This window comes from Streptococcus sp. AM43-2AT, from assembly GCF_003603405.1.
Lineage (GTDB): Bacteria > Bacillota > Bacilli > Lactobacillales > Streptococcaceae > Streptococcus > Streptococcus ilei.
Map to the genome: position 1 here is coordinate 404,055 of NZ_QTND01000001.1, position 57,671 is coordinate 461,725.

A 57,671-nucleotide genomic window follows, 5' to 3' on the forward strand; every position below is an offset into this window, starting at 1 on the left:
ATGGGACAAGGTGGCATGCCTGACTTGTCAGCTCTTGGTGGAGGCGCTGGAATGCCTGATATGAGCCAAATGTTCGGTGGTGGTCTCAAAGGAAAAGCCGGTGAATTTATGATGAAACGGGCGATGAATAAGATGGCCAAACAAATGCGCAAAAATAAGAAAAAACGGAAATAATCGTTTCTAAGAGGGCCTGGAACACACTGTTCTGGGTTCTTTTAGAAACTACTACTAGAGGAAAGATGTTAAAAAAACTATTTCAACAAGTCATTCGTTTCTTTACAAGATTGTTTTCTTCGCACAGAAAGCCCTTTGAATTTCCTAAAGGCTCAAAGAAACCACCAATCAGACCGATTATCTTTGTACCTGGGAGTTCAGCCAGTATCCAGCGATTCAACGGAACCATCCGCATGCTCCATCGCTTTTCTAGAAAAAAACAGAGTCTTTTAAAAATAAAAGTCAATAAAGATGATTCTATAGAAATGGAGGGAAGACTGAATACGAAAGAGCCGAATCCGATGATTGTAATTGGCTTCGAGAACAATCGAGATGGCTACAGCAATATCAAGCAGCAAATCGAATCCCTTAAGATTGCTTTAACCTATCTTCTTGATCACTATTATTTTACAGAGTTCAAGGCAGTTGGGCACTCCAATGGTGGACTAGTTTTGACTGGTTTATTGGAAAGTGGCTTTTTAGAAAAGAAAAAGCTGACCGTAAGCAAGCTCGCTATTATTGGTAGTCCTTACCAATTCAATCAAGAAATGTTTGACGATTTTCAAAAATGGAAGCATCGCTTAGAAAAAGAAGTAGAGGTCCTTAACTTTGTCGGTAGCTTTGCTGGGAAATCAGATGGGATCGTTCCCCTCTCTAGTGCCCAAGCAGCACAATCTATTTTTGAGAAACAAGCCTATACAGAAGTAAATTTAAAAGGACGCAAGGCTCATCATTCAGCTTTACCCACTAATCCAGATCTAGTGAAACAATTAAGTCTATTTTTGAATCTATAAGTAAATTACATAATTTCGGTTATGTAATTTTTATTCGTCTCTTGCAATCCTTAAGTAAATATGGTACATTTTTGGTAGCGATTACACATACTTAAGGAGGATTTTATGAAAGATCCCAAATTATTAGAAACAATGAAAGATTACATGGGACGGGATGAGCTTCCCGCAGATTTTGATGCCTTTTGGGATCAAGCCCTAGCAAAGATGACTGAACTGCCTGAATATAAGCTCGAAGAACGAGATTTCAGCATTCCAAATGTGATTTGTTATGAATTAACCTTTAAAGGAACACGAGATGGACTAGTTTATGCGCGGGTTGTTTTTCCAAAAACGGATAAAAAGGTTCCCGTCATTTTCCATTTTCATGGCTATATGGGTCGTTGTTGGGATTGGGCTGATATGCTGGCTTATACAGTAGCCGGCTATGGTGTTGTGTCTATGGATGTAAGAGGTCAGTCGGGCTTTTCAACCGACGGAGATCGTTCACCACTTGGAAATACGGTAAAAGGACAGATTATCCGTGGCGCCGTGGAAGGTCCAGATGAGCTCTTTTATAAGGATATCTACTTAGATCTTTACCAGTTAATTGAAATTGTAGCCAGCCTTCCTCAAGTTGACGACAGCAAACTTGCCAGCTATGGAGCCTCACAAGGTGGTGCCTTGGCCCTGGTTGCTGCTGGATTGAATCCTCGTATACAACGAACGGTAGCCATTTATCCATTCTTATCAGATTTCAGACGAGTATTGGAGATTGGGAACACCAGCGAGGCCTATGACGAGCTTTTCCGTTATTTCAAGTTCCATGATCCATTCCATGAAACAGAAGATCGTTTGATGCAGACTTTGGCCTATATTGATGTGAAAAACTTTGCCCATCGTATCAAAGGACAGGTTCACATGATTACCGGGCTAGATGATGATGTCTGTTATCCTGTGACACAGTTTGCCATTTATAATCGATTAGAAGGTCCAAAAGAGCATTTAATCATGCCAGAATATGCCCATGAAGCTATGAATGTTCAAGTCAATGATCGTGTGTACAATTGGCTCTGTGGTAGCAAGATTTCCTTTCAATATGTAGAAAAATAAGATACAGAAGAAAAACAATCAGTAGATCCGTGAGATTTGCTGATTTTTTTGTTAAAAAAAAACTAAAAATTTATGTACAATTGACTTAACAAGGCTTAAACCATTGATACAACTGAATTAGAAGCATAAAGTACATTCTTTAAAAAGTGTACTTTATTTTTGTTTTGTACATTATTTTAGAGTGTTATTTTGTATGTTTTCTAGTACATAATATACTCTAATCTGAGAAATTGATTTGTACATTTTATACTCAAGTAATAGCAGAAGAAGTGGTGGTTCAATAGTACATTTTATTTAAAATATTTATGGCTATAATAATAGTATTTGAAGCATAGATAAAGTAGATACAGTGGTATAATAGTGTCAAAAGACTTTCAGGAGAAATGAGATGAGATCGCATACAGTTATTCTAGGCGCTGGTGCTACTATTGCAGCAATTCCAGATGGTGATAAAAACGGAAAAAGTTCTTCAGTTATGAATGGATTGCTAAAAAAACTAAATTTAGAAGAAATTCTTGCTGGTGTTGAATTACAGACAAAGAGCGAAAATTTAGAGGATATCTATTCAGAATTATTTGAGAGAGAAGAGTGCTCCGAAATAGTTAGAAAACTAGAAGAAAGACTCTATGATTATTTTGCTTCGTTGGAGTTACCTGATGAACCAACAATTTATGATTTTTTAATATTAAGTTTAACTAATAAAGATTGTATAGCTACGTTTAATTGGGACCCTTTACTTATACAAGCTTATATTCGCTGCTCAAAAATTACCCGGAACTTGCCAAAAATTCTTTGTTTACATGGTAATGTAGCTGTTGGGTTTTGTGAAGAACATATTGAGTTTGGAGGAGTAGATTGCTACTGTCCAACATGTCATAATAAATTTTATCCAACAAAATTATTGTATCCAGTGAAAAATAAAGACTATTCTTCCGACGGCTACATAAATTGGTGTTGGAAAGGATTAGATTACTTTATCGATCATTCATATATGTTAACTATTTTTGGATACAGTGCTCCTAAAAGTGATGTAGATGCTGTTAATTTAATGAAAAAAGCATGGGGAAATATTGAAGACCGACCACTTGAAGAAGTTTCTGTAATAGATATTGTAGACGAAGCGACTATGCTAAATACATGGAAAGACTTTATTCATAGCCATCATTATAGGTATTCAAATTCATTTTTTGATTCTTACTTAGCAAAATTTCCAAGAAGAACTTGTGAAACCGTATTTGCAACATTTTCATTAAATGTTCCTTCTGATGGTAGTAGAGGATTTAAAGAGAATTTTAATTGGGACATGATAAAAGAGTTTTTATCTGATATGTTAGTTGAAGAACAGGAAAATAAAGGAAAATCAAATTTAAAATCGAAATATTTAGTTTGGGGTGAAGATGTTAACAAATAATCCAATTAATCATAGTGTACTTAAATTGTCAATGGATTTCGATAATGCTTTTAAAGATAAAAATATAGAGGAAATCCATAGACTAATAGAATTTGGAAAAAATATGGAAAATACTATTGATGATATTTCCAAAATTCATTTATTTTATTCTATTGGGACAGCATATGGTGATATATTTGAACTAAGTGATAACCTAGTATTCAACATAGATACCGAATGTACAGTTCGACAAACTTATTACTTTAGAAAAGCTATCGAACTTTCAAATAATATTGAAAGAAATTCTGAGGACAGTAGGTTTGTTTTACCATTATTATGTTCACTATACACCAATTACGCAAATATATTAGATGCTTGTGGTAGAAAACAGTTAGCTATTAAGATGTATTGTAAATGTATACAAATCAATCCAAAATTCACAATGGCTAGTGGTAACTTGGCTATTTGTTTACATCATTATCGTAATTTTTTGAGTGATAACGAACACCTTCACTTTATTAAAAAAATTAAAAATTTAATAGAAACAAGCATAACTGTTTCAGATCCAAACAGAGTTGATAATGCAGAAAAGCAATTTATTAAACTTTACGAACAATATCTTGATTATAAAGATTTAGATGAATGTTCTTGTAAAACAATCGATTATAATCCTAATTCACAAAAGTATCGTGAATGGTGTTGGAACAACGGGCTGTATCTTAATCCACTTAATGACTTACAAGCTGACGATATAAATAGATATGATGATAATCTTTTACTACCAAGTTTATTATTTCAATCGGATAAAGATTTGAACAAATATATTTCCATGTTTAATCAAATTAAGCAAGAATATGTTTATGCGCGTTATCTCTGTTTTAATAGCATTGAGAGTGATTCGGTTCATTATGCTGACGAGAATGTTGATCTTATTGATTGTCTGGACTACGTACAATACTCTATCCGAGTTGAAGGATTAAAAGCATCTTTTAAAACACTATATTCATTATTAGATAAAGTAGCTATGTTTATAAATGAATATTATTCTTTAAAAATTGAAACTCGAAAAGTAAATTTCCATTCAATTTGGAGATCAAATAGTGATTTAAATAAAATGTTGGATAAGAATATTGGTCTGTCATCTATATTTTGGATAGAGAAAGATTTTGATAATGGTGATAATTCTTTAACAGCTAATCCAAACTCAAAGCGATTGAAAATTATTAGAAATTATTTAGAGCATAGATTTACTAATATAACATTGAATATTTTTAATGGAAGTGAAGATAATGAAGATAATAATGAAACCAGACTGTATCTAACTGAATCTGAACTTCAAGAGTTTGCATTAGATTTATTAAATCTTGTAAGAGAAGTTATTTTTTCACTCAAAAATGCCATTCAAATAAGTGAAAATGAAAAACAATCTACTCTAAGCAGTGAAGTTGCTTTAATTCCGATAAATTATGAAGAAGTAGATTTGGAAGATAAATTATAGCATTGAGCATACAATTTATAGTCGTTATAAAAAGCAATAGTCTAAATTCATTTAACTAATCGACTTAACTAGAGCTAAACCATTGATAAAACTGAATTAGAAGGATAAAGTACACTCATTAAGCAGTGTACTTTATTTTTGTTTTGTACATTATTTGTTGATTGCTTAATCAATACTACATCTCTATCAGGCAATTCAGACTTCATTTAGTCCTCTAAAACCCATGTTGAGGCGGTAAGTTTGCTAGTCAAGGAGTAAAACGACGAAGATTAGCATTTACTTCCGCCCATGCGATAGCTGTCCGTGATTGACAAGTGCTAGCACGCAGACAGAACGGAGATAGCGAACCGCTGAGTGTGTCGCTCTGCTCGTAAAAGCTTAGAAACCTTTGAACGAAAGGGATAATGAAAGCCTTGATTGCAAGGCTTTTTGCTTTATGGTGGGTAAGTATCAGAGTGAGAAAATTTTTGGAATGAGTAGAAGTGATAGCTAGAAATTATCAGTTTCTATTTCCATTTACCCTGTGGGTACGTGTTTGTTTCCATTGACAAGGAGTTTGTGGGAATAGAAATGTACCCACCTTGTTTGAATCAAGTGAAGTGTAGTTGAAGGAAATCTGTTGAAAGCAATACTTCATTTTACCGAATAAGTAATAATTTAGGCAACTTCAAATCGATTAAAAAAAACTATTTTAAAGGTTAAGAGTAGACAAAAATTGTCCACTCTTTTTTGCAAACTCAATTTATCAATAAATGAAATGAGGGAATGTAAAATGAAATATTTTGAGGTTGAGTTAGAAAATCCTGATGAATTTTTAAAACTACAAACAGAAGATTTTGTGAAAGCTAATCGCTTGCTACTAAGGAAGATAATCCAGAGCGTTACAGTCTATGAAGAAAACTTCGTCATATCCTTTAAATCTGGCATCGAATTGGAAGTATGAGTCTCATTCCATAACTTTTATATTGAACATATCATCTTGTTGTGTTATACTATAAATTGATATAAACAAAGATGTAGGAGGAACCGAAACTATGACAGCCTCAATGCGTTTAAGATAAGCTGGCAATAAAAAAAGCAGAATCTATACCCGATGATAGGCTTTTTTGTTGTGCTTATTTATACGATATTGAGCATTCATTAGTTACGGTGAGGATATTGGTTATTTAACTATACCTTTATTTAACTATGTCTTTAATATGAATGTTTCCAAATTGTATGTATGCAGACCAAAAGCCACATTGTGGGGTTTGGCCTGCATTTTTTATTGCCTAGAATGCTATTCAAAATAGAAATTCAAGCAAAATAATATGCAGGAGATAATATAAATGGAAAAATACAACAATTGGAAACGAAAATTTTATGCAATATGGGCAGGGCAAGCAGTATCATTAATCACTAGTGCCATCCTGCAAATGGCGATTATTTTTTACCTTACAGAAAAAACAGGATCTGCGATGGTCTTGTCTATGGCTTCATTAGTAGGTTTTTTACCCTATGCGATTTTGGGACCTGCCATTGGTGTGCTAGTGGATCGTCATGATAGGAAGAAGATAATGATTGGTGCCGATTTAATTATCGCAGCAGCTGGTGCAGTGCTTGCTATTGTTGCATTCTGTATGGAGCTACCTGTCTGGATGATTATGATAGTATTGTTTATCCGTAGCATTGGAACAGCTTTTCATACCCCAGCACTCAATGCGGTTACACCACTTTTAGTACCAGAAGAACAGCTAACGAAATGCGCAGGCTATAGTCAGTCTTTGCAGTCTATAAGCTATATTGTTAGTCCGGCAGTTGCAGCACTCTTATACTCCGTTTGGGATTTAAATGCTATTATTGCCATCGACGTATTGGGTGCTGTGATTGCATCTATTACGGTAGCAATTGTACGTATACCTAAGCTGGGTAATCAAGTGCAAAGTTTAGAACCAAATTTCATAAGGGAGATGAAAGAAGGAGTTGTGGTTCTGAGACAAAACAAAGGATTGTTTGCCTTATTACTCTTAGGAACACTATATACTTTTGTTTATATGCCAATCAATGCACTATTTCCTTTAATAAGCATGGAACACTTTAATGGAACGCCTGTGCATATTTCTATTACGGAAATTTCCTTTGCATTTGGGATGCTAGCAGGAGGCTTATTATTAGGAAGATTAGGGGGCTTCGAAAAGCATGTATTACTAATAACAAGTTCATTTTTTATAATGGGGACCAGTTTAGCCGTTTCGGGAATACTTCCTCCAAATGGATTTGTAATATTCGTAGTTTGCTGTGCAATAATGGGGCTTTCGGTGCCATTTTATAGCGGTGTGCAAACAGCTCTTTTTCAGGAGAAAATTAAGCCTGAATATTTAGGACGTGTATTTTCTTTGATCGGAAGTATCATGTCACTTGCTATGCCAATTGGGTTAATTCTTTCTGGATTCTTTGCTGATAAAATCGGTGTAAATCATTGGTTTTTACTATCAGGTATTTTAATTATTGGCATTGCTATAGTTTGCCAAATGATAACTGAGGTTAGAAAATTAGATTTAAAATAAACAATATTGGAGGAATATTTATGTATCTTATTTTCATGTAACTCTTCCTGCTAAAATCGCAGGGTTTTCCCTGCATACAAGCAAATGAAAGCATGCGATTATAGACAGGAGGAAATGTTATGGAATTAATATTAAAAGCAAAAGACATTCGTGTGGAATTCAAAGGACGCGATGTTTTAGATATAAATGAATTAGAAGTATATGATTATGACCGTATTGGTTTAGTAGGAGCAAATGGTGCTGGAAAAAGCACTTTACTCAGGGTACTTTTAGGAGAATTAACTCCCCCAGGATGTAAAATGAATCGTCTGGGTGAACTTGCCTATATTCCCCAGTTGGACGAAGTAACTCTGCAGGAGGAAAAAGATTTTGCACTTGTAGGCAAGCTAGGTGTTGAGCAATTAAATATACAGACTATGAGCGGTGGTGAAGAAACAAGGCTTAAAATAGCACAGGCCTTATCGGCACAGGTTCATGGTATTTTAGCGGATGAACCTACGAGCCATTTAGACCGTGAAGGAATTGATTTTCTAATAGGACAGCTAAAATATTTTACAGGTGCACTGTTAGTTATTAGCCATGACCGCTATTTTCTTGATGAAATAGTAGATAAAATATGGGAACTGAAAGATGGCAAAATCACTGAGTATTGGGGAAACTATTCTGATTATCTTCGTCAGAAAGAGGAAGAACGTAAGAGCCAAGCTGCAGAATACGAACAATTTATTGCGGAACGTGCCCGATTGGAAAGGGCTGCGGAGGAAAAGCGAAAACAGGCTCGTAAAATAGAACAGAAGGCAAAAGGTTCTTCAAAGAAAAAAAGTACTGAAGACGGAGGGCGTTTAGCTCATCAAAAATCAATAGGAAGTAAGGAAAAAAAGATGTATAATGCTGCTAAAACCCTAGAGCACAGGATTGCGGCCTTAGGAAAAGTAGAAGCTCCGGAAGGCATTCGCAGAATTCGTTTCAGGCAAAGTAAAGCATTGGAGCTCCATAATCCATACCCTATAGTCGGTGCAGAAATTAATAAAGTATTTGGGGATAAGGCTCTGTTTGAAAATGCATCTTTTCAAATTCCGTTAGGAGCAAAAGTGGCGTTAACTGGTGGTAATGGAATCGGAAAAACAACTTTAATCCAAATGATCTTAAACCATGAAGAAGGAATTTCTATTTCGCCTAAGGCAAAAATAGGTTACTTTGCACAGAATGGTTACAAGTACAACAGTAATCAGAATGTTATGGAGTTTATGCAGAAGGATTGTGACTACAATATATCAGAAATTCGTTCAGTGCTAGCATCTATGGGGTTCAAACAGAACGATATTGGAAAAAGTTTATCTGTTTTAAGCGGTGGAGAAATTATAAAATTGTTGCTTGCTAAAATGCTCATGGGTAGATATAACATCCTAATAATGGATGAACCCAGTAACTTCCTTGACATACCAAGTTTAGAGGCTTTGGAAATACTAATGAAGGAGTACACCGGAACTATCGTGTTTATCACCCACGATAAACGATTACTCGAAAATGTAGCAGATGTAGTTTATGAAATTAGAGATAAGAAAATAAATCTGAAACATTAAATTTAAGGTAGTCGCTGGTCAGTATAGTCTGTTCTGGTTGGCGACTCCATTGTTAAAGAGTATAAAGACTTTAGATTTTATGAATATTAAAAATAGGAACAGTCAATTGAACTGCTCCTATTTTTCTGCTAAATATATTGTAGTTTTCTTATATGTATAATGATAGATTAGCGGATTCTCATCTACGGTACTTACTTCAAATATGAAGAAGTGATCGCGGTTATCTCTGGACTTTTCCTTATTGAGGACAAAGTAATTCTTACGTGAAGTCGCCATTGTTTTTAGGATATCATCAGTTAGGAAGGTCAATGGAATATTCATGTTAGAGTAGCGGTAGAAGTCACGTTCAAAATCTTGGTAGCTCTCGCTATAATAGTCCATTTGTAGGTGATTACGCTGAAACTCAAGCTGATTCATAGAGCACCTCCTCGACAAGTTCAATACTAATAATGTCTTTTAATTTCAAATTGATGTGACCTGTTGTAGTTTTTATCAAAATGAAATCTTTGGTCAGACTTGGTATTGTTCCAGTGTAGGAAACACGCTTGTTTTTTTCAATCACTTGAATGCGTGTGCGTAGCTGCCCGGCGTATACTTGACTGAGGAGTAATAATTTCTTCTCTAGTGATAAGTCAGACATGTACGTTACTTTGTTTGTATCATCAGAGAGTGCTGATGCATGTTCAGATAGGAAAAAGCCCATCCATTTTTGCATCTTTGTATCCTGGTACTCTCTTGCTGATTGAAATGGTAAATATGAACGGTCAATCATATCAAATCCTTTCTATGCAGAGGCAAGGGTATTTTTATCAAATTGAATCGTAAAACCTTGAATTCCCCCACCTGTGTAACATTCTTTAAAGCGATTGATTACCTCAGTATAGATTATCACAGATGAGCTTGTTGGCTTAATGCTAAATGTAAATTCCAATGGTAATCGGTTTTCAGATTTAGCATGTACTAGTCGTATCGATATTTCAGTTGTTTTGAGTTTTCTCTGACGAAGTTTTGAAGTTGCTGTTTCAACGATTCCATGTAAAAATCTTTCAAGCATTTCAATATCATTACATCCTTTGCTACGGATTTCTGAAAATTGTACTGTATTTTTTTCTTGTTTCATTTTAATCCCTCCAATCCACCCGCGGAATGACCACCGATAAGTTTACTGCGTTCAATATTTCTGGAACCTTCAGTTAGGACGGTTCCTTTTTGTATGGCTAAAAAACCAAACTGTTCTCTGACAACATCAATAGCTGTCTGAAGTCTATTATCTTTTTCAATTTGTTCTACATCATCAAAGAGTGATAGTAGAGTATAGCTTTCATCTACGAAGCCACTATAAGATACACCAATTTGTCTCACTGCACCAGAGGTGTATTTTTTCGGAATAATACAAGTACATGACTCACCATTGTTTTGGGGAGATTTGCGGGTTCAATTTTATTCTGAGCATTTATAGATTTTTTCATCTCAGTCCTAGAATAGCCAATATGAATAGAAACGACAGTAGTCAATACTAGGGCTACTGTTCCGTTCCACAGTATCATTTAAAAATCATTTTCACACCCTTTCGTCTATTAGTATAGAAGAAAGCTCTCAGCACACGTTGAGGCGGTATCACTGCTTGTAAAAGATTAGAAACCTTTGAACGAAAGGGAGAATGAAAAGCGTGAAGGTAGCTTCTTTACTTGGATAGAGGGAAATTATCAGAGTTATAGTTCAAGTTGGTTTTCTAGATACTATAGTCTGACATGCTATCAATTTATTTTAGAAGCTGGACAAATTGTAGTAACTTTCCTTGAAGGAACTGAAGTGGATTTATAAGAGACTGTGACCAGGAAGTTGCAGTCTTTTTAAGGGTTTAATGGTATAATGAAATTATAAATGTGTATATTGTTTAAATTCTCTGGAGGACGCATAATGTTGAATTTAGTAAAAGGTCACCAAGTTAGCTTAGTAGAAAACCTATTTGAATCATTTACAAAGTTAACTGAACATCATTTGATGGCGAATGTACACGCAGAAAAAATATTAGAGGTTTTTCAACACTTTATTGCGATTCATGACGAGCCCTTGTTCTTTATTTTGGAATTGCCTGTCAGTAGTGATAGAGAAAAAGTGATAGCAAAGAATATTATCAAGGAATCCCATAAGGATGTTTATTATATTGATGGTTGTTCAAGAGAAGAATGTCTAGCACTGTTGATTAGATACGGTGATTTACTTGTAAATGATGGATTAAGTAAGTTTGGATTTGGTGGACATAAAAGTCACGATGAAATCATGCTTGATAGCTATAATGTTGTGACAATTTATAGTAAAGAACTATCGAAATTTAATGACTTTTTTGAGCCTCATAATATTCAATTTGTTGAAGAACTAGTGACAGCTTGGAAAACTTTTTCTAAGACCTCCCCAGGAATCTCTGAAATCTATGAAAGTAATGGAAAAACTGTTTATGATTTGCCTGAAGAATTAGCTGAATGGGGAATATATTTAGCTGAAACTCGAACAGAATAGGTATAACTATAGATTAGAAAGAGAATATTTCAATTCCTTAAAATTTTATTTAGAGCAAAGGTGGAGATTGAAGTTGTAAGATAAATAATGGTTATTTATGGCAGAACTCTGATTCTGCCTTTTTTATTTATGAAGTATATGAAATATGGCATAAAAGACTAAAGAAAAAAATGCAAAACGTTTAATATATTAGAATTTTCTTGCTACTTTTTGAAAAATATTTTTTCCTTACAGAATCCTTAAAAATATTTTTTATACTATTTACAAGATTAAAGGAGGAACAAAATATGAGCAAATATATTTTGGAAACAAATGAGCTAACAAAAGTTTTTGGAAAACAAAAAGCTGTAAATAATGTGTCATTAAAAATTGAGGAAAATTCAGTATATGGATTACTAGGACCTAATGGTGCAGGTAAATCTACGACATTAAAGATGATTACAGGTATGTTACACAAGACGTCAGGTGAAATTATGTTTGAAGGACATGAATGGAGTAGAAATGATTTATCAGATATTGGTGCTTTAATCGAGATGCCACCCTTATACGAAAATTTAAGTGCAAGAGAAAATCTAAAAGTTAGAACATTATTACTTGGATTGCCTGATGCAAGAATTGATGAAGTTTTAGAAATTGTAGATTTAAAAAATACCGGAAAAAAGAAAAGCGGTCAATTTTCTTTGGGGATGAAACAAAGATTAGGTATTGCAATTGCTTTATTAAATAATCCTAAACTATTGATACTAGATGAACCGACAAACGGATTAGATCCATTAGGAATTCAAGAATTACGAGATTTAATACGAAACTTTCCAAAAAAAGGAATAACAGTAATTCTGTCTAGTCATATTTTAGCAGAAGTGGAACAAACTGCTGATCATATAGGAATTATACATGAAGGAGAATTAAAATATCAAAACACAATTAATCATAATGAAAATTTAGAAGAACTTTTTATGAATGTTGTAAAGAATGGAAAGAGGGTGTAGCTTAATGAAAAATTATATTTTTGCAGAAAATTTGAAACACAAACATAGCTTTTTGTTGAAGATATTACTCATTGCCCCGATTATAGCTTTACTAAATGCATTTGTATTAATGTCATCATATTTTAGCATAAACGCATACAATTGGTGGTATGTGATTTTAATGCCGGCAACTTTCGCTTTAATACCTGCAATGATGCATAGAAAAGAAGAGAGAAAATTAAACTACCGAGCAATTTTTCCACTCAATATTGATTTAAAAAAGATATGGATTTCAAAAATATTAACAGCTTCAATTTATCTAAGTATAACTGCTATTTTGCATATGCTAGGAGTATTTGTTTTTCAATTTTTCATTGGAGAACAATTAACAGGAAACTATGCATTCACGACATTATTATTCGCAAGTGTATTATTGGTTATAACTAACATATGGCAAGTTCCATTTTGTTTTTTCCTGGCTAAAAAGTTTGGGTTTATAGTAAGCATTGTAGTAAATGCTGTATTAGGAATTGTGTTAGGAATTTTGTTAGCTGACGGTTCTATGTGGATTTATTGCCCTTATTCTTGGGGGATTAGATTGATGGTACCCGTTATGCGTATTTTACCGAACGGTATCCCAACAGAAGTATCAAATCCAATGATTTTAAACACATCCTTACTTGTTCCTTGTATTTTATCAATATGTTTGTTTACATTATTGACTTTCATTACTGCAAAATGGTTTTCTAAGCAAGAGGTAAAGTAATGATGAATATATTAAAATCAGAGTTTTATAAATTGAAGCATACTTGGATTCCATGGGCTCACTTTATCTTACCTGTTTTATATGCTCTAATATTTTATTGGGCAGCAACATTTACAAGTCTAAAAAATTTTTCTGATATGGATATCATACTGAATTATTTTGTGCTTTTAGGTGCTATCTTACCAATAATATTTGGTGCTATCACATCTAAGGTTGTTGACATGGAAGCAAGTGCTGGACGATTTCAAGTGATTCTATCAACTACAAAATCCAGAAGTAAGGCTTATGGTGGAAAACTTATAATGCTCTTATTGAGTTTCCTATTTTCTATAAGTTTAGCAGTTTTTATATTTGCAATGCTATTTGGTAATCAAGGGACTATGGCTTGGTTAATTGAATTATTATTAGTTTTTATAGGATGTTTATCTACATATATGATTCATTTATGGGTATCACTTATGTTAGGTGGTGGTGCATCTATAGGATTGGGATTTGTGGAAACGTTGATTGCTTTACTTTCAATAACAAGTTTAGGTGAAAATATTTGGTATTTTTTACCTTGTACTTGGGCATCGAGATTATCTGCAACATATATTGTTGGAAGTGAATTGGCTGATAGCTCATATTTAATTAAAGAGTTTACCATGTGGGGCTATGTAGCAATACCTATTACAGTAGTCATTTTTACTGGCTCTTTATTATGGTTCAATAGGTGGGGTGGAAAGTCAATCAGTGAATAATAGCTCTAAATGTATTTGTAAATGGAATATGGTATAATAATAAAATATTTATAAATATGGAGGTGGTTTGGTATGGCAAGAATTCTTGCTATAGATGATGAATTAGATATGCTGACTCTAATCAAGAATATTTTAATAAAAGGAGATCATATTGTTGATATTTACCAAACCACGGTAGATATTGATGAAAATAGTTTGGGGAAATATGACTTAATATTACTTGATGTAATGATGCCAGAGGTTGATGGAATCAGCTATTGTAAAAATATACGTAGTAAAGTGGATTGTCCGATTATCTTTTTAACTGCAAAAGCAATGGAAACGGATATAGTAGATGGCTTATTAAGTGGAGGAGATGACTATATTACCAAACCATTTGGTGTTGGTGAATTGTTAGCAAGGGTAGAAGCTCATCTGAGAAGAGAACAAAGAGAAAAACATTCGAGTTTAAACCTAGGGAATATAAGATTTGATTTATCCTCCAATCAAGTATTTGTGAAGGAGGAAGAAATTCATCTGACAAAGTCTGAATATCAAATTTCGAAGCTTTTAGCAAAGAGAAAGGGACAAGTTTTTTCAAGAGAACAAATATATGAAATGATTTTTGGATTTGATGGGATTGGTGATTCTTCTGCCATATCAGAACATGTAAAAAATATTAGAGCAAAGTTCTTAAAATTTGGTGAAAATCCAATTTCTACAGTTTGGGGGATTGGTTATAAATGGAATTAATTAGAAAAGGACAGTCGCTCAAAATAGTATTTCTTAAATACTTAATGACTGTTGGAGTTGGTTTAGGATGTGCCATCGTACTAGCTTTATTAACTTTTACAGCGTTTTATAGTGTTGGTTTGATTCTTCCGGCTAACCATACAGAAAATTTATTACAAGAAAATAAATATAAAATTTTAAATAAAATAGACTTTGATGAAGCATTGATACCTAAAGGAGCTAGCTATATGTTTTTATCGCCAGATGGTGAAGTGATAAAAACTAATATGGATGAAGCTATTCAACTGAAAGCTAAGAATTTTCACAATCATGAGGGATTTTCAACTCCATATTCTTCATTTATAGAATTTAAAAGGAATGATGGATATGTATTAATCCATTATTCACTGGAGCCACACTACAATAATGATTGGATGGAAAAATATTTCCCTAGTGTAGATTTACTATTAATATTTTTATTAATCATTTTCTTTTTAATGAGTGCATTTGTGGCTACTCTAATCTGGGCAAAACGAATAACAAGGCAATTATCGCCAATGCTAGAGGCATCAGATAAAATCGCCAACCAAGAATTAGACTTTGAAATAGGAAGTTCAAATATCAAAGAATTTAATGATGTCTTAAATAGCCTTGATATAATGAAAAAAGCCTTAAGTGATTCATTAAGAGAAAATTGGATTAAAGAAGAGAATAAGAGAAGTCAGATATCGGCATTAATGCATGACTTAAAAACTCCGGTTTCTATTGTCCAAGGTAATGCTGAATTGTTAAAGGTAACTGATCTAACTGATGAACAAAAAGATTATGTAGAGTACATTATAAAAAATTCAACACGTATATCAGATTATACAAAAGCTCTGATGGGGATGAATCAGTCAATTAAATTAAACTCGTTGAATTTACAAAAAGTAAAAGTGTCAGAAATAATCGAAAGAGTTAGTGAAATAGCGAGAGAGATTACACTAATACATGACCGCACTATATCTAAATCTATTAATTGTGAAGATTCAGATGTAATGATAGATATACAATTATTTGAAAGAGTCATTCAAAATATATTTAGTAATGCTATTCAATATTCACCAGACAAATCCAACATTGAATTACTAATAATGACTACAGATAAGATACTTTCAATATCTGTGATAGACGAAGGCCCAGGATTTTCTAATGAGGATTTAAAACGAGGAACGGAGCAATTTTACCGTGGAGATAAGAGTAGACATTCAGCTACAAACTATGGTTTAGGTTTATATAATTCTTGGAAAATAATGTTATTACATAATGGACGCATCATATTAGAAAACAACTCGGATAAACATGGTGCAAGTGTAAAGTTAGAATTACCATTACTATAATAGAACAGGAATTGTTTTCAAATGGAATTTATTAAAAATATATCCTTTTTGCTTTTGGTGTAGAATAGAAAATTTACTCCGCTATCAAGCAAGAATCTTACATAGTAGAAAGCTAAATGAACTTTGATAACTGAACAAATTCTAAAAGTTAACTTATAAATTTCTAGAAGGAACAGAAGTAAATCTGTGTTTAACTGCAACTAGTAAGTTGCAGTTTTTTATTTTGAATAATGATATAATAGGATAAGAAAATAATGAAAACGCTATATATTTGAAAGTTGAATAGGAAAGTAGAAAGTATGAAAACAATTGATATGATTATTAAATCATCAACTGATTTAGTTATGTATCTTACATAAAGAGAAAGGAATTAATTATCATGAAATTATCTTTGTATAGTGAAGTTGAACATTACCATTCTTTAAGTTCTTATTCTTTAAATGATATTACACATACTGATACCCCAAAAAATATTATTGAAAAGTCTAAAAAAGATAAGGATAGATACCCAATAGTAATACTTAATAAAGACCATAAAGTAATTGGTTTTTTTTGCCTACACCTAAACACTGGTCCTAAAGAGTACGGCTATTATCAAAATGATTATGCGCTTATTAGAGGATTTTCTATTGATGATAATTTCAGAAATCAAGGATATGGTTCTAATGCTCTGAATGGAATATTTGAATTCATAGATTCAACTTTAAAATTAGAAATTAACCATATCATATTAGCTGTAAATGAAAAAATATATTGGCTCAAAAAGCATATAGAAATTCAGGTTTTTTTGTTGTGAAAAAAGATTTAGAAGGAAAAAGGGGGAAGTTAATTATTATGGAGAAAAGCAGAAGGTGATGGTATTGGTATCAATCAATGAGTAACAAAGTAACAGCATGATTCGTAACATTTGCTTATAATTTGCGGAGGAACATCAATATGAATGGAATAACAAAAGATTCTATAAAAACGGCTAAACTAATAAAACAATTATGGCCCCAATTGACAGATAAGGAAGCTATTGATGAAGTAAAAAGATATACGAATGGCAAAAATACTGCAATCTTTACTGAAGTTGAAGGTGACACAATTGTAGGTCTAGCACTATGTTCACTAAGATTTGATTATGTTGAAGGTTGTAAATATAGTCCTGTTGGATTCTTAGAAGGGATTATTGTCGACGAGGAATATCGTTTAAAGGATATTGCTAAAAATCTCTGTACAAAATGTGAGGAATGGGCGAAAAATAAAGGATGTAAGGAATTTGCAAGTGACTGTACTTTAACGAATACCGATTCTATAAGATTTCATCTCAATATTGGATTTCAGGAGGCAAATAGAATTATTCATTTTAAGAAGAAATTATAATTTCAGAACGTGGTCAAAATTTATGTATCTTTAGGAAGTGTGAAAGATTGGACGAACAAATTTTTTTGATGGGTGGAAATACGGAAAAGTATTTAGCTACTTACGTCAATCAGCAGTTCAAAAATTATATCGATCGTATGCTGAATAAAGGGGCGAAAGTTATGGGATTTTCTGCAGGAGCCCTATTATTAGGAGAAAAAGTCTATGTTTCACCTAATGATAATTCAGATCATCAGATAAAGATAAAAAATGGATTAGGACTCTTTAGTCAGTTTTTAATTAGTGTCCATTATGATTCCTGGAATGATAAAGCTAATAAGGATAGAGCTGAAGAACTCGTTAATATTCCCATAATTCCACTAAATGATCATTCCTGTCTTGTCTTGGATAAATCTGGGAACATTATAGAGAAAATTGACTAGTTTTCATTATCTAAATCTTGATCTAGGTAACTAAAGTGTAGACGAACTGGATAGGTTACTAGTGAAAACTGCAAAAAGTGTTGTGAAATGAATCGGAGTGTGCTTGATGAATTTTATTAGTAAGATAGGCATAAATAAAGGCTGGTCAGATGATAAAAAATATTGTGTGACAGATCAAGATCAGCAAAAATATTTCTTGCGTGTTTCTGATAAGGATAAGTTAGATTCTAAAAAATTTGAATTTGATATGATGGATAAGGTGGCTTCTCTTGGAGTTCCGATGTGTAAACCAATTAGCATAGAACTCTGTGATGACGAAGTGCATTCTTTACACGAATGGATAGACGGGAAAGATGCAAGAGAAACCATTTTAACTGTTTCAAAAGAACAACAATACTTTTACGGAGTAGAAGCAGGAAGAATCCTTCAAAAAATTCATTCACTCCCTATTACAGAAGTTCGTGAAGATTGGGAGGTCTTTTATAATCGAAAAATTGATGACAAAATCTCCAAATACAAAGAATGTCCCGTTCAATATGAAAATGGTCAGACCTTTATTGAGTTTTTAAATGCAAATCGAGAATTGTTAAAAGATAGACCTCAGGTTTTCCAACATGGAGATTATCATATCGGGAATTTCATGATTGGTGAAGATGGAGAAATTTATGTCATTGACTTTGATCGATTTGATCTTGGAGATCCTTGAGAGGAATTCAATCGTATTGTATGGTCTGCTCAAGTCTCTCCCTCTTTTGCGTCTGGTATGATAGATGGATATTTTGATCATAAGGTTCCGGATTTATTTTGGAAGCTTCTCGCTATCTATATTCTAAGTAACTTAGTGGGAGCACTTCCCTGGGCTGTACCTTACGGAGTTGAAGAAATAGCAGTAATGCAAAATCAAGCTAAGGAAATTTTAGAATGGTATGATGATATGAAGCAAATCATTCCTAGTTGGTATTTGATTGAGAAAAAAGCTGAATAATAAAAGAGTTGATTAAAGAAGAATTTGGTAGTTGGGACGTTAAAAGTAAAGAGACTCAACAAGTTTACAAGTTAGCAAGTAAATTTTTTAAGTGACAATTATCAGCTATAAAGTTGAAAAATGGTAACTATAAAATAGTTTCATTCTACATTTTAATTTTAAACAACAACTCAGTTACTTTCGTTCTTTAATATAGGAGTATACTAGCACCACATATTGAGTGTGTAAGTTTGTTAGTGAAACGTAGCTAAATCTCTCGCTTTTTTATTTCAAAGCTCCAGTGGAGCTTTGAACTCCCAAACCTTTTGAGTCCCACAGATGCATTATAACGGGGCTGTAGCATTGATGTCAAAACTTTCACCTCCTATATAAACAAATTCTATCCAACGTTTAAAAAGGATCAGTAGCTGATAATATATAGCGGTTTGCATCGTGACGACAAGTAGGTGGATTACGATTATTTGTAATTTATAAAATCTATGATGAGAGGTACGTGATTAGAGGTATCAAGTAATTTTTATTTTGCTAGAGCAAGCAACAAATCTTCTTCATAAGGACTATGCTAAGCAGATGTATCAGATACTAGATTTAGATAAATTTGAATGAATTATGATGAATCAACTTCTAGACCACATCAGCATTTAAGAGGATAGGAAAATTAGAGTACCCTTCACAGAGGGAACTGAGGTACAGTTATAGAAAAAGAAAGGCTGTAATAACAGCTGGAAAACATTTTCGTTACAGCCTAATTTGCGTTTTTGTGGTATACTGAAATTGTTGAATGACTTTGAAAGTAAACAAGAAAAATAACTATTAAGGCTTTTATATTTGATAGTTATATTTTCGAAAATATAATATAATCAAAGATATTGCAGATGGATAATAAAATATGACTAGAGAAAAAGCGTTTAAAACTATTGAAGAGCAGATTTTGATTCAACGGGGCAGGAATTTGAAGATTACCGATGAGCCAGGGATGGTAAGTTTTATTCAGCAGAAAAATTATTTTAATTCTATAAATGGTTTTGAAACTATTTTTTTGGAGACCTCTAACCCTAAAAAATATATGAAAAGAGTCTCTTTTAAAGATTTTGAGAGAATATACACATTGGATAGAAATATAGCTAAGTACCTATTTCAAGAAATCGAAAAGATTGAGGTTGAACTGAAGTCGAGAATTGCATACGAATTTTCAAAAGTTCATTGCAATAATGGTATTGCTTCTAACTTAAAGTATTTAGATATCAATTGTTATGTGCTACCGATAGCACACAATCGAAATTCTTTTACAGAGTATTTTTATACTCATGGAGATAATAAAAAAACGCATTCTTTTTTTAGAGTGCATACTATTTCTGCCAAGATTAAAGATGTAATGTTTACAGGTAAAATTAGTACCTCTCATACTCGTAACGGAGATGTATATTACAACCTAGAAGGTGATTTTGATGGAATAGTTGATGACCTTAAAATAAATCAATATCGAGGGAGATTTTCAATAAAAGCTTCTAATACTCCTAGTAATATTTCTTCATTAAACGGTTCTATGAATGTGACGATTCAAATTAATAACATAGAGGGAAGATTTTTTGAATTATCTTATTCAGACTTCTGTAAAATTAAATATCCATATATTTCTAGCTATAAAAATCCTCCGCTTTGGGTTATTATTGATACACTAATGTTGAATGACTTGCTGGTTTTATTCCAAGGATTAGACATTGCTATACAAAATAAAATTATGAGTGAGATGGGATTTGATTCCTCTATTAGTGGGAGTCGAGAAAAATTTATTAACGCTTGTGAAATACTGCGTGAGTTGAGAAACCAATTGGCACACTTTGGTCTCATAACCAGATATAGGACGGGAAATAGTATTCTAATCAATAGACTTTTTATCTCTGATTTGTTACTTACTCCTAAAAGGAATAATAGAGTTTTAAAGTTTTATCAAGGTTTAAAAATTTTAAATTCTTTTAATAGATTCTCTCTTAAAAGGATTGATCGAGCTATTCAATCATATTATTTAAAAAATATGTTACTATTGAAGTTTGATATTAATAAAAATTTTTTTAATAGAATTGGCAAGTAAGTGTTGCAAAAAGTTGCTGGTTATGATAGAATAATATAGTTATATTTTAGTGCCACGACGGCGTGAAATCCTTGAAAGAGGTTTTCAAAAAGTCATAAGGGGGAAGGTTAATAAACTTTCCTCCTTATTTTATTTAGATAAGTTGAAAATAGTGTTGAAGATGTTTGATTTCTGAAGTACCTTGAATTGTATAGAGTTTACATGCAGTTTAGAATTTCTGATTTATTATCCAGAGGATAGAACCGCTTATTGAAGATATTTTAGAAAGTTAGTCATTACCAAAGTTAATATTTATTTCTACAGTATAATTCTAAAATCACTTTTTTTCTCTTTCGTCTATTAGTATAGAAAAAAGCTAACACTACATGTGGAGTGTGTGAGTTTGTTAGTGAAACGAAACTAATCCTCAAAAGTTTTCCCAAAACTTTTGAGTCCCACAGACGCATCATGAGGAGAAATCATGAGGGATATTATCAGTTGAATAAGTAAGAGTATAATCTACATCTCCAAAGTAGGAGTGGCTAGTTCCAGCAGAAAGACCTTCATAGGTTTTATAACTGAATAGATCGACTTACTTTGTTGTCGAATTTTTCCTGTTCTTCAAGTAATTCTGAGGAATAGACGACAACTTTAAAATCAAATAAGCTAAAAACGCTCTAAAATCATTAAATTGATATTAAAGTGTTTTTTATTGTCAAAATATACAATTGAAAAAAATTCCAGCTTTTTTAAAATCACTATCTCAGATGACAATTTAATCAAAATATGATATAATACAGAAAAAGTAAAAATAACAAAAGTAACTTACAAAAGTAAAAGAAAAAAAGTAAATAGATAGCCACGGCGGATATTCCTTTCATCGTTTAGAAGGAGTTGCTGTGGTTATCGTTGTTGCTGAGCTAATTAATTGCTCTTATTACTTTGATGAAGTTACTTTTATTATTGAATTAATTTAAATAATAATAACGATCAATGAAAGTACTCATCGATATTCCCTTTATGCAGTTTAGAGCACAAAGGAAAATGGTACTGATTTGATCGTTTTTTGTGTATTGACATCCTAAACCCCAGTCAGAACCTTCAGTCATATTAAACAAGGAGATAACATGAGATTTGTTGTATATAAACATTCACTGGTTTTAGGTGATAACAACATCGTGACAAAGCAATTTATCGTTCTGAAACACGATGACGGCAACTTACAATTTACTGATTTTCATCGTTATGTTAAATCTACTTCAAGAATCAAGTCGATTTCAGATGATGGGAATAAACGCTTTTCTTACGTTGTTAAGTTTCTTAATTTCATATTTGGTACTCTTGGACTTAAAAGTGTAGATCAACTTACACTTGAGATGGTCAGAGAGTTTTTTACGCTTTATGGATTATCTCAGTTACCTGAAGATAGCGGGAAAAGAAAGAAAAGCACTGTTGAAAAATGCGTAAATGCAATTCTCGACTTCTTAACTCTTTATTTAAGTGAGCGAGAGGGAAAGGCTAAGTTAAAAGCAGAAGAATTGTATACTACGACAACTTTTACGAATAGTAGAGGACGGGTTATAAAGCGTAAAGAACCAAATTTTGAAATCTACGTGGATGATAGCAACACTGAGAAAGCTATTTTTCGCGATATGCCAAATAGTGCTTTTGAGATGTTGTTTTCTCACATTGCACACTATCATAAGGATTTTCTCATGGTTGTGGCCTTGGGGGCCTTTGTTGGCTTAAGACCATCAGAAGCATGTAACGTAAGACGTGAAGATAGTCCTCTAGGACCAGGTATTTTATTTCACCAAAGTGATGGTCAAGTATTTAAGATTGAGATCGATCTACGAAAAGAAATACCTCTTAGAAGCGATTTAAAGCCGACTGGACGGATTAAAAAGGAAAGACTTCAAGCTGTACCTTATATCTTCTTAGAGGTCTTTTTAGACACCTACAATGACTATATGAGCTACCTAGAAGGTAAAAGGTATGAGAGAGATTATGGTCCATTAAACCTTAACAAGCAAGGGAAAGCATTGTCATACGATGTGTACTATCAACGATTTCGTAAGATTATTCGCGAAGAAATGATTCCAATATTTCTTAAATCTGATGACCCAGAGGTTGTCTTTTTTGGTCAACTCTTGCAAGAAAATAATATTTCACCCCATATCTTTAGGCACTGGTACACCACACAATTGGTTTTGTCAGGTGTTAATGAAGTTAGTGAACTGATGTCTGCTAGAGGGGACAATTCACCAGAAAGTGCTTGGGTTTATTTACAAAATAAAGGAGAAATTGCAAAACAATATGGTCAGGTTAATAATGGTGTTTTTGAATATATGAACTGGCAAGCAGAAAAATTGTTTGGAGAAGATTAAAAGGAGTAGCTATTGGTAGTAGATTTAAAAAATTATCTTGAAAGAATATTAGTCGAGTTAGGTGCTGCTACAATAAAACACCGTGAGAAAGTCAGTGGATTCTTACTAGACAATGAATGGTTTGGTGTGTCTATAAATCTTGATGATTATACTATTTCTGAAAAAGATGCTGAAGTTCTTAAAAGTCGCATCAAAGACTATCTAACAACACCTCCAGGAATTAAAAGTATGGAAGAAATCTTTTCAAAAAAATTTCCTTCTACAAGTGAATTATTCGTACAATTTGCTGAAGAAGAAAAGCTGAGTGAAACAAATCGTTTCTATCTACTTGATTTTTTAGCATATTACTTAACAAAAGATTTGTTTCTATATAGTGATGCTGAAGTAGAGACCTTAGTAGAAGTAGCAACAGAAGTTCTTACGAAGTCACAAGGCAATATCCTCATTCAATTTATTAAATGGCTACTCAATAAAGGCGTTACTCGTTATCGAGTAAGTTTTGAAATGACAAAGCGTTACACGATTGAGAGTGCAAATGGAGCGTATGAATTAGATGAATACCTTGAATTAATGTATTACCTGTTTAACGAAGACTACATCATAAAAAATGACATGTTGTGTAAAGCAGCAAATTCAAAGGATTATGCAGATACATGGCTATATCTAGGATTGCATTTTATTTGTGCACTAAGATCAACAGACTTAGAAAGATTAGGACATCCTAAATTAACAAGAGAACCATTAGAAGTTTTAGAAGCAGTAGTAGATGGAACTTGGAGTAGTAGTGAAGCTAGAAGGACTTTACTAAGTATTACAACAAGATTGACTTATTTAAACTTAACACCTAATAAAACCAAAAACGCTTCTAATGTTGCTCAGCTAAAGTTTCATGTCCCAGAAAGTTGTCAGGTTCTTATTGGAACGTTATTGGCTATCTGTGAGGCACATTTCCAACTTCAAATACCATACAATGCAGAAAATCCATTGATCAGACAAATTAAAACTTATGAAAAGATTACTAGTTATATGGGGGAGGAAATCGGAAATTTATTTTTAGAGCGTAACTTTAGTAGTCGTTCTGCAAACAAGTCCTACTTACAATCTGTCGCAATGTTAGCAGATGATGTTCTTGAAGAAAAGTCAGAACTGAATATTAAAGGTTATTTTCTGGCCGCATTAGCTCGTAGCCATAAAGGGGATTTTAATGAATTTGCACAAACTACAACAACGTATCTAAAAGATGCCCAACTCGGACAACTAAAACCTGAAATGGTTGCAAAAGAGCTATTTGAACGAGGCGTATTATCCATGATTCCGTCTATGCTCTTGACCATTGTAACTAGAGGAAAGTATAAAAAATTAAGTCCAAGCCAACAAACTCAAATGATTAAAAGTTTAGATTTAACGCCAGTAGAAATTGAAAAAACGTTAGAACTGAGTATTAGGGCGGATTTACGTTCGCAACAAGCTTTAAAAACTCTAGTTGAAAACAATGTTGAACCTGAACAATTACTGACAATCTGTCATCGAATTGGCAACGGAGAGGCTTTCTCTAAGCAGGGAGAAAGTATGTGTCTCTTGTCTGCATTAGGGAAACTATGCCCCTATGATGACCGTCAACATTGTGTCGGTTGCCAGTATGAATTACAAACAAAATCTACCTTACTTTTGTTAATTGGTGAGTTTAATCGTCTCAATAAACAATATCAAAAATTAAAGAATGAACTTGAACGAGGAAAGGTTCGAGCCATTCTTGAGCAGCAGATTAAACCATGCCTTACAGAAATGTTAGAAGCATTATCAGAACAGTATGGGGAAGCTGTATTATCTGATTATGAGGATATTATCAAGGAGTTAGTCAGTTGAATAATCAATTAAAATTATTTCGTAAAGTAAATGAAATTGTCCTGTTTGATGACAATATGATTGAGAGCGCAAAAGAATGTTTTCAAGACTATGTTGAAAAAGGGATTATCCTAACCACCAATTTTGAAGAAAATAGATGGGCAACAACTAATGAATATTCTAACGTTAGCTTCATTTTTAACTTGAATAAATTCCAATATAAAAGGTTTTATGAACAAGTATTTCAATTATCTTTTGATGATTTTGTCACCTACTTAAAGAGTTTTATAGTGCTATCTATGGAACATCATGTTTTAATCACACTCCAAGCCTTTTTAAGAGATATAAAAAAATTAATCAAAGAAATAAAAGTGAACGAAGTCTTCTCGTTAGCAAATATGAAGATTTCCAACCCCTCAGTATGTATAGATTTTCTTTCTACACTACCATGTTTAGAGAGTAACGAATTAACCCAACTGATTGAGCAACTAGATGAACTTTTAAATGTTAGTTATCAACTGAACACTAAAAAACAGCGAAAGTTAGCCCAATTTCAATCCTATTTTTTATTTAATGATATTTTAAACGACTATTGGGTTAAACCATTATCAGATGAGGAAAGATTGTTTTACTACCCTCTTTACTTATGGTGGCAAATAACAGCAGTAGTACCACTTAGACCAAGGGAGTTTTTGCTCACTCAGAGAAATTGTCTCACAGAAAAAGACGGAAAATATTACTTAACTCTCAGACGAAATAACTTAAAAGGAAAAGACAAGGGAGTATCCCATAAAATTTCAGAGGATTATTATTTAACAACTTACGAAGTACCATTTAAGCTTGCGAGTGAGATTTTAAATTATTTAGAGCTAACCAAAGACTTATCATCTACACAGTTAGATACCCTATTTGTGACAGACTCTCATTATCGGAAATGGAAACGTATTGCTGGTACTAAAAACCGTTTCTTGACGTACAGTAACTTAAATACAATTTTAAAATATTTCTTTAATGAGATTGTATCTCAACAGTATGGGTATTTTGTCCATCATATCAATTCCCCAAATCAATTAGACGATCATGAGATTAATTTCATTCATATTGGAGATACTAGACACATTGCAATGATCAATCTGATAGCAGAAGGAGCTAGTCCAGTAACAGCAATGCTCTTAGCTGGACATGATAGTGTCACAACATCCTCACATTATTTTTCAAATCTGAGTCAGTTTATTGAATGTAGGAGCTATCAGCTTTATCGTAAATTAACAAACTCTCAAACGTCTTACGCTATCAGTAAGACTCAGCACAAATACACCGTTAACAAAGACTATGTTTCTCTTGATAATAAGGGCAGATGTTATTCACCAAGATTTGCGGAAGGTGATTATTCTGACTGTCTTAAAGTCATTAGCTCACATGCAGAGCTTGGTGCTTGCACTAGTTGTCCATTTTACAGAAAAGCTGGAAAAGATTATTTCTCTATGGATAAATCCTTTAAGAAATCAATTGATGAGGAAGCTTTAATTGTAGATGAGGCTATAAAAAGAGTTCGACAAGGAAAGGGGAATATAGAAGATATTGGTGAGGCATTATTAAAACTTAAAACAGTTAGTCGTTCTTATCAAGAATATCTAACTGAAAAACATTTATCCTTACAGGAGTTCTCAAATGGCTAGAAAGAAGTATATTGATAATCAAGAATTGCTATTATTATTTGAACATTATTTACTGGAACATTGTTCGAATAATCCTAGACTATTCAAAATTCCACAGTTTGGAAATTACCTTAGAAGCAACGGATTTCCGCAGGTTGCAGACACAACGATTAGAAGAAACAAAGAATTTAGACAAGCCCTTAATGATAGATTGGAACTATTTGAAGACTAAACTTATCAAACAGTTATATCGTATAAAACTCTAGATGTAGAACGTTTCTTAATGACCAATAGAACCCCTAAAGCAATCAAATCAGCATTGATGGAACTTAATAATTATTATAAAAGAGTTGTTGATGCAGCAATAGAATATAAGGAAGAAGCCAGTAAGCTCAAAACAAGAGTTTCAGAGTTGAAAAATGAGGTAGCACAACTTAATGAAAAGAATGCTGAAATTAAGGAGCAGACAGCATTAAACAAAGAATTATTAGAGGAAAACAAAAAGTTAAGAAATCTTCTTAAAACCAGTTTGTATCCTGGGATTGCAAATGAATTATTAAAAGAAGAAGGCTTGTTAAAATCTGATCAGCAACTAGTAACTAAGAAGTATCTTAGTGAGAATATTATTACTTCAGACACGAAAATATCTTTTGAAAAGCACACTCATAACGAGAAGCAAACAAGCAAAAGTAAAATTTTGGAAATTAAAAACTTACTGGATAATAAGACTAAGTATTAGGAGGAAAAAATGTCGGACTTAATCACTGATTTCCCAGCTTTACTGAAATATTGGAACTTTGATAGCAATATCAAATTAGATGTAGAAAAGCTCACTATTACTAGTAAAAAACACATTAGCTGGAAATGCCCTAACTGTTCCTACGAATGGAAAGCAAGTGTATCAAAATCTTACAAACAAATCCTAAATCATACGAGAATCTGTCCTGTATGCGACCTTGGAGAAGTGCTTGTAAAAGGACAAAACTCTATATCTGATAGGTTTCCTAACCTTTTGGGGTACATAAACTTTCATTATGAAAATATAGAAACGATACAAAACGAAATTGAAAACTTAACCTTTACTTCAAAGAGATTATTTCATTTTAAATGTCCTACCTGTCATGTTGGTTGGAAAGATGTAGCCAATACATCTAGATTATTAACAACAAAATTAAACAAAAACGTTATTCATGTAGGCTGTAACGAATATAAACATTATGTACCTTTTTATAAAGCATACCCTAATCTCGGAAAAATATATCTTCCAGGCGATTATAACGAGTTGGAATTTAAAAAATTAACTCTCAGTGATAATATTACAATTCCCAGAAAATGGAAATGTGATAAGTGCGATTGTTTTTTTGATTTATCAATAGATAAGTTAATTGCAAGAATCAAGAGGAATGGATTTTATTGCACTAAATGCGAAGCAACTTTTGACACTGCTATAAAAGTGAACGCAACGCCTCTCTTTTACACAGATAAGCATCTTCTTGACCAATTGGTTAAAAATCATATTAAAAAAAATATGATTGACTGTTTGTCTAATATAGTAGCAACTTGGAAATGTATAGAATGTAATGGAGAATATGAATGCTCAGTTGTTAAAAGACATCAAGAAGGTTGTCCATATTGTAGTGGTAAACAAATGTTAAAAGGATTTAATACCTTGAATGAAACCCATCCATATCTTGAAAAATTTTGGATTAATGATAATAAACGATTATTTTCTGATTATTGGCATAAATCATTTGATGTTTTAAATTGGAAGTGTCCTTGTTGTAATATTCAGTTTCAATGCAGTCCTGTCGAAATGATCTCTAGAACCAACTTAGAGAATAGTAACTTTGAAACGTGTCCTAACAACTGTGATTGGAATACACTGATTTTTAATAATGATATTTTCCATAATTCGCCAAGGTTACGGAAAGAATGGAGTAAAAAAAATAATATCCCTGTTCACTTAGCATTAAGTCATATTGAAACAAAAAAATATTGGTGGAACTGTTCTATTTGTCAAGGCGAATACCTTTGTTCAATCCCAATAAGAAGAGAAGTAATAGATAGCTGTCCATATTGTAATGATGAACAGCCATTAAAGGGATATAATACACTAGCTGACATTCACCCTGAACTATCTAGTTATTGGAGCAGCAAAAACATCCAAAAAATTGATGAAATAACTTTATCAGAAGCTAAAAATAAAAAATATATATGGTTATGCGACTGTTGTAATTTAGAATTTAATGAAAAACTAAGCATTGTTCTAGATAAATTTTCGAACATTAAATATAGAGAATTCAAGATCATTTGCCCTTACTGTAATAAAAAAACACCTAAACCTGAAGAATCATTGGGTTACAAAAAACCATTTTTAAAATCGGAATGGCTAGATAATATTAATGGAGACATTTATAATATTTTCTCTAATTCAAACGATATAATTGAATGGATATGTAGAAAATGCCACAGAAACTTTAAGGCAAAAATTTCTAATAGAGCGGAAGACGATGAATGTTGCCCTTATTGTTCCAATAGAAAATTAATAAAAGGAACTAATGATCTTGCGACAACTCATCCTCACTTAATAAAAGAGTGGTCAAGTTTGAATGACCGACAATTAAGTTGTTTAACCAACAAATCAACCTATAAAGCATGGTGGAAATGCTCAGTATGTAAAGGAGAGTATCAGCAAACAGTTAAGAAAAAAATTCTAATGAAAGAATCTTGTTGTCCATATTGTCAAAACAATGAAGTATTAAAAGGGTTTAACGACCTTGCGACCACACACCCATGGTTGATTAAGGAATGGTCAACTTTAAATGACAGGGACTCTAGCTCTATAATGTGTAATTCAAGTTATAGAGCATGGTGGAAATGTTCTGAATGTAGCAAAGAATATCGGCAAACAGTTAAGAAAAAAACTCTAATGAACATATCTTGTTGTCCATATTGTCAAAATAATAAAGTATTAAAAGGTTTAAACGACCTTGCAACAACACATGAGTATTTATTAAGCGAATGGGATTATCTGAATAATATTCTTTTAGCAAAGCCAACAGATATTGATGAGAAAAGTAATAAAAATGTATGGTGGATTTGTAAAGATGATCCAAATCATCGGTATAAGTTTAAAATCAATGAAAAAATAAAATATGAAAAACGTAACTTAATAACCTGTAAAATCTGTAAAGGTTTAAGAAGAAAACAAGAGCATTTCGTTCAGTTTGCTAAAATAAATTAAACAATCCAAAAACACTCTAAATCAATAAACTGATATTAAAGTGTTTTTTTATATCAAAATGTACATTTGAAAAATTTTTAGTTTTCACTTATATAAAGTACATTTTACAGTAGATGAACAACTTATAAAATTTTCAGTGTTCACTTTAATAAAGTACATAATTGAGAATAATTAGCTCTAAAAAAATTTTTGGTTAAAAAGAGATACTTTTGGTATACAGAAAACTAAAACAGTCCTATAGATCCCCTATAACATCTTTCCGAAAAACTATAATTTTCTTGAAAAATATATCTGGCTATGCTATACTACTAGTATAGAAAGATTTGGAGAAAAACATGAAACGCGAGATCTTATTAGAACGGATTGATAAACTCAAACAAGTCATGCCCTGGTATGTATTGGAATATTACCAATCGAAACTGGCTGTTCCATACAGTTTTACAACCTTGTACGAATACTTAAAGGAATACGATCGATTTTTCACCTGGGTCTTAGAATCTGGTATATCGGATGCTGATACCATGGCCGAGATCCCTTTAGACGTCCTGGAGCACATGACCAAGAAAGACATGGAATCCTTTATTCTTTACTTACGTGAACGTCCTCTGCTCAATGCCAATACGACAAAAAACGGGGTTTCCCAAACAACGATTAACCGTACCCTTTCTGCACTTTCCAGTCTCTATAAATACTTGACTGAGGAAGTTGAAAATGAGCAAGGAGAACCTTATTTCTACCGCAACGTCATGAAGAAGGTTGCTACCAAGAAAAAGAAAGAAACTTTGGCGGCACGGGCTGAAAATATCAAACAAAAGCTCTTTTTAGGCGATGAAACAGAAGGTTTTCTTAACTATATCGACCAGGAGTATCCTCAGACACTCTCAAATCGCGCCTTATCCTCCTTTAATAAGAATAAAGAGCGAGATTTAGCCATTATCGCACTCCTTCTTGCCTCTGGTGTCCGTTTATCTGAGGCAGTCAATTTGGACCTTCGTGACCTTAATCTTAAGATGATGGTCATTGACGTCACTCGAAAAGGTGGAAAACGAGACTCAGTCAATGTTGCTGCCTTTGCGAAGCCTTATCTGGAGCAATATCTCGCTATTCGAGACAAACGGTACAAGACAGAAAAGACCGATACAGCTCTCTTTCTGACCTTGTATCGAGGTGTTCCAAACCGTATTGATGCTTCTAGTGTTGAAAAGATGGTCGCCAAGTATTCTGAAGACTTCAAAGTCCGCGTGACACCCCATAAGCTTCGCCATACATTAGCAACACGTCTTTATGATGCAACCAAATCACAGGTTTTGGTCAGTCACCAGCTGGGACATGCTAGCACACAAGTTACTGACTTGTATACGCATATCGTTAATGATGAGCAGAAAAATGCCTTGGATAGTTTATAAAATTACATAACGTAAATTATGTAACAGCTATTCTATTAGAAAAAGAGCGTAAGATTTTTTTATGGAATCTTACGCTCTTTTATACTTTCTATAAAAATTCGATCCAATAATTACGGTGGGGCTCAATAATAACTGGCTTTCCCCAAAATGATTTTAGATAGGCCAGATTTGCTGGGGTGACGGGTCTTTTCTCACTATTGTACTTCTCTGCACTCCCTTCCGTTAAAAAGCATTTAACTGCTTCGTATGGTGTACCGTCACTCGCTATTCGATCAATTCCTAAATAAGCAATTTCATCACCGGCTTTTGGAAAATCTGTAAATAGTTGACCAATAAAATAAACCGTCTTATCTTTCATTAGTTCATAAGCCTTACTATTTTCTAGTCTGTTATTCGCTGCAGCGTACATAATACAAAAGCTATCCACGATATCTTTCAAAGGCATTAATTCTTCTTTACTGACTATAATTTCGTCGGGAGCAAGTCCGCCAAGGATTAAATTTTTATAATGAGGTTGCTGGATGATATTATCTAAAGCCATTCCTAATGGTAGTTGCACAGCTTGATAGCCTAATGGTTCGAGCTCTTGCTTTTTCTGGTCAAGGTGTCCTTGTGTAATACTGATTTTCAAATCATATGGACTTGAAGGTTGTTGCTTGCTAAAAAAAGCCACTACTATACGATCTAACTGTTCAAATAGACCAAGATTTTCAACTGGAATTTTCATCATTGAAAATGAGCCCCTTTTTTGTTCAGATTTCTTCTATATTGTACACTCATGGTATTTAAATATCAAGTTTAAGATAAAAGATATCCATGTTAAATGGATATCTTTTACTTTATTCCACCACTGCTTCAGCAATTTCCTCTGCAGCGATACCTGCAAAATAACGGCCCAGGTTAATGGTTTGAAGGGCTTTGAGGACGTCTTCACGTTCGTATTTAACGCCACGAAGAACATCTTCTACTGCTGCAACGTCTTCGATACCGAAGAAGTCACCGTAAATTTTGATGTCTTGGATTTTGGATTCAATGACATTTGCGAAGATTTCAACCTTACCGCTTGGGAATTTTGTGCCACGACGGACATTGTATTCAGGGGACTTCCCATAGTTCCAATCCCAGGTACCGAACTTGGTTTCCTTGATACGGTTGATCTCTGCCAATTCTTCATCTGAGAAGACATATTCTGTCATCTCAGGATATTCTTTCTTCATGTAGTCCAAAAGCAGGTCACGGAACTCTTCAACGGTGATTTTTTCTGGCAACTCGTCGATGATATTGGTCACACGAGCACGAACGGATTTAACCCCTTTAGACTCAAACTTGTCTTTAGACACCTTGAGAGCATTGGCAAGGACAGACAAATCAACATCAAAAAGAAGACAACCATGATGCATGATACGGCCATTGATATAGGCTTGGGCATTGCCACAGAATTTCTTACCGTCGATTTCTAAGTCGTTACGGCCTGTAAATTCAGCTTTAACACCAAGTTCAGCTAAAGTATTGATAACTGGAGTAGAGAAGCTTTTGAAGTCAAAGGCCTTGTTTTCATCTTCTTTTGAAATGATTGTATAGTTTAGGTTGTTCAAATCATGGTAAACAGCTCCACCACCACTGATTCGACGGACTACTTCAATACCGTTTTCGCGTACATAGTCACGGTTAATTTCTTCGATGGTATTTTGGTGACGACCTACAATGATAGATGGTTTGTTGATCCAAAGAAGGAAGATTTGATCTTCATCAAGAAGATGCTTAAAAGCATATTCCTCTAAAGCAATATTAAAAGCAGTGTCGTTTGAATGATTGATAATGTATTTCATAAGATACCTTCTAATACGATAGAGACTGGAAAATAATTCCAGTCTAATCTATCTATTCTTATTTCTTCTTAGGTGAATGGATGGCCATTCCAAGTACATCCGCAAAGGCTTCGTACATCACTTCTGAGAAGGTTGGGTGCCCATGGATGGTCTTGAGCATTTCTTCTACAGTGATTTCCATCTCAATGATAGTTGAAGCTTCGTTGATCAATTCAGCTGCTGCTGGACCAATGATGTGAACTCCAAGAACTTCACCATATTTCTTGTCAGCAATGACTTTAACAAATCCTTGAGCCGCATCTGATGCAATGGCACGTCCGTTTGCGGCAAAATTAAATTTACCGATTTGCACATCATATTTCTCACGAGCTTGTTCTTCTGTCAAACCAACAGCCGCAACTTCAGGAAGTGTGTAAATAGCTGCAGGAGTCAAGTTCAATTTAGCAACATGGTGATTTCCTTTAAGGGCATTTTCAGCAGCAACTTCACCCATACGGAAGGCAGCGTGAGCCAACATCTTAGTACCATTGATATCACCTGGCGCATAGATACCTGAAACAGATGTTTCCATGTATTCATTGACCTTGATACGACCACGATCCAATTCAAACTCCACTTCACCGATTCCTTCAAGATCTGGAACACGACCGATTGAAAGAAGAGCTTTGTTTGCAATGATATCGTCTTTTCCTTCAACCTTGATACGGAGTTTGCCATCTTCTTCAATGATTTCTTGCAGTTTAGTATCTGTCAAGATAGTCATACCCTTGCGCTCAAGGATCAAACGAAGGTTCTTAGATACTTCTGCATCCATGGCTGGCACGATGCGGTCCATCATTTCAATAACCGTTACTTTTGAACCAAAGGTCATGAAGGCTTGACCAAGTTCGATACCAACAACCCCACCACCAATGATCACAAGGCTTTCTGGGACTTCATTCATATCCAAGATGTCATCACTGGTCATTACAAGGGATGATTCCATGCCAGGAACGTTAATCTTGCTGACTTTTGAACCACCAGCAAGGATGATTTTCTTAGTTTCAAGTAATTCAGAGCCATTGACCAAGACATTCTTATCCTTCGTAATGGTACCAATCCCCTTATGAACATCAACTCCGTAGCTACGAAGAAGTCCTGCAACACCACCAACCAAAGTATTTACGACCTTGTTCTTAGTTTCAAGAACCTTGTCCATATCCACTGTGAAGCTAGGATTGTCAATGATGATCCCACGGTTTGCCGCATGACCGATATTTTCAATGATTTCAGCATTATGTAGGTAAGTCTTAGTTGGGATACATCCGCGGTTCAAACATGTTCCACCAAGTTCAGATTTCTCAACAAGGGCAACCTTACCACCCAATTGAGCTGCTTTAATGGCAGAAACATAACCAGCAGGTCCACCACCAATAACAACGATATCATAAGCATCATCGCTCTTATTGTCATCATTTGAAGCACTTGCTGCAGCTGGCACTGGACTCGCTTCTGGTGTTGCTGCTCCAGCTGTTGGGATGTTCTCCCCTTCTTCACCAAGATAACCAATCACTTCTGTTACAGGAACAGTCTCGCCATCCCCTTTCAAGATAGCAATCAGGTAGCCATCTTCTTCAGCTTCCAATTCCATGCTGACTTTATCTGTCATGATTTCAAGGAGAATTTCTCCTTCTTTTACAAATTCGCCGACTTTTTTATTCCACTGAACGATTTGTCCTTCGGTCATATCTACGCCGGCTTTTGGCATAATTACTTCTAAGGCCATTTTATTTCCCTCTTTTTTCTTGTTTCTATTCTCTCTCGTTGATTAGACCAACATTGAAATCGGGTCTTCAATCAAGGCTTTCAAGTCTTTCATGAATTTGGCACCAGCCATCCCATCGACAACGCGGTGGTCAATGGTCAAGCCCAAGCTCATGATTGGACGAATGACAATTTCACCATTAACTACAACTGGTTTTTCAACAGTTGCGCTAACCCCAAGAATGGCAGAGTTCGGCTGGTTGATAATCGGTCCAAAAGATTGAACACCAAACATCCCCAAGTTACTGATAGTAAAGGTTGAATTTTGCAATTCGCTTGGTGCTAATTTACCGTCCAAGGTCCGTCCGATAACGTCCTTGAAGGCTACCACCAACTCTGATAAAGTCATCTTTTCTGCGTTATAGACAACCGGTGTCATCAGTCCATTGTCCATCCCAACCGCCATAGCCAAGTTGACATAGTTGTGAGTGATGATGGTTTTGCCATCTTCCGTTAATGACGCGTTAATGTATGGATGTTTCATCAAGGTCTTAACCACTGCAAGTGAAAGCAAATCTGTTACAGTGACTTTCTTGCCAGTTGCCTCCATGATTGGATCCAATACCTTCTTACGAAGGGCCAACATTTGAGACATATCGACGTCATAGTTCAATGTAAAGGTTGGTGCTGTCAAATAAGATTCCACCATCCGTTGAGCAATCACCTTACGCATTGGTGTCATCGGAATTCGCTCGATTTCACCATAAGGTGTTACATTATCAGGAGCCTCTTCTACCTTCTCAATTTGAGCAGGTGACTTAATGGTATCCTTCTCAATATTCTCAGGAAGGAAAGCAAGAACATCCTTCTTCATGATCTTACCACGATGACCAGTTCCTTGAATTTCTTGCCAAGCAATATTGTGTTCTAAAGCAATTCGTTTTGCAAGTGGTGAAATGCGAACCACATTTGTGTCTTTATATGTTTCCACGTCTTCTTTGTGGACACGACCGTTTGCGCCTGAACCAGAAACATCATAGAGGTTGATCCCTAGATCATCCGCTAATTTTCTAGCCGCAGGAGTCGCTCTTAGCTTATCATCAGCCATGACCTCTCCTATTCTATTTATGATGCAAAGGGCGTTTAAAAGCGACCGAAAAATAGGAAATCGACGCAGACTTCGATGAAGTCAAGGAGATTTATCTTTTTTCCGAGCTTTTAGCCCGTGCTCTAATCTAAGATATTAAGGACGTAGAGAACTTTGCATCACTAGATACAAAGTTTCCTCGTCTAATTTAATAAACATTACATAATTTATGTTATGTATTATTCTTTATTATACGTTTTACGAATGGCTTCTTTGATGCTTTCAACTGTTGGGATCATTGCATTCTCAAGATTTTGTGCGTAAGGCATTGGCACATCTTCCCCCGCACAACGGCGGATCGGTGCATCCAAGTAATCAAATGCTTCTGATTCAGAAATGATAGCTGAAATCTCACCGATATAGCCACTCGTTTTATGGGCGTCATTGACAAGGACTACTTTTCCTGTCTTCTTGACAGAATTAATGATGATCTCTTTATCAAGTGGGACCAAGGTCCGTGGGTCTACTACTTCTACTGAGATGCCTTCTTCTGCCAATTCTTCAGCAGCTTGCATCACGCGACGAAGCATTTTCCCATAGGTTACGACAGTGACATCTGTACCTTCGCGTTTGATTTCTCCGACACCAAGTGGAATCGTGTAGTCCGGATCAACAAGCACTTCCCCTTTTTGGTTGAATTCTGATTTGTATTCAAGAATGATAACGGGGTTATTATCGCGGATAGATGACTTGAGAAGCCCCTTCATATCCGCTGGCGTACCAGGAGCAACAACTTTCAAACCAGGAATATGAGTAAACCATGATTCCAAGGATTGGGAGTGTTGGGCTGCAGAACCAACTCCGTTACCAGCAGCACAGCGAACGGTCATCGGCACTTGCCCTTTTCCACCAAACATGTAGCGAGTTTTAGCAGCTTGGTTGACAATAGCATCCATGGCAATTACTGAGAAATCCATGAAGGTCATATCAACGATTGGGCGAAGTCCGGTCATGGCTGCCCCTGCTGCCGCACCTGAAATCGCAGCCTCAGAAATCGGACAGTCACGAACACGTTCTGGACCGAATTCCTCAAGCATTCCTACTGAAGTTCCGAAGTCTCCACCGAAAACTCCGACATCTTCCCCCATCAACAATACGTTTTCGTCGCGACGCATTTCCTCAGACATAGCAAGGATAATGGTATCGCGGAAAGACATTAATTTAGTTTCCATAATTCTTTACTCCCCCTTAGTCTGCGTAAATATCTTCGAAAGCTGATTCGAGTGGAGGGAATGGGCTTTCTTCCGCAAATTTCACTGAAGCTTCCACTGCTTCTTTCACTTCTTCTTGGATCTGATCCAATTCTTCTGCGCTCGCAATCTCATTCTCAAGGAGATACTTGCGAAGGTTTTCGATTGGATCTTTCTTCTTCCACTCTTCGACTTCTTCACGGGTCCGGTATTTACCAGGGTCTGAAGATGAGTGACCAAGCCAGCGGTAAGTGACACTTTCAATCAAGACAGGACCTTTACCAGAGCGGACGTGTTCAACAGCTTTTTGGAATCCTTCATAGACATCGATAACGTTGTTTCCATCAGGAATAAACATTCCAGGAATGCCGTAAGCAGCACTACGCTCGTGGATATGCTTGACATTGGTCATTTTCTTAATGTCAGCAGAGATTCCGTAACCATTATTGATACAGTAGAAAATTACCGGAAGATTCCAAATAGAAGCCATATTTACCGCTTCGTGGAAGACACCTTCGTTGGTTGCGCCGTCCCCAAAGAAGCAGACAACAATCTTACCAGTCTTATGCATTTGTTGAGTAAGGGCTGCACCTACGGCAATCCCCATACCACCACCAACAATACCGTTGGCACCAAGGTTACCTGCATCCAGGTCGGCGATATGCATTGATCCACCCTTCCCTTTACAAGTACCGGTATACTTACCAAGGATTTCTGCCATCATACCGTTCAAATCGATTCCTTTAGCAATGGCTTGTCCGTGTCCACGGTGGTTAGAAGTCAGCAAGTCATCGTCGTTCAAAGCCAACATCGCTCCAACGTTAGCCGCTTCTTCCCCAACAGAAAAGTGCGTCATTCCTGGTACTTTCCCTTTTTTTACTAACTGTGCAATTTTTAAGTCCATGCGACGGATTTCTTCCATTTTACGGAACATTTCCAATAAGAGACTTTTATCTAATGTTGCCATTATTTCGCCTTTCTAAGCAATTATTCATTCTATTTTATTCTATCTCACTATGAAAACACTGTCAAAATAAATGCTCATTTCCTTTCACAAACTAATCCGTCTAGAATACTGATAGATATGAATTCACAAACTGTTATATAAAAGATTCACAAAGTCTTATTTTAATATGGAAAATCAAAAACCGATAGGGAAGACCTATCGGAATATTTTATTGATGGCGTTGGCCAAAGTCATGAATCATTTGTTCTAACTCCTCACGACTTGGCGTTGTTAACATGTAAAGATAATCACCTTGAAGCTCGGCAAAGGCAGCAGGCATATCTTTCTTCACGCGGAATTGGTCATGGTATTTAGCTAAAACTTCATCCTCAGAAAGGACATAAGCTGCATTGGCACGGCGTGAAGTCGCCAAGCAATATAGGGGTTCAAATTCAGAAGCTGGGAATGGTTCTCCGGCTACGATGGCTGCATAGCCACGGTACAAATCAATCGAGTGAGCATAGTTGTAGACGTCGATGGTGAAGCCACCTGCAGGACGATTATTGTACTCAATCGCAATATAGTCATCTCCATCACGGAAGAACTCAATGTGGAAGAAACGCTCCTTCATGCCAAAAGCTTTAACAATCGCTTCTCCGTATTGACGCAATTTTGGATCCATCTCTTTGAGGACATAATAAGAGTTGTCCATCTTGTAGAGCATCAAGTCAAGTGGTGTATAGGCATAGTCAAAAGTAGTTGAAAAGACAATGTTTCCATCTCGATCCACTAAACCATCAAAGGTACAGATTTCACTGGAAAGAACAAATTTCTCAAAAAAGTATTCAGTATGTCCATCCCATTCAGCTTTGAAATGATTCACATCTTCTGGAGTTTCAATTTTAAAGGTCGCTGCTGCTCCCACTCCGTTATCGGGCTTAGCAATCAATGGCAACCCAATCTTCTTCACAGCCTTGTCAATGTCTTTTTCGGCTTTGACTACTGCACCAGGAACGACAGGAACTCCTGCTTTCTTGAAGAGTTTCTTCATTTCTGATTTAAACTTAGTTTTCTTTAAATCTTTTGGTTTGGCCCCAAAGACATTGAATTGCTCACGAAGCGCTGCATCCAATTCCAACCAGTATTCATTGTGAGACTCGATGCGATCGATTGGGCCATGCTTATAAAATAGAAAGGCTACTGCACGTTTCACTTCGTCCAAGTTTTCCATGTTATCGACACGGAAATACTCTGTCAAACTATTACGCAATGGCTCGTCTAACTGCTCGTAAGGCTCTTGGCCAATTCCTAATACAGTGATTCCTTTGTTGGCCAACTCAATGGTGAATTGCTGGAAATTTTGTGGATAATAAGGTGAAATAACAAGATAATTCATAGACGTCTCCTCCCTTTTGACTTATAAATACATCTGACCTAAGAAATAGGGCATTTGTTTCCGCCACCAGTCCCAATCATGAGCTACATCGTGCCCCCACTCTGCAAACCAAGCAGGGATATTTTTGTGATCAAAGGCTTCCTTCAATTTATAGAAGGATGGAAGTCCATCCTGTTCCCAAGCGCCAAGACCGGTACAGATAACAATTTCTGCCTGACGGTAACGGTCGATAAACCAACCGTCATTTTGATGCCAAATATAATCAGACGGAGAGTTTTGGTAAATTGCTTCATCTCCTCCAAACTCACCAACAAAGAAACGAGCATCATAGACACCACTCAAGGCAATGACTTTGTTGAAGACATCTGGGTGTTGCAAGAAGAAATTGAGCGCGTGGTAAGCTCCCATTGAGCAGCCGGTTGTCATCATTGGGTCAAACCAACCTGTTTTGTGCTTGATGAAAGGAATGGCCTCTTCAATAACATAGCGTTCATAGGCACGGTGCATCTCTGCCCGATCGTGAGGGTTTTTCCAATCACAAAGCCAGCTCTCACTATCGACACTTGAAAGGGTGAAAAATTGAACCCGTCCTTCTTCAATAAACTGAGCACAAGCATCAATCATACCGAAGTCATAGTACTCATTATGGCTTCCACCAGATGAAGCGAAGACCACAATAGGAATCCCCGCATGACCATAGCGGTTTAGATACATTTCGCGGTTAAGTTGGCCACTCCAGTGGCTTAAATGTTCAATATTCATAAGTTCCCTCTTTCTCTTTATATATTTACTTTAAGATTATTAATCCCATTTTTCTGCTAAAAACCGAAGGCATTCTGGTAGATGTTCAGCCCAGGCTTCTTCATGGTGGATTGCCCCAGATTGAATCCGAATGGCGATATTTTCTAAAGCAACTCCTTGTTGAATAACATCATGGTAATAACGAAGAGATGAGTCTATATAGGCTTGCTTGATATTCCCAGCCATTAACGTTTTATCAGTATCATCTGCCTCTTCAGTCCCTACATAGATGTATATACGTTGATCTGGATACAAGTTCTTACGCTCGATGTAGCGATCAAAGGCTTCTTGATGCAACCAGTTGGCAGAGGAGAAGACTCCCAGACAACCGATTTGATCTTGGTATTCTAGGCCCAAAAATTGTGTGATGTTACCGCCTAACGAAGATCCAATCATAGCTGTATGTTCTCGATCAGCAAGAGTGCGATATTCTTGATCGATAAAAGGTTTGACCACATCCAAGACAAACTCCCCATACTCGACGCCCTTGCCACCAAATTGCATACCAGGAATATTGGATTCCTTGTACTTCCAGGCAGAGTATTCGTTCATCCGTTGCAAGCCATCATTATCAATGGCAACAACAATCATGCGACTAATGTCTGGATTACGCTTGATGGCTGGAATGACCTTCCAAGAGTGACCTACATAGGCTTCCTTACTATAGAAGACATTCTGTCCATCATGGAAATAAACGACAGGGTAGCGTCGATCAGTATCTGTTTCATAATTTTTAGGTAATAAGACTCGCACACGACGGAGTTTTCCGGTATAAGGCACTTTCAACTCGTGTGTCTTCATCTCTAAATAAAAATAGGATTTATTCATTGTCAGAAAACTCTCTATATTCTAAATTTTTATTTATTATACCATTTTTATAAGAAAAAGTCTGGATTTCTCCAAACTTTTTCATTGATTGACTTTATTTTCCAATAAATGTTGCCAGATCTTGTAAAGAACGTTCGGCAATTTTCTCGTAACGTTCCTTTTTATCCCTAATGCGTGGACCATCTAGCTCTTTGATAATTCCAAAGTTGACATTCATGGGCTGGAAATGCTTGCTATCGGCATGGGTAATATAGTGAGCCAGACTTCCGATGGCTGTTGTTTCTGGGAAAATGGCTGCTTCCTCGCCTTTGAAGAGACGTGCCGCATTGATCCCGGCTACTAAGCCTGAGGCAGCTGATTCAACATAGCCCTCTACTCCTGTCATTTGACCTGCAAAGAAGAGGTTTGGTTGTTTCTTAGAACGGTAAGTCTGCTCAAGGAGATTTGGAGAGTCCATGTAAGAATTGCGGTGCATGACTCCATATCTCACAAACTCAGCGTTTTCCAAACCAGGGATCATTTGGAAGACCCGTTTTTGTTCGCCCCATTTGAGATGCGTTTGGAAACCGACGATATTGTAAAGGCTAGCAGCCGCATTGTCTTGGCGTAACTGAACGACTGCGTATGGTGTCTTGAACTCCCCATCCCGAGGCCCTTTGTAGTCATCCGGATACTCGAGTCCAACTGGCTTCATCGGACCATAGAGCATGGTTTTAATCCCTCGTTTAGCCATAACTTCAATTGGCATACAACCTTCGAAATACTTTTCTTTTTCAAAAGAGTTAAGCGGGGCTTCTTCCGCATTGATCAAAGCCTCATGGAAGTCCATAAACTCTTGTTTGGTCATTGGGCAGTTGAGATAAGCTGCTTCTCCTTTGTCATAACGTGACTTGAGATAAACCTTACTCATATCAACTGTATTGACATCGATGATAGGAGCTGCTGCATCGTAAAAGTAGAAGCCATCTCCTCCGTTAAGCTCATGAATCTTTTCAGCCAAAGCATCACTAGTTAGAGGACCCGTTGCGACCACTGTGATAGCATCCGTCGGTAATTCCGTGATTTCATCGCGAATCACTTCAATCAGAGGGTGTTGGGACACCTTCTCTGTTACCCGCTTAGCAAAGCCTTCGCGATCCACAGCGAGTGCTCCACCAGCCGGCACTCGAGTTGCTTCAGCTGCCTCCAGAATGACAGAACCAAGACGACGCATTTCTTCCTTGAGGAGACCAACAGCATTGGTTAACGAATCCCCACGAAGAGAGTTCGAACAAACTAGCTCAGCAAAGTTGTCTGTTTTGTGTTGCGGAGTGGATTTGACCCCACGCATTTCATAGAGCTTTACAGGAATTCCCTGTTGGGCAATCTGGTAAGCTGCTTCCGAGCCAGCAAGGCCCGCACCGATAACATTGATATAAGATTGAGACATGACACTAATACCTCTTTGGGTGGAACCTAAGTTCATATCAAAACAACTATCTGGACTGTTTGACACCCACAAATCTTTCTAAATTGATACTTGGTCCATTATACCAAAAAGGGCATAAAAAAGACAGGGAGGCTAATCCTTCCTGTCTGGTCTATCGACTGTTAGTTGTTTTCTTATAAACACAACCAGGCTGCTAAGAGGGCAGATAGAATACTGAATAAGGACCCAATCAAGTAATATTCCGCGAAGGCTGGGTTCTCTGAAATTTTATTGTAGCGAGCGATGGATTTGGCTGTAAAGACTAGGCCGATAGAAGCAAATTGTCCATACACGAGACAGGCGCCGATAATCAACCGCTCTAAAAAACCAATCATAGAACCAGCCCCAGTGATGGTATCCATTTTATCCTCCATCGTCGGCTGGTAATTGGCAAAGAGAATTTTAAAGACGATATTGGTCGGTTTTCCCACCAGGAGGACATAAAAGATCAGCTTTAAGATATCAGCAGACAGGTAGGTCGTGTTATTTTTTACTCCCAAGAAGACCAAAATAATGATGATACCGACATGCAAGAATTGATCCACCGTAAAAGCCCATGAGTTTGTTAATTTCCATTGTTTTTGCACCCAAGGCTTGCTGTAATCAATCCCTGCATGAGTTAGCAAAATGATCAAGCAAATCCACCATAGGTCCAGGTGACAGAGGGAAACGACGATTAGGGGAAGAGCTACATAGAGAATATGAAGGCCTAGAACCTTCTTATCCCGATTCTTGCGATCCGCCATCTTTTGACTTTGAAAATAATAATCCGATAACAAATGACAAATCAACAAGAGAATCAAGTATGGACTCATTACAATACTAGACAATCCGGTCATAAGCCTCTCCTTTCACTAGAGCTTGTATACTAGCAAGGGCAGCTGCTCTCCCCCGTAAATACACACGAATACTACTACTCTTTAAGCGTTTAGACAGTGCGCTTGGATTGATATCTAGTGATTGAGCTAAGTCTTGCTGACTAAAATTCTCACTGTATACAAATCTCTTAAGAAGATCTAGCAGGATTTCTTCCTGACTGCCACGCCAACCCGAACGAATGGCTTCTCCTGAAGCAATGAGGGCGTTCACCAATAAGTCCTTGCTGTCGTTCCCGCTTGAAAAATAAATCTGGGTATTGCCGTAGTCATTTTTCTGATGAACCAGATTGATGGCCGCGCGTGCGTTCCAATAGGCTGGACCATCTGCCCCAATACTTTGCAAGGGATCAATAGCTGTTGCAATCTCTCCAAGTCCGATACCAAAACGTAGTTGAGTCGGGCTTAGTTCTGAACGCAAGGTATCGATGATTTGAAAAACTGGAGCATCCACTTTTAAAAGTGCCTGAAACTCATCGCCCAGGGTCAAGGTAAAACAGGATGCCAAGTAATCTCCAAAGAGTTCATTCATTTTTCGAAGCGTTTTTTCTAACTGTTTTTGCAGGTTGAAACGTTCTTGAACCATTTTAGAATCAATGACATCTGCAATCAAAGCAAGATACATAAGCCCACCTCCTTATGTCTATTATAACGAAAAAAAATAAAAATGTCTATTATAACAGACATTTTATAAAATTGCCGTTATAATAGACATCGAATCATTCTAAAAACTTATTTCACTTTTTCTTCTTCGTAGTCACCATTGCTACATACAACTTGCTTGCCACCACCACGGACTTTCTTTTCAACCAAATACTGACCACATTTTGGACAGTCACGGCCAATTGGCTTGTCCCAAGAAGTGAATTCACATTCTGGGTAGCGATTGCATCCATAGAAGATACGGTTCCGTTTGGTTTTACGCTCGATGATTTGGCCCTGATGACAGTTTGGACATTCCACCCCAATTTCTTTGACAATCGCTTGGGTATGGCGACAATCTGGGAAGTTGCTACAAGCATAGAACTTACCATAACGTCCTAATTTGATGACCATGGGACTTCCACAAACCTCACAGTCAAAACCAGCCGCCTCATCCTTGATTTGAATTTTCTCCATCTCTTCTTCAGCCTTGGCTACTTCTTTTTTAAATGGTTGGTAGAAGGAATCGATAACCTTTTGCCACTGCTCTTTCCCAAGTTCGACATCATCTAGTTTCCCTTCCATCTCAGCAGTAAAGGTTACGTTGACGATATCTGGGAAGAATTCAACGATCAGTTTATTGACGATTTCCCCTAACTCGGTTGGCTCGAAGCGTTTGGCTACAAGCTTCACGTAATAGCGTTTTTGAATGGTCTCAATCGTTGGTGCATAGGTTGAAGGACGTCCCACTCCATTTTCTTCCAACGTCTTAATCAAGGTCGCTTCAGAATAACGAGCTGGTGGTTGGGTAAAGTGCTGTTCAGGTTTGCTATTGACCTGAGTGACAGTATCCCCTTCTTCCATATCCGGTAACATCTTGTTCTTATCCGAATCATTATAAATCGCTAAATAACCGTCAAATTTCACCTGACTACCATTCGCTGTATATTGAACACCATTTTGCCCCAAACGGACATTCATAGTGTCAAAGACAGCTGCTGTCATCTGGCTAGCCACAAAACGGTTCCAGATCAAGGTGTAGAGCTTGAGCTGATCCTTGTCTAGGTACTTAGCAATTTTCTCAGGCGTATTGTAAACACTAGAAGGACGAATAGCTTCATGGGCATCTTGGGCACCAGAAGCGTTTTTGACCCGGCTTCCGTGCTTGGAATACTTCTCTCCAAATCGATCAACGATAAAGCTAGCTGCTTCATTTTGAGCGACTGGACTAATCCGAGTCGAGTCCGTACGCATATAAGTGATCAAACCTTGAACACCTGATCCAATATTGATTCCTTCATACAACTGCTGAGCTACCATCATGGTCTTACGAGTACGGAAGTTAATCTTATTGGCCGCATCCATCTGCATAGAAGAAGTCGTGTATGGAAGGGGCGCATTGCGTTTGCGTTCCTTTTTCTCAACTTTTTCAACGATATACTCTTTCCCATCGAGATGCGAAAGAACAGCTTTCACATCCTCCTGGTTTTGAAGTTTCATCTTCTTGCCATTCATTCCATAGAAATTGGCTTGGAACTGCTTGGTTCCCTTTTTAAAGGTTCCATCAATTGTCCAGTATTCTTCTGGTTGGAAGGCATTGATTTCTTCTTCCCGATCAATGATCAATTTAAGAGCAACTGACTGCACCCGACCAGCAGAAAGTCCCTTTTTCACCTTTTTCCATAGAATTGGTGAAATCGAGTACCCTACAATCCGATCCAAGACACGGCGTGCTTGTTGAGCATCTACCAGATCCATATCAATCTTACGGGGTTCTTGAAAGGCATTTTTTACCGCATCCTTAGTAATTTCATTGAAAACAACACGGTTCTTATCTTCCTTATCCAACTGAAGAATATGGGCCAAGTGCCAAGATATAGCTTCTCCTTCACGGTCCGGGTCACTTGCGAGAAAGACTTGTTTGGCCTTTTTAGCCTCTTTTTTCAATTCATTGATCAAAGGACCTTTTCCGCGAATATTAATGTATTCAGGTTCATAATTGTTATCAAAATCAATGGACATGGTAGATTTTTTCAAGTCACGAATATGCCCCACACTGGCCATGACCTTATAATTTCTACCAAGATATTTTTCAATTGTCTTCGCTTTCGCAGGAGACTCCACAATGACTAAATTCTTTTTAGCTGTTGTGGTTTTCTTTTTTGTTTTAGTAGCCACTTTTTTACCTCTATTTTGTAATAAACCTCATAGAGTGTAAACTATTTTTTTCGGGATGTCAACCGTGAAGTTCTCCTATAGGAAAACTCATTTTAAAATTCAAACTCATCTAGGACATCTTTTCCACTGGTCACAAGCTTTGCTCCTTCTTGAATGAGGTGATGACAACCATCAGAACGACCATCCAATATAGAACCTGGAATAGCGAAAACATCACGACCTTCTTCCATAGCACGCTCACAAGTGATCAGACTCCCAGACCTCATCCGCGCTTCTGCCACAATCACCGCTCTAGAAAGACCAGCAATAATCCGATTACGCTCTGGAAAATGGTGTTTTTGAGGGCTTTGGCCAGGACCATATTCTGTTAAAACCAAATGGCTCACACTCATGTACTTCTGCAACTGTTTATTAGATCTAGGATAGAAGACATCTAACCCAGTACCAATCACACCAATTGTTTTTCCTCCATTTCGAATAGCTGCATAATGAGCCGCAGCATCTATCCCCTTGGCTAATCCACTCACCACAATCAATTCGTTGTTTAACTCATAAATAATTTTTTCGACAGATTGAATCCCTGTGCGACTGCAGGATCGACTCCCCACAACTGCTATTTTGGGATGTTTAAGAAGGTCAATATTACCTGAGTAAAACAACAAAACAGGTGGGTTATGCATCCAAAGAAGTTCTTCAGGATATTCTGAATCCATAATGGATATCGAATCAAACTCTTTGAACTCCTCCATCAAGACCTTGTCATCAATCCGAATATATCGTTCCATAAAAAGTGTTTGATTGCGACATCCTGCAATTTTTGCTATTAATTCTAAAGAAGGCCATTCCCCATTCATTTCCCAGTAATTGACAATGTTAAAAACCTGTAGATTAGACAGGCCAGAAACCTTTAATTTATAAAGTTCATATTTGTTCATTCGTAAACCTCATTTTCTACTATCTATTTATAATATTCGTAAAAGAAAACAAAAAAAGCTCTAAAAATAGAACTTTTTAATGATTTTCTACAATATTAAAATGACAAACGGCCCCCAAAAGGTTACTTGAGTTGTGGTAACGAGCTGCTTGTATCTCTAGTAAAGAAAATCGTTGCTCACTACTTTCTTCAAACAACAATTTATACTGATGGTTGATTTCTTCTAAAAGAAGGTCTTGGCTACTAATTCCTCCACCAATCGTCACTTTTTCAAGCCGAACAAGTGACTGAAGATTATAGATCAGGATTGCAATTTCCCGACAATAAGAAATAAATAAGTCTTGTAACTCCCCATGATAACCAGCGTGAAGGGCTTCAAAAACCTGGATGCCATCCTCTTCCGGCAGTTGCAAGAGCTGACTGGCTTGAGCTACAAAGTTGACAGCTGAGCCTAAATTTTGAACCAAACTGGAAATCCCATGCTTCAAAATCTCTCTCTGAAATTGTTTTTGTTCTGGAATTGTTGGTGGCTCCTCTGGGTTCGGCCAACGAAGATAATCCTTGAGATGCAAAATAGAAATTAAAGAACCATTGGAAGTCAAGGCTAATCCTACGCCAGTTCCCAATACAAAGGTTGCACCACAGTAACAATCTTGGAGGTTTCCAATTCGAGCTTCTGCCAAACCCGCAGCATCTCCGTCATTGAGGACGGTCACAGGAACTTGAAACATCTTATTTAAACGAGAAGCTAAAGGAATATTCCTCAAATAAGGAATTAGGCCACCTTTAAAGACAAAACCAAGTCGACTATTGATTTCACCTGGACATGAGATGGCAATCCCTGTAATTTGATTCTGGAACGAGCAAATCACGCGCTCGAGGGCTTCCCAAAAGTCCTCAATAGTATCTGGTGTCGGGACTTTAGAGGAATCGCTCACTTGATAGGCTTCATCGACTAAGGCATATTTAATAAAGGTTCCCCCGATATCAAAGGCTAAGAGCATTTTCTTCTCCTCCTAGTCAACAGCAGTCATGGACTTAATGGGTTCGAAGCTTCGACGATGGATTGGACTAACCCCTTGTTTTTCCAATCCTTCAAGATGCTTGGTGGTCCCATAGCCCGCATTCTGTGCAAAATCATAACCTGGATACTCTTGGTCATATGTCGCCATCATCTGATCCCGTGTCACCTTAGCCACTATAGAAGCTGCCGCGATAGACAGGGAATTAGCATCTCCCTTGATGATGGAGGTCTGAGAAATAGGAAGATCCAATTTCATGGCATCGATCAAGAGATGTTGAGGCTGTGGGTCCAACTCGTGAATAGCCTCTAGCATAGCTAATTTCGTCGCTTCATAGATATTTACCTGATCAATGACGTGATTGTCTTTTACCCCAATCCCAACCGAAATAGCCTGATCCAAAACCGCTTGGTAAATAGCTTGGTGCTTAGATTTAGGAATTTTCTTGCTATCGTTTAAACCTGGAATTTTACAATTTTTAGGCAAAATAACAGCTGCAGCGACGACAGGCCCAGCTAAAGGGCCTCGTCCTACTTCATCCACTCCTGCAATGAGCTGAATCCCTTGGGCATATAATTCTTTTTCATAGGTGAGCATTTTTTCTAAACGCAGGTCTTCGTCTACTTGTTTTTGGAGTTCACGTTTTCGTTTGTTGATGGCCGACTGAACGCCCGCTCGAGCATCATAGATTAACTCTTCAAACAAGGGATGATCCAGCCTATCAATCGTTGCCAAACGCTCTTTGACTTCTTTAATCGTTGGCATCCACTTCACCTACGCGATCAAGGGTATAGCGGCCCAAACGACCATCTCGTACATCCTTAACAAACAAGCTATAAAAACGATCGTAATCATCTCGAAAGCCTAAGCGTTGGGTCATCTCCATGATGATTTCCGGTGCTTCCTGCTCCAAATTCATTTGCTTATAGCGTTCTTGCAACTCTTTTGGATAGTGAGATTTAAAATACTCCAGACCAAAAATAGTCACCTCATCCATAGGCAATAACTGGTCCTTAATGGCACCCGTTAAAGCTAATTTTAGAGCTACATCTTCATCTTCAAATTTTGGCCAAAGAATCCCTGGGGTATCCAAGATTTCGAGGTCCTTATTGGTTTTCAACCACTGTTGTCCCTTGGTTACACCTGGTTTATTTCCAACTACGGCAATCTTTTTCCCTGCTAAACGATTCATCAGCGTTGATTTACCAGCATTTGGGATCCCAATAATCATGGTCCGAAGGGTTTCAATCTGAATCCCTCGTTCCTTTTGGCGAGCAATTTTATCTGCCATCAAAGACTTAGCCGCATCTGTTACTTTTTTGACTGTCGACTGCTCTTTGGAGTTGATAGCCAATGTTTTGATTCCTTGAGATTCGAAATACCCCTGCCATTCTTTTGTTGCGACAGGATCTGCCAAGTCTACCTTATTCAGAATCATCAACTTAGGCTTGTCACCAACAATTTTTGTTAACATGGGATTTTGACTGGATAATGGCAAACGAGCGTCCACCAGAACCGTTACAAAATCCACGAATTTTAAATTTTCCTGTACTTGTCTTCTAGCTTTGGACATATGTCCAGGAAACCATTGAATAATCGCCATGAAATGAAATCCTTTCAACATTCAATCCTATCTATTATACCATGAAATACGGTATTTCTTTTATAAAACTGCTTCCCATTTTTACAAACAAAAACGAAGCTACATCTGTAACTTCGTTTCTTATTTTAGCGAATTTGCTCAAAATGCAAGTGAACAGCGATGTGATCTCCATAACCACTCCGTTCCAAATCACGTTGCAAGCGATAAGAAATATAGTGTTCAGCAATGGTAATATAACCAGCGCCAAGTAAGCGGTGTTCAACCATTGACTGGATCATGCTGATAGTCGCACGTTCTACTTTCGCTTCTTCCAGATCCATCACAACTTTCTTGGTCACTTGCGCCAAGTTTTGGCGAAGATCATCCGTTAAGACATAGACTGTTTGAGCCGCTTTTAAAACAGCTTGGTAGATTTTATCTGGATCAAATTCTACTACTTCACCACTACGTTTAATGACTTCCATCTTTTTCTCCTTGGTCTTCAATATACTTCTATTATCTTAATAAATAGGAGATTTGTCAAGAATCTAAAATATCAATAATCCGGACGAAGAACTCCCGTGATGATTTCTTTCGATGCGTGGTAATCCCCATCCACTACAACCTTGATGATGCGCTTCGCTTCCTCAGCAGGGGCTGGAACTAATGGTAAACGAGTAGGCCCTGCTTCAAAGCCCATATAGTTCAAGACTGCTTTAACTGGTGCTGGACTTGGATAAGAAAAGAGAGCATTAACTTTAGGGATAAATTGGCGCTGAATAGCCGCTGCCTTTTTAATATCATTGTGCTCAATCGCTTGGAACATTTCGTGCATTTCATCCCCATTGGTATGGGAAGCTACTGAAATGACACCGTCTGCCCCTAAGTTCATGGCGTGGAAAGCATCTCCATCCTCTCCCGTATAAATGAGGAACTCTTCTGGCTTATGCTCAATTAAGTAAGCCATATTGGCTAGAGTCGTACATTCTTTGACCCCGATGATATTTGGATGTTCGGCCAAACGGAGCATGGTTTCTGGTGTCATTTCTACAACCACGCGCCCTGGGATGTTATAGATAATAATTGGCAAGTTAGAAGCGTCTGCAATAGCTTTAAAATGCTGATACATTCCTTCTTGAGAAGGTTTGTTGTAGTAAGGGACGATAGCTAACCCAGCAGCAAAACCTCCAAACTGATCTACTTCCTTTACAAACTCAATAGAATCTCGGGTTTCATTGGTCCCGACACCAGCAATCAAAGGAACCCGTCCGTTCACCACCTTTTGAATCGCTGCAAAGAGTTCTAATTCTTCATCGTGTGTCAGTGTCGGACTTTCGGCCGTGGTACCAGCTAATAGAATTCCGTCCGTATGGTGAGCTAAGAGGTGCTCAATCAAAGGAGGAATAGCTTCAAAGTTGATCGAGCCATCTTCGTGAAAAGGGGTGATAAAGGCGGTAATCATTTTACAATCTTTTAAATCTTGATAAGACATAGATCCTCCTTCTTGATTCAATCATAGGGAAGAGGGACAGCACCAAAAGTTGGTCACTGTCCCCATTACAATTTATTCAGTTATAGAATCATTTCAATTCAAACTTCAAGTCAGCTGTTGGGCGCACCAATCCACGCTCATGAAGAGTTTCTGCGATTTGAACAGAGTTCCAGGCTGCTCCTTTAAGAAGGTTATCAGAAACTACCCACATATGGATCCCTTTTTCAGCATCCAAGTCTTTACGGATACGACCAACAAAGGTATCACGAGAACCAACAGCATTAATAGCTTGTGGGTATACTTGATGAGCAACATCATCTTCCAGTACTGCACCTGGGAAGGCTGCGATGGTCGCTTTTACCTCTTCAATTGGAGCTACTTCTTTGGTCTCAATGTAAACTGACTCTGAGTGAGCTGACAAGACCGGAATACGTACACACGTTGCCGAAACTGCAATGCTATCATCTTCCATGATTTTCTTGGTTTCGTTTGTCATCTTCATTTCTTCATATGTGTAGTCATTATCAGTGAAGACGTCAATTTGAGGAAGAGCATTAAATGCGATTGGATAATGTTTCTTATCGCCACCTGATGGTAAGATTTCTGCATGCAAATCACGCGGATCCACTCCATCATTCAAAACTTCTCGAAGTTCACGTTGTGTTTCAAGAATAGCACCCATACCTGCACCAGAGACAGCTTGGTAAGTCGATACGATGATACGATCCAAGCCCCATTTTTGACGAACTGGCTCTAGTGCCACCATCATTTGGATTGTTGAACAGTTAGGGCAAGCAATAATCCCATTGTGAGCATCAAGGGCATGAGCATTCACCTCTGGAACAACCAATGGCACATCTGGGTTTTGACGGAAGTAAGACGTATTGTCGACCACGACAGCTCCTGCTTTCACAGCATAAGGTGCGTATTTTGCAGAAGTTGAACCACCAGCAGAGAAGAGAGCAATATCAACTCCTTCAAAAGCGTTCTCCATTGTTTCTTCAATCGTAATGTCTAGATCCTTAAATTTCAATACCTTACCAGCTGAACGAGCAGACGCCAAGTAGCGAATTTTATCGATTGGAAGTGTCGATTCTTCCAACATCTTGATCATTTGAGCACCAACGGCACCTGTCGCGCCGACAACAGCAACTGTATATCCCATAATAAAACCTCTTTCGGAATTTTCTAAAAATTTGTGAATTTCATCTATTATACTATTTTTCCCAGTAAATGAAAAGCGTATTTTCATTTCTAAAAAAAATCCCGATCTAAGACCGGGATCGTTTCTAAAGATATGAAAGCTTTTAATAAAAATTAATGGATCTCATAATCCAAATCACTCAAGTCCTTCTTCCCTTGCGTGTCTTCCAATAAAAATGGAACTTGTGACAAGCCTTTGATCCCTGCAACAACAGATGTTGGGAAGGTTACAATGGCTTGGTTGATTTGACTAATATTGCTATTGACAATTCGTTTAGAGGCTGCCAAATCTTCATTTTCGTCAGCAATTTCTTTTTGCAAGGCCAAGAATTGGTTAGAAGACAAGAGCTCTGGATAATTCTCACCCACTGCTCGGATTTGTGCCAAAACATCATTTTGATTGGCAATAACTTGGTTGGATTCTTGAATGGAAGCACCTTGGCGAAGGGCTACCAATTCGCTAAAGACTTTCTCCTCATGTTTGGCATAAGCCTTAGAGGCCTTCAACATTTCCGAAATGGTATCGTAGCGTTTCACCAGAGTGATATCGACCGTTCTTTTAGATTCTTCAATCATGACCTGATAACGGTTCAAACGGTTGCTTTCTCCGATAAACCACAAGAAAATGACAAGAGCAAAAAAAACAAGGGCAATCATTAAACCTGACATAGTTATTCTCCTTTAAATATATTGGTTAATTCATCAATGAGATCAATCTCCCTACAGAGTTTTTGATACTCTGCAGCAATCGAAAGACTTTCGATTGCGTCTTTTCTATTTGGGGTTGGGAAAAGGTAGCGATCAGTATATAAGGAAATGTAGAGTGTGTCTTGTACTAAATACACACACATAGCATTCTGAGAAATTTGCTGATCAAACCATTCTAGGATCTTTGGTTTTAAGAATTTTCGTGCAGCCAGTTCATCAGTACAATAGATATTGTAGTTTTCATTGTTTTGGATATCTTCTGTTTCAATTTGGACTTCATTAGGTCCAGCACCCGGATAGTCTCCTTTTAGTTCTCTTTTTAAAAACAAAGATTTCTTGGTTGGAACAACTCTCAAGTGCCCTGGAAATGAGATTGGAGCTTTTAAAGAAAAAATCTGACCAGAAAAATCTTCAACTTCTTCGTTGACCGTATGAGTTTCCCCGTTAGAGTCTCTCTTGGTTCGCGTTTCAATGTGGTAAGCATAGAGATTGGCTACTACGAGATTCTTTTCATCATGGAAGGACAGTTGATTAAAGAGATTAAACTTAGTCGATCTCGGACTAAAGACCTGCAAGACATTCATAGGGTAGTTAGCTGTCAAAGTTAGCTCAGCTTGAGGAAAAACTTCTTTCAAAATAGGACAAAGAAAATCTGTTATATAAATCTCGTCATTGGATCGAACCTGACCTCTGAATAAAGACTTTCTTTTTTGGTAGGCTGGTAAATAATAGAACACCCCTGCAAGAAGAATGATAACAAAGGCTCGCAATCCAAAAAGTGGGAAAGATAGTATAGCTAAAATAATACCAAGCATAGTAGCGTTTCTCCAATGAAGGTTATTCTTCATTTGTTCCTTCATGATGAACAACTTAGCCTGATATTGTTCTAATCTCTCCAGTTCACTGATACGTTGGAAAGTTTCTTGTGACCACTTGTTGTTTGGACTGTTTTGATCATACACTATAACCATCTCCTTTCAAACACAAATGAATACATCTATTTCCATCATTATACCACCAGCAACCACAAGAGGCAAACAAATATATGTATTTGATAGCAGTGAATTTCTACAAAAAAATCCCCTACCAAATGGTAAGGGATTCGAGGCATCTTTCGATGAGAACAGCCGGTTCACACAACTGTTCAAGGTCCGCTCCTGCGTTACAATTGAATGTAGACCTCCTCAGCGCAAAAGGCTCCTAAGAGCCAATCGACTCATCGCATGAAACTAGTCTACCACGACATTGCATAAGCTGTCAAGAGGCTCGTTTTAGAATTCCTCTCAAAAAGCTTAAGAGAAATAGAGGAAAGCCACGATTCATCTGCATTATTACATTAGGGATTTCACAGGCCCTTCGATTGTCTTTTGCATCCAGACAATATCATGCCATTGATCAAATTTATAGCCAATTCTAGGAAAATGAGCAACTTTCACATAGCCTCGTTTTTCATGCAGGGCAATACTAGCTGGATTTGGCAAGGCGATGCAAGCTAAGAAGCGTAAATAGCCACGCGCTTCCAGCTCCCTCTCTAAGGCCTCATACAAACGAGAACCCAGTCCTTGCCCAAGATAATGTTCGTTCACATAGACTGATACTTCTACAGCCCAGTCATAGGCTGATCGGTCATAATAGGTTGAAGCATAGGCATAAGCAAGTACTTGACCATTTTCTTCAGCTACTAAGTAGGGAAAACGTTGAAGGGTCTTTTCGATACGCCCTTCAAATTCCTCCGTCGTCGGAACATCATATTCAAAAGTGATGGCTGTTTTCTTAACATAAGGGGCATAAATTCTGACAAGTTCAGGAGCATCCGCTAAGGTGACTGGTCGTATCTTCAACATAGTCTTCTCGCTTTCTATCTCTCTATTATACCTCGAAAATATAAAAATGAGAGTGGGACAGAAATCGGTAATTCGTTAGAATTCGATTTCGTCGTCCCACCTCCGCACAGTTGAGTAGGGCTGTAATAGCTGATGTAATCAGCGTAGTAGAGCCCACTCAACCACTGCGTCTTGCTCGACAATCCAAAGACAATTGAGAGGCTAGGACTTTTGTCCCACTCTCATATACTTTTATTAGAATAAGCCCAAGGCTGTCCCATCTTCTGCCACATCCATGTTCAAAGCAGCAGGACGTTTTGGTAGTCCAGGCATGGTCATCACTTCACCAGTTAGAGCAACGACGAAGCCTGCACCAGTCTTAGGCACCAATTCGCGAATGGTAATATCAAAGCCAGTCGGCGCTCCAAGGAGACTTGGATCATCTGAAAAACTATATTGTGTCTTGGCCATACAAACGGGCAACTTGTCCCAGCCATTTTTTACAATCTGAGCAATCTGAGTTTTGGCTTTTTTCTCAAAGACAACATTGTCTGCCCGGTAAATTTCCTTAGCAATCTTGGTAATTTTTTCTTCAATAGAAAGATCATTATCATAAAGACGAGTGTAGCTAGCTGTACTTGTTTCAAGGGTCGCCACCACGGTTTCTGCTAGGGCTACTCCTCCATCAGCTCCATCAGCCCAAACGCTAGCCAATTCAACAGGAACTTGAATAGAAGCACAAAGTTCTTTAAGAGTTTCAATTTCAGCTTCTGTATCCGTTACAAATTCATTAATGGCAACCACTACAGGAACACCGAATTTGCGCATATTTTCAACATGGCGTTCCAAGTTAGAAAAACCTGAACGAACAGCCTCAACGTTTTCCTCAGAAAGAGCATCTTTGGCAACTCCACCATTCATCTTCAAAGCTCGAATCGTTGCAACAATCACAACAGCAGATGGACTGGCTGGGAGATTTGGTGTTTTGATATCCAAGAATTTTTCAGCTCCTAAATCTGCCCCAAAGCCTGCCTCTGTCACCACGTAATCGGCTAAACGAAGAGCGGTTGAGGTAGCCAAAACAGAGTTACATCCATGGGCAATATTTGCAAAAGGTCCACCATGAACGAAGGCTGGAGTTCCATAGATGGTTTGAACCAAGTTTGGCTTGATGGCATCTTTCAGGATTAAAGCAAGAGCCCCTTCTACTTCTAAATCGCGGACATAAACTGGACTACGATCATAGCGGTAGCCGATGACAATATTAGCCAAACGGCGTTTCAAGTCTTCAATATCTGTCGCCAAACAAAGAATGGCCATAATCTCAGAAGCAACGGTGATATCAAACCCATCCTCACGAGGAATCCCATTAAGAGGGCCTCCGAGACCGATAGAAACATGCCGCAAAGCACGGTCATTCAAGTCCACTACCCGCTTCCAGATAATCCGGCGTTGGTCGATGCCTAGCTCATTTCCTTGATGCAAATGATTATCAATCAAAGCTGAAAGAGCATTGTTTGCTGTCGTAATGGCATGCATGTCACCCGTGAAATGAAGATTTATATCCTCCATAGGGAGAACTTGGGCATAGCCTCCACCAGCTGCTCCCCCTTTAATACCCATAACAGGACCTAAAGATGGTTCGCGGATGGCAATCATGGTTTGTTTACCAATCTTATTTAAGGCATCTGCCAATCCAATAGTGATAGTAGATTTTCCTTCTCCAGCTGGAGTTGGGTTAATAGCTGTCACCAAGATGAGTTTTCCTGGTTCTTCCTTCTGAACGGCTTGAATCTTATCAAAGGTTAATTTTGCCTTGTACTTTCCATAGAGTTCTAAGTCATCGAAATGAATCCCCAATTTTTCTACCACATCTGTGATTGGTTTCAATTCAATACTTTGTGCAATCTCGATATCTGTCTTCATCTTAATCTCCTCACTATTTAATAATCCTATTATACAGAAATTTCACAAGGATATATATTTTAAATGTCAAACTTTCCCCGTTCGTTCGGTATTTGCCTTTAAAATGAACCTTTTTGGCCTTTATTCTAATTTCTTATAGCCCTCTATACGAAATAACTATGAGTCCCCAATTCCTCTCCCATTACTTCCGTTTCGCCTAAAAAACAGACGCAAGACCCATGTTCTTGGCTTTACTAAAATATAAAATTCTTGTAAAATAAGCCTATGAATATTTTGATTACTTCTGGTGGAACGAGTGAAAAAATTGATCAGGTTCGTTCGATTACCAACCATTCCACTGGTCAACTTGGAAAAATCA

The 57,671-nt window shown here is 36.8% G+C and carries 54 protein-coding genes and 2 pseudogenes (2 of these 56 cut by a window edge); 28 read left to right on the forward strand and 28 right to left on the reverse strand.

Going from position 1 to position 57,671, the window contains the following annotated elements:
* The 8 genes from ffh to msr(D) form a co-directional block, all read left to right on the forward strand.
* Positions 1–174 carry the 3' end of a signal recognition particle protein gene (ffh, locus tag DW930_RS01960; protein ID WP_009731038.1) on the forward strand. Its footprint begins 1,398 nt before the window's first position, so only the last 174 of its 1,572 coding nucleotides appear in the window; the start codon falls outside the window, past its left edge; its stop codon occupies positions 172–174.
* A gap of 65 nt (positions 175–239) precedes the next feature.
* Complete coding sequence (locus DW930_RS01965; RefSeq protein ID WP_123159197.1) at positions 240–1,007, forward strand: alpha/beta hydrolase; 768 nt, start codon at positions 240–242, stop codon at positions 1,005–1,007.
* A 105-nt stretch (positions 1,008–1,112) separates the two neighbouring features.
* Entirely contained in the window at positions 1,113–2,096 is a 984-nt protein-coding gene (locus tag DW930_RS01970) for an acetylxylan esterase (protein ID WP_123159198.1), read from the forward strand.
* Positions 2,097–2,484: 388 nt separating this feature from the next.
* Positions 2,485–3,507, forward strand: coding sequence for a hypothetical protein (locus tag DW930_RS01975; protein ID WP_123159199.1), 1,023 nt, complete (start codon positions 2,485–2,487; stop codon positions 3,505–3,507).
* Positions 3,494–4,984 (forward strand): LA2681 family HEPN domain-containing protein, encoded by a 1,491-nt coding sequence (locus DW930_RS01980; RefSeq protein ID WP_123159200.1) that lies wholly within the window; start codon positions 3,494–3,496, stop codon positions 4,982–4,984. Before DW930_RS01975 ends, DW930_RS01980 begins: the two co-directional genes overlap by 14 nt.
* A 772-nt stretch (positions 4,985–5,756) precedes the next feature.
* Entirely contained in the window at positions 5,757–5,927 is a 171-nt protein-coding gene (locus tag DW930_RS01985; RefSeq protein WP_000873143.1) for a hypothetical protein, read from the forward strand.
* 385 nt (positions 5,928–6,312) lie between these two features.
* Positions 6,313–7,530: a macrolide efflux MFS transporter Mef(A) gene (gene mef(A) / locus DW930_RS01990; RefSeq protein ID WP_000417519.1), complete on the forward strand. Its 1,218-nt coding sequence runs from the start codon at positions 6,313–6,315 to the stop codon at positions 7,528–7,530.
* Between the two features lie 119 nt (positions 7,531–7,649).
* Positions 7,650–9,113 carry an ABC-F type ribosomal protection protein Msr(D) gene (gene msr(D) / locus DW930_RS01995; protein WP_000420313.1) on the forward strand — a complete coding sequence of 488 codons (1,464 nt, stop codon included), beginning with the start codon at positions 7,650–7,652 and terminating at the stop codon, positions 9,111–9,113.
* Between the two features lie 117 nt (positions 9,114–9,230).
* Here msr(D) and DW930_RS02000 read toward each other — a convergent pair whose 3' ends face one another.
* Genes DW930_RS02000 through DW930_RS02015 form a run of 4 tightly spaced genes read right to left on the reverse strand, consistent with a single transcriptional unit; the run spans position 9,231 to position 10,475 of the window.
* The gene (locus DW930_RS02000; protein WP_001072467.1) at positions 9,231–9,530 is read right to left on the reverse strand and encodes a DUF5960 family protein; all 300 of its coding nucleotides are present in this window, start codon (positions 9,528–9,530) and stop codon (positions 9,231–9,233) included.
* Complete coding sequence (locus tag DW930_RS02005; protein ID WP_000567222.1) at positions 9,517–9,885, reverse strand: hypothetical protein; 369 nt, start codon at positions 9,883–9,885, stop codon at positions 9,517–9,519. The genes DW930_RS02000 and DW930_RS02005 overlap by 14 nt, the downstream gene beginning before the upstream one ends.
* Before the next feature lie 12 nt (positions 9,886–9,897).
* A complete protein-coding gene (locus DW930_RS02010) occupies positions 9,898–10,233 on the reverse strand; it encodes a hypothetical protein (RefSeq protein ID WP_000806926.1) in 336 nt (111 codons plus the stop codon).
* Entirely contained in the window at positions 10,230–10,475 is a 246-nt protein-coding gene (locus tag DW930_RS02015; RefSeq protein ID WP_001813542.1) for a hypothetical protein, read from the reverse strand. The genes DW930_RS02010 and DW930_RS02015 overlap by 4 nt, the downstream gene beginning before the upstream one ends.
* Before the next feature lie 558 nt (positions 10,476–11,033).
* Here DW930_RS02015 and DW930_RS02035 point away from each other — a divergent pair.
* The 19 genes and pseudogenes from DW930_RS02035 to xerS all read left to right on the forward strand — a co-directional run bounded on the left by DW930_RS02035 (position 11,034) and on the right by xerS (position 31,580).
* Positions 11,034–11,633: a hypothetical protein gene (locus tag DW930_RS02035; RefSeq protein ID WP_123159202.1), complete on the forward strand. Its 600-nt coding sequence runs from the start codon at positions 11,034–11,036 to the stop codon at positions 11,631–11,633.
* Positions 11,634–11,920: 287 nt separating this feature from the next.
* The gene (pcfF, locus tag DW930_RS02040) at positions 11,921–12,622 is read left to right on the forward strand and encodes a lantibiotic protection ABC transporter ATP-binding protein PcfF (protein ID WP_070678834.1); all 702 of its coding nucleotides are present in this window, start codon (positions 11,921–11,923) and stop codon (positions 12,620–12,622) included.
* Positions 12,623–12,626: 4 nt separating this feature from the next.
* Entirely contained in the window at positions 12,627–13,367 is a 741-nt protein-coding gene (gene pcfE / locus DW930_RS02045) for a lantibiotic protection ABC transporter permease PcfE (RefSeq protein WP_123159203.1), read from the forward strand.
* Complete coding sequence (pcfG, locus tag DW930_RS02050; protein ID WP_061564359.1) at positions 13,367–14,107, forward strand: lantibiotic protection ABC transporter permease PcfG; 741 nt, start codon at positions 13,367–13,369, stop codon at positions 14,105–14,107. Before pcfE ends, pcfG begins: the two co-directional genes overlap by 1 nt.
* Before the next feature lie 72 nt (positions 14,108–14,179).
* Positions 14,180–14,839 (forward strand): response regulator transcription factor, encoded by a 660-nt coding sequence (locus DW930_RS02055; RefSeq protein WP_004252839.1) that lies wholly within the window; start codon positions 14,180–14,182, stop codon positions 14,837–14,839.
* Positions 14,830–16,197, forward strand: a complete 1,368-nt coding sequence (locus DW930_RS02060) for a HAMP domain-containing sensor histidine kinase (protein WP_123159204.1) — start codon at positions 14,830–14,832, stop codon at positions 16,195–16,197. The genes DW930_RS02055 and DW930_RS02060 overlap by 10 nt, the downstream gene beginning before the upstream one ends.
* Before the next feature lie 379 nt (positions 16,198–16,576).
* Positions 16,577–16,993: a GNAT family N-acetyltransferase gene (locus DW930_RS02065; protein ID WP_243635753.1), complete on the forward strand. Its 417-nt coding sequence runs from the start codon at positions 16,577–16,579 to the stop codon at positions 16,991–16,993.
* Positions 16,994–17,133: 140 nt separating this feature from the next.
* Entirely contained in the window at positions 17,134–17,562 is a 429-nt protein-coding gene (aac(6'), locus tag DW930_RS02070; protein WP_123159205.1) for an aminoglycoside 6'-N-acetyltransferase, read from the forward strand.
* Complete coding sequence (locus DW930_RS02075) at positions 17,556–17,984, forward strand: Type 1 glutamine amidotransferase-like domain-containing protein (RefSeq protein WP_074325025.1); 429 nt, start codon at positions 17,556–17,558, stop codon at positions 17,982–17,984. The genes aac(6') and DW930_RS02075 overlap by 7 nt, the downstream gene beginning before the upstream one ends.
* Before the next feature lie 106 nt (positions 17,985–18,090).
* Positions 18,091–18,969: pseudogene (locus DW930_RS02080) on the forward strand (phosphotransferase).
* A gap of 525 nt (positions 18,970–19,494) precedes the next feature.
* Positions 19,495–19,614 (forward strand): annotated as a pseudogene (locus tag DW930_RS10670) (site-specific recombinase resolvase); the annotation flags it as partial.
* Positions 19,615–19,858: 244 nt separating this feature from the next.
* Positions 19,859–21,061: an Abi family protein gene (locus tag DW930_RS02085; RefSeq protein WP_003007328.1), complete on the forward strand. Its 1,203-nt coding sequence runs from the start codon at positions 19,859–19,861 to the stop codon at positions 21,059–21,061.
* Between the two features lie 1,106 nt (positions 21,062–22,167).
* The gene (locus tag DW930_RS02095; RefSeq protein WP_123159207.1) at positions 22,168–23,427 is read left to right on the forward strand and encodes a site-specific integrase; all 1,260 of its coding nucleotides are present in this window, start codon (positions 22,168–22,170) and stop codon (positions 23,425–23,427) included.
* A 12-nt stretch (positions 23,428–23,439) separates the two neighbouring features.
* The gene (locus DW930_RS02100; RefSeq protein WP_123159208.1) at positions 23,440–25,293 is read left to right on the forward strand and encodes a hypothetical protein; all 1,854 of its coding nucleotides are present in this window, start codon (positions 23,440–23,442) and stop codon (positions 25,291–25,293) included.
* Complete coding sequence (locus DW930_RS02105; protein WP_123159209.1) at positions 25,290–26,951, forward strand: hypothetical protein; 1,662 nt, start codon at positions 25,290–25,292, stop codon at positions 26,949–26,951. Before DW930_RS02100 ends, DW930_RS02105 begins: the two co-directional genes overlap by 4 nt.
* On the forward strand, positions 26,944–27,162 hold the full coding sequence (locus tag DW930_RS10555; RefSeq protein WP_243635754.1) for a hypothetical protein: 219 nt from the start codon (positions 26,944–26,946) through the stop codon (positions 27,160–27,162). The genes DW930_RS02105 and DW930_RS10555 overlap by 8 nt, the downstream gene beginning before the upstream one ends.
* A gap of 51 nt (positions 27,163–27,213) precedes the next feature.
* Complete coding sequence (locus DW930_RS10560; protein ID WP_243635755.1) at positions 27,214–27,669, forward strand: hypothetical protein; 456 nt, start codon at positions 27,214–27,216, stop codon at positions 27,667–27,669.
* Positions 27,670–27,678: 9 nt separating this feature from the next.
* On the forward strand, positions 27,679–30,174 hold the full coding sequence (locus DW930_RS02115; protein WP_123159210.1) for a zinc-ribbon domain-containing protein: 2,496 nt from the start codon (positions 27,679–27,681) through the stop codon (positions 30,172–30,174).
* A gap of 335 nt (positions 30,175–30,509) precedes the next feature.
* Complete coding sequence (gene xerS, locus DW930_RS02120; RefSeq protein WP_003001539.1) at positions 30,510–31,580, forward strand: tyrosine recombinase XerS; 1,071 nt, start codon at positions 30,510–30,512, stop codon at positions 31,578–31,580.
* An 88-nt stretch (positions 31,581–31,668) separates the two neighbouring features.
* Here the strand turns inward: xerS and DW930_RS02125 are convergent, their stop codons facing one another.
* The 24 genes from DW930_RS02125 to DW930_RS02245 all read right to left on the reverse strand — a co-directional run bounded on the left by DW930_RS02125 (position 31,669) and on the right by DW930_RS02245 (position 57,313).
* A complete protein-coding gene (locus DW930_RS02125; protein ID WP_048715992.1) occupies positions 31,669–32,310 on the reverse strand; it encodes a hypothetical protein in 642 nt (213 codons plus the stop codon).
* A 109-nt stretch (positions 32,311–32,419) separates the two neighbouring features.
* The gene (locus DW930_RS02130) at positions 32,420–33,409 is read right to left on the reverse strand and encodes a lipoate--protein ligase (RefSeq protein WP_048715991.1); all 990 of its coding nucleotides are present in this window, start codon (positions 33,407–33,409) and stop codon (positions 32,420–32,422) included.
* A gap of 58 nt (positions 33,410–33,467) precedes the next feature.
* Positions 33,468–35,174: a dihydrolipoyl dehydrogenase gene (lpdA, locus tag DW930_RS02135; protein WP_031573220.1), complete on the reverse strand. Its 1,707-nt coding sequence runs from the start codon at positions 35,172–35,174 to the stop codon at positions 33,468–33,470.
* 42 nt (positions 35,175–35,216) lie between these two features.
* The gene (locus DW930_RS02140; RefSeq protein WP_023918161.1) at positions 35,217–36,260 is read right to left on the reverse strand and encodes a dihydrolipoamide acetyltransferase; all 1,044 of its coding nucleotides are present in this window, start codon (positions 36,258–36,260) and stop codon (positions 35,217–35,219) included.
* Positions 36,261–36,478: 218 nt separating this feature from the next.
* Complete coding sequence (locus DW930_RS02145) at positions 36,479–37,471, reverse strand: alpha-ketoacid dehydrogenase subunit beta (protein WP_123159211.1); 993 nt, start codon at positions 37,469–37,471, stop codon at positions 36,479–36,481.
* A 16-nt stretch (positions 37,472–37,487) separates the two neighbouring features.
* A complete protein-coding gene (locus DW930_RS02150; protein WP_049514824.1) occupies positions 37,488–38,456 on the reverse strand; it encodes a thiamine pyrophosphate-dependent dehydrogenase E1 component subunit alpha in 969 nt (322 codons plus the stop codon).
* A 208-nt stretch (positions 38,457–38,664) separates the two neighbouring features.
* Positions 38,665–39,831, reverse strand: a complete 1,167-nt coding sequence (locus tag DW930_RS02155) for an ATP-grasp domain-containing protein (protein ID WP_123159212.1) — start codon at positions 39,829–39,831, stop codon at positions 38,665–38,667.
* A 21-nt stretch (positions 39,832–39,852) separates the two neighbouring features.
* Positions 39,853–40,593, reverse strand: a complete 741-nt coding sequence (locus DW930_RS02160) for an alpha/beta hydrolase-fold protein (protein ID WP_023023217.1) — start codon at positions 40,591–40,593, stop codon at positions 39,853–39,855.
* Positions 40,594–40,632: 39 nt separating this feature from the next.
* The gene (locus DW930_RS02165) at positions 40,633–41,460 is read right to left on the reverse strand and encodes an alpha/beta hydrolase (protein WP_120701955.1); all 828 of its coding nucleotides are present in this window, start codon (positions 41,458–41,460) and stop codon (positions 40,633–40,635) included.
* A gap of 94 nt (positions 41,461–41,554) precedes the next feature.
* Entirely contained in the window at positions 41,555–42,889 is a 1,335-nt protein-coding gene (gene trmFO / locus DW930_RS02170) for a methylenetetrahydrofolate--tRNA-(uracil(54)-C(5))-methyltransferase (FADH(2)-oxidizing) TrmFO (RefSeq protein WP_023023213.1), read from the reverse strand.
* Between the two features lie 173 nt (positions 42,890–43,062).
* Positions 43,063–43,767: a DUF3307 domain-containing protein gene (locus DW930_RS02175; protein ID WP_117744235.1), complete on the reverse strand. Its 705-nt coding sequence runs from the start codon at positions 43,765–43,767 to the stop codon at positions 43,063–43,065.
* Positions 43,751–44,428: a SatD family protein gene (locus tag DW930_RS02180; protein WP_023023209.1), complete on the reverse strand. Its 678-nt coding sequence runs from the start codon at positions 44,426–44,428 to the stop codon at positions 43,751–43,753. The genes DW930_RS02175 and DW930_RS02180 overlap by 17 nt, the downstream gene beginning before the upstream one ends.
* A gap of 107 nt (positions 44,429–44,535) precedes the next feature.
* Entirely contained in the window at positions 44,536–46,623 is a 2,088-nt protein-coding gene (topA, locus tag DW930_RS02185; RefSeq protein WP_023026804.1) for a type I DNA topoisomerase, read from the reverse strand.
* A gap of 92 nt (positions 46,624–46,715) precedes the next feature.
* Positions 46,716–47,558, reverse strand: a complete 843-nt coding sequence (gene dprA / locus DW930_RS02190; RefSeq protein ID WP_120701957.1) for a DNA-processing protein DprA — start codon at positions 47,556–47,558, stop codon at positions 46,716–46,718.
* A gap of 76 nt (positions 47,559–47,634) precedes the next feature.
* Complete coding sequence (locus DW930_RS02195; RefSeq protein WP_120701958.1) at positions 47,635–48,561, reverse strand: ROK family protein; 927 nt, start codon at positions 48,559–48,561, stop codon at positions 47,635–47,637.
* Positions 48,562–48,573: 12 nt separating this feature from the next.
* On the reverse strand, positions 48,574–49,344 hold the full coding sequence (locus tag DW930_RS02200; RefSeq protein WP_120701959.1) for a ribonuclease HII: 771 nt from the start codon (positions 49,342–49,344) through the stop codon (positions 48,574–48,576).
* Positions 49,331–50,182, reverse strand: a complete 852-nt coding sequence (gene ylqF, locus DW930_RS02205) for a ribosome biogenesis GTPase YlqF (protein WP_023023197.1) — start codon at positions 50,180–50,182, stop codon at positions 49,331–49,333. Before ylqF ends, DW930_RS02200 begins: the two co-directional genes overlap by 14 nt.
* 125 nt (positions 50,183–50,307) lie before the next feature.
* A complete protein-coding gene (locus DW930_RS02210) occupies positions 50,308–50,646 on the reverse strand; it encodes an ATP cone domain-containing protein (RefSeq protein ID WP_006597242.1) in 339 nt (112 codons plus the stop codon).
* A gap of 71 nt (positions 50,647–50,717) precedes the next feature.
* On the reverse strand, positions 50,718–51,653 hold the full coding sequence (dapA, locus tag DW930_RS02215; RefSeq protein ID WP_023023195.1) for a 4-hydroxy-tetrahydrodipicolinate synthase: 936 nt from the start codon (positions 51,651–51,653) through the stop codon (positions 50,718–50,720).
* Positions 51,654–51,741: 88 nt separating this feature from the next.
* The gene (locus DW930_RS02220) at positions 51,742–52,818 is read right to left on the reverse strand and encodes an aspartate-semialdehyde dehydrogenase (protein WP_023023193.1); all 1,077 of its coding nucleotides are present in this window, start codon (positions 52,816–52,818) and stop codon (positions 51,742–51,744) included.
* A gap of 152 nt (positions 52,819–52,970) precedes the next feature.
* Positions 52,971–53,525 carry a LemA family protein gene (locus DW930_RS02225; protein WP_023023190.1) on the reverse strand — a complete coding sequence of 185 codons (555 nt, stop codon included), beginning with the start codon at positions 53,523–53,525 and terminating at the stop codon, positions 52,971–52,973.
* Between the two features lie 2 nt (positions 53,526–53,527).
* Entirely contained in the window at positions 53,528–54,535 is a 1,008-nt protein-coding gene (locus DW930_RS02230; RefSeq protein WP_042507453.1) for a DUF3137 domain-containing protein, read from the reverse strand.
* Positions 54,536–54,895: 360 nt separating this feature from the next.
* Positions 54,896–55,408, reverse strand: coding sequence for a GNAT family N-acetyltransferase (locus DW930_RS02235; protein ID WP_023023187.1), 513 nt, complete (start codon positions 55,406–55,408; stop codon positions 54,896–54,898).
* A gap of 234 nt (positions 55,409–55,642) precedes the next feature.
* On the reverse strand, positions 55,643–57,313 hold the full coding sequence (locus DW930_RS02245; protein ID WP_117744228.1) for a formate--tetrahydrofolate ligase: 1,671 nt from the start codon (positions 57,311–57,313) through the stop codon (positions 55,643–55,645).
* A gap of 264 nt (positions 57,314–57,577) precedes the next feature.
* Between DW930_RS02245 and DW930_RS02250 the strand changes: the two genes are divergently transcribed.
* Positions 57,578–57,671 carry the start of a phosphopantothenate--cysteine ligase gene (locus DW930_RS02250; protein ID WP_117744227.1) on the forward strand. 593 nt of this gene lie beyond the right edge of the window, so the window shows 94 of its 687 coding nt (coding positions 1–94); it begins with the start codon at positions 57,578–57,580; its stop codon lies off the right edge, out of view.

Coding starts and splice junctions, on each gene's coding strand:
- DW930_RS01965 (WP_123159197.1), top strand. CDS start 240: ATGTTAAAAAAACTATTTCAACAAGTCATTCGTTTCTTTACAAGATTG.
- DW930_RS01970 (WP_123159198.1), top strand. CDS start 1,113: ATGAAAGATCCCAAATTATTAGAAACAATGAAAGATTACATGGGACGG.
- DW930_RS01975 (WP_123159199.1), top strand. CDS start 2,485: ATGAGATCGCATACAGTTATTCTAGGCGCTGGTGCTACTATTGCAGCA.
- DW930_RS01980 (WP_123159200.1), top strand. CDS start 3,494: ATGTTAACAAATAATCCAATTAATCATAGTGTACTTAAATTGTCAATG.
- DW930_RS01985 (WP_000873143.1), top strand. CDS start 5,757: ATGAAATATTTTGAGGTTGAGTTAGAAAATCCTGATGAATTTTTAAAA.
- DW930_RS02000 (WP_001072467.1), bottom strand. CDS start 9,530: ATGAATCAGCTTGAGTTTCAGCGTAATCACCTACAAATGGACTATTAT.
- DW930_RS02005 (WP_000567222.1), bottom strand. CDS start 9,885: ATGATTGACCGTTCATATTTACCATTTCAATCAGCAAGAGAGTACCAG.
- DW930_RS02010 (WP_000806926.1), bottom strand. CDS start 10,233: ATGAAACAAGAAAAAAATACAGTACAATTTTCAGAAATCCGTAGCAAA.
- DW930_RS02035 (WP_123159202.1), top strand. CDS start 11,034: ATGTTGAATTTAGTAAAAGGTCACCAAGTTAGCTTAGTAGAAAACCTA.
- pcfF (WP_070678834.1), top strand. CDS start 11,921: ATGAGCAAATATATTTTGGAAACAAATGAGCTAACAAAAGTTTTTGGA.
- pcfE (WP_123159203.1), top strand. CDS start 12,627: ATGAAAAATTATATTTTTGCAGAAAATTTGAAACACAAACATAGCTTT.
- pcfG (WP_061564359.1), top strand. CDS start 13,367: ATGATGAATATATTAAAATCAGAGTTTTATAAATTGAAGCATACTTGG.
- DW930_RS02055 (WP_004252839.1), top strand. CDS start 14,180: ATGGCAAGAATTCTTGCTATAGATGATGAATTAGATATGCTGACTCTA.
- DW930_RS02060 (WP_123159204.1), top strand. CDS start 14,830: ATGGAATTAATTAGAAAAGGACAGTCGCTCAAAATAGTATTTCTTAAA.
- DW930_RS02065 (WP_243635753.1), top strand. CDS start 16,577: ATGAAATTATCTTTGTATAGTGAAGTTGAACATTACCATTCTTTAAGT.
- DW930_RS02085 (WP_003007328.1), top strand. CDS start 19,859: ATGACTAGAGAAAAAGCGTTTAAAACTATTGAAGAGCAGATTTTGATT.
- DW930_RS02095 (WP_123159207.1), top strand. CDS start 22,168: ATGAGATTTGTTGTATATAAACATTCACTGGTTTTAGGTGATAACAAC.
- DW930_RS10555 (WP_243635754.1), top strand. CDS start 26,944: ATGGCTAGAAAGAAGTATATTGATAATCAAGAATTGCTATTATTATTT.
- DW930_RS10560 (WP_243635755.1), top strand. CDS start 27,214: ATGACCAATAGAACCCCTAAAGCAATCAAATCAGCATTGATGGAACTT.
- DW930_RS02115 (WP_123159210.1), top strand. CDS start 27,679: ATGTCGGACTTAATCACTGATTTCCCAGCTTTACTGAAATATTGGAAC.
- xerS (WP_003001539.1), top strand. CDS start 30,510: ATGAAACGCGAGATCTTATTAGAACGGATTGATAAACTCAAACAAGTC.
- DW930_RS02125 (WP_048715992.1), bottom strand. CDS start 32,310: ATGATGAAAATTCCAGTTGAAAATCTTGGTCTATTTGAACAGTTAGAT.
- DW930_RS02130 (WP_048715991.1), bottom strand. CDS start 33,409: ATGAAATACATTATCAATCATTCAAACGACACTGCTTTTAATATTGCT.
- lpdA (WP_031573220.1), bottom strand. CDS start 35,174: ATGGCCTTAGAAGTAATTATGCCAAAAGCCGGCGTAGATATGACCGAA.
- DW930_RS02140 (WP_023918161.1), bottom strand. CDS start 36,260: ATGGCTGATGATAAGCTAAGAGCGACTCCTGCGGCTAGAAAATTAGCG.
- DW930_RS02145 (WP_123159211.1), bottom strand. CDS start 37,471: ATGGAAACTAAATTAATGTCTTTCCGCGATACCATTATCCTTGCTATG.
- DW930_RS02150 (WP_049514824.1), bottom strand. CDS start 38,456: ATGGCAACATTAGATAAAAGTCTCTTATTGGAAATGTTCCGTAAAATG.
- DW930_RS02155 (WP_123159212.1), bottom strand. CDS start 39,831: ATGAATTATCTTGTTATTTCACCTTATTATCCACAAAATTTCCAGCAA.
- DW930_RS02160 (WP_023023217.1), bottom strand. CDS start 40,593: ATGAATATTGAACATTTAAGCCACTGGAGTGGCCAACTTAACCGCGAA.
- DW930_RS02165 (WP_120701955.1), bottom strand. CDS start 41,460: ATGAATAAATCCTATTTTTATTTAGAGATGAAGACACACGAGTTGAAA.
- trmFO (WP_023023213.1), bottom strand. CDS start 42,889: ATGTCTCAATCTTATATCAATGTTATCGGTGCGGGCCTTGCTGGCTCG.
- DW930_RS02175 (WP_117744235.1), bottom strand. CDS start 43,767: ATGACCGGATTGTCTAGTATTGTAATGAGTCCATACTTGATTCTCTTG.
- DW930_RS02180 (WP_023023209.1), bottom strand. CDS start 44,428: ATGTATCTTGCTTTGATTGCAGATGTCATTGATTCTAAAATGGTTCAA.
- dprA (WP_120701957.1), bottom strand. CDS start 47,558: ATGAACAAATATGAACTTTATAAATTAAAGGTTTCTGGCCTGTCTAAT.
- DW930_RS02195 (WP_120701958.1), bottom strand. CDS start 48,561: ATGCTCTTAGCCTTTGATATCGGGGGAACCTTTATTAAATATGCCTTA.
- DW930_RS02200 (WP_120701959.1), bottom strand. CDS start 49,344: ATGCCAACGATTAAAGAAGTCAAAGAGCGTTTGGCAACGATTGATAGG.
- ylqF (WP_023023197.1), bottom strand. CDS start 50,182: ATGGCGATTATTCAATGGTTTCCTGGACATATGTCCAAAGCTAGAAGA.
- DW930_RS02210 (WP_006597242.1), bottom strand. CDS start 50,646: ATGGAAGTCATTAAACGTAGTGGTGAAGTAGTAGAATTTGATCCAGAT.
- dapA (WP_023023195.1), bottom strand. CDS start 51,653: ATGTCTTATCAAGATTTAAAAGATTGTAAAATGATTACCGCCTTTATC.
- DW930_RS02220 (WP_023023193.1), bottom strand. CDS start 52,818: ATGGGATATACAGTTGCTGTTGTCGGCGCGACAGGTGCCGTTGGTGCT.
- DW930_RS02225 (WP_023023190.1), bottom strand. CDS start 53,525: ATGTCAGGTTTAATGATTGCCCTTGTTTTTTTTGCTCTTGTCATTTTC.
- DW930_RS02230 (WP_042507453.1), bottom strand. CDS start 54,535: ATGGTTATAGTGTATGATCAAAACAGTCCAAACAACAAGTGGTCACAA.
- DW930_RS02235 (WP_023023187.1), bottom strand. CDS start 55,408: ATGTTGAAGATACGACCAGTCACCTTAGCGGATGCTCCTGAACTTGTC.
- DW930_RS02245 (WP_117744228.1), bottom strand. CDS start 57,313: ATGAAGACAGATATCGAGATTGCACAAAGTATTGAATTGAAACCAATC.